The sequence below is a fragment of the Ruegeria sp. YTSA135 genome (assembly GCF_059610165.1).
On sequence record NZ_JBXWNC010000008.1, the window covers coordinates 167,326 to 215,284 of the forward strand.

Genomic DNA, 47,959 nt, shown 5'->3' on the forward strand with positions numbered 1-47,959 from the left:
ACGACGTCTTGACGCTTGCAACATTGGGCGTGGTCAGCAATGCACCGGTCAAGAACTGCTGAAAACTGCTAAGATCAGGGGCCACGCATTTCAGGATGAAATCCACCTCGCCGTTCAGCATGTGACATTCCCTGACCAAAGGCCACTCGCGGCAGCGTTCCTCGAATGCGCTCAACTCGGACTCGGCCTGACTTTCCAGACCGACCATTGCAAAGACCTGAACTTCGAATCCCAGTTCACGCGAGTTCACATCAGCGTGGTAGCCACGGATCAGCCCTGATTCCTCAAGAGTTCGTACGCGCCGCAGGCATGGTGGGGCCGAAATACCCACGCGTTTTGCCAGTTCGACATTGGTCATGCGACCGTCTGCCTGCAATTCCGCCAGAATCTTGCGGTCAATCTCATCCAGCCGTATCGCGACCATCAAATGCTCCTGATTTTTCGGTTGTTATATCAGTAGCTAGAAGATGCGCAATAATATTTCACGACTGCGCAATATTGTTTATTCTTCATGTCTTTTTTTGTGCGCTATTCGCAGAGTGCATAGCGGGTACGAAACACGAAGGGTCTTTAAGGGTGGCTGGTGGGTCGCTATATCCCACCGTCAGGGGCCAAGCGGCCCAATCAGGCAGATCGAGTTGGGGGTACCATGGCCGAAACACGTCACACCAAGGTTCTGATCATCGGATCAGGACCCGCTGGTTACACTGCGGGCGTCTACGCAAGCCGCGCAATGCTGAATCCGATCCTGGTTCAGGGCATCGAACCCGGCGGTCAGTTGACCACCACGACCGAGGTCGAGAACTGGCCCGGCGATACCGAAGTTCAGGGCCCGGACCTGATGGTTCGCATGCAGGACCACGCCAAGGCGATGGGATGTGAGGTCATTGGCGATATCATCAGCGATCTGGACATCTCGAAACGTCCTTTCACGGCCAAAGGCGACAGCGGCACCACCTATACCGCCGATTCAGTCATTCTGGCCACCGGAGCGCGCGCGAAATGGCTGGGTCTTCCGTCAGAGGACAAGTTCAAGGGTTTTGGCGTTTCAGCCTGCGCCACCTGCGACGGCTTCTTTTACCGTGGGCAGGAGATCGTGGTGATTGGCGGCGGCAACACCGCCGTGGAAGAGGCGCTGTTCCTGACCAATTTCGCCAGCAAAGTCACGCTGATTCATCGCCGCGATGAACTGCGGGCCGAGAAGATTCTGCAAGACCGGCTGCTCAAGCACGAAAAGATCGAACCGCTTTGGTTTCACGAACTGGAGGAGGTCATTGGCACCGATGCCCCCTTGGGTGTCGAGGGCGTGCGCGTGAAGAACGTAAAAACCGGCGAGATCACCGAGATACCCTGCAAGGGCGTCTTTGTCGCCATTGGCCACGCCCCTGCAAACGAGCTGGTCAAAGACACGCTGGAAACGCACATGGGCGGCTATGTGGTCACCAAGCCGGGATCGACCGAAACATCGGTGCCGGGTGTGTTTGCAGCGGGCGACCTGACCGACCACATCTACAGGCAGGCAGTGACAAGCGCCGGTATGGGCTGCATGGCCGCCCTGGACGCCGAGCGTTTTTTGGCGGAACACGATTAAACGACCTCGGGAATTCTCCGAGCCGTTCGGGGAATTCCAACGCCGCCTCGGGCACAACCTCAGCTTGACCCATCCGCTCGCACGTATCAGACTCGGGCCAGCATAAGCGAATGCAGGTGGCCTGAGTGAAAAGCGTATTGTGGCAAGGCGGGTGGACAACCCGGCTGCGGATCGGCAGCGGCCTGATCCTGTTCGCCTATGCCTTCTTTCACTTCATTAATATCGGGTTGGGCCTGTTCCACACCGATTATCTGCACAGCATGCAGAAAGGTCGCCATGTCGTCACGCGGCACGACCTTGGCAGCGTGATCCTGTACCTTGCGCTGTTCATCCATTCCGGGCTTGCGCTCTATTCCATCAGTCAACGCCGAACGATGCGGATGCCCTTCAGCACCGGCTTGCAAATTGTTCTGGGTCTTCTGATCCCACTGCAGCTTATCGCCCATATCGTACACACGCGCTACGCCCATGAGGTTTATGACGTAAATGACGAGATGGGCTATATCATCGCCCTAATGTGGCCCAGCTCTGCGGTTTGGATGCAAAGCGTTCTGCTGCTGGTGGTCTGGGTCCACAGCTGCATCGGATTGCACATGTGGTTGCGGCTGACCCGCTGGTGGTCAGGGACCGTGCCGTATTTGATCGGTGCGGCCGTATTTGTGCCTTCGTTTGCGCTGGCCGGGTTGCTGACCGAAGGGCGCCGCATCTGGGCTGATTTTGGCGATCCCTTCCTGCGCGACCAATATATCGAGCACTACAATTGGCCCTCGCCCGAGTCTTTTCAGACCATGACCCAAGTAAAAAACAACGCGCTCATAGCATTTCTGATGGCGCTCGGGGCGGCGCTTTTGGTTTTCGTCGTGCGCAAATTATGGCGGCGCAGACACTCAGTGCGGGTAAAGTATGTCGAAGGTCCAGAGGTGGTGGCCGAAAAAGGCATGACTCTTCTTGAAATCTCGCAGGCCAATGGTGTTCCTCACACAGCCCTGTGCGGTGGCAAAGGGCGTTGCACCACATGCCGAGTGATCGTTGAAGACGGTGCCGACGAACTGCCTGCCCCTAGCGAGGTCGAGGCCCGCAGTCTTGCCGCAGTTGGCGCGCCCGTGCGCGCACGGCTGGCTTGCCAAATCCGCCCGACCGAACCGCTGACCGCTTTTCGCATGTTCCGCCCCGATGGCGGACGTAAACGCGCCCACGCCAGTCAAGGGCAAGAACGGAAACTGGCAGTGCTGTTCCTTGACATGCGCGGATTTACCTCGCGGACAACTGGTCAATTGCCATATGATATCGTGTTCCTTTTGAACCGTTTCTTCGACGCGATTGTTCCGGCGATTACTGCGCATGGCGGCGTTGTCGACAAATACATGGGGGATGGTCTGCTGGCTGTTTTTGAAAAACCAGACGCTGAACGATCAGCCCAGGCCGGGCTTGCGGCCGCCGCTGATGTCAGTCTTGCCCTTGCGCGATTCAATCAGCAGCTCAAAAGCGAAGCCAGCCCCGGGATACGTATCGGGATGGGGCTGCATCTGGGTGATCTGGTGCTGGGTGAAATCGGTGCCGTGGGCAGTTCCGCACATACAATCATCGGCGATGCGGTCAACGTGGCCAGCCGGCTTGAAGGGGAAACCAAGGCATTGAAAGTTGAGCTTTTGGTTTCGACCGATTTGTTGCAAGCGGCGAGATATGACAGCGACCCAGCTGACCTTAAATCCTTTGACCTGCGCGGGGTCGCAGAGCCGATTCTTGCATTGCCCGTGGCAAGAGCATCCGACCTTTTTAAGCATAAGGCGACCTTGGAACAGTCGCACTAAATCCACCCGGCGACAGCGCATCAACGGGAATAAAGTCGGGAAAAGTCGACTGTTGCGAAAAAATCTTCCAATCCGGTCAAAAACCGCGCATATCGTCCTTTATTTCCTGAATGTATATGGACTCCGACAAGCGCTCGGGGCACACGCCCCAGCAAACACCCCTGAACCACCGGTAAAAACCGCACTTCGACAAGAGTATTCCAATGACGATGTTAAGCAATCTGGCTCCGATCCCCGAACTTTACGTATCGTATGAATCGGCGCAAAAGCTGAAAGTGGAAGCCGCCGACCTGACCAGCTGGGACCTGAGCCCGCGTCAGATCTGCGATCTGGAACTGCTGATGAATGGCGGTTTCAATCCGCTCAAAGGCTTCCTGAGCGAGGCCGATTATGACAACGTCGTCGAGAACATGCGTCTTGCTGACGGCACCTTGTGGCCAATGCCAATCACGCTGGACGTCAGTGAAGATTTTGCTGACACAATCGAACTGGGTCAGGATATCGCCCTCCGCGATCAGGAAGGTGTCATCCTTGGCACCATGACAGTCACCGACCGCTGGACCCCGGACAAAGCGCGCGAAGCCGAAAAAGTGTTCGGCGCGGATGATGACGCGCACCCGGCAGTGAATTACCTGCATAATGTCGCCGGAAAAGTTTACTTGGGCGGCCCGGTTACAGGTATCCAGCAGCCGGTCCACTACGACTTCCGCGGTCGCCGCGACACTCCGAACGAGCTGCGCGCCTATTTCCGAAAACTGGGCTGGCGCCGCATCGTGGCCTTCCAGACTCGCAACCCGCTGCACCGCGCGCACCAGGAACTGACCTTCCGCGCCGCGAAAGAAGCACAGGCCAACCTGCTGATCCACCCGGTTGTCGGCATGACCAAGCCCGGCGACGTGGATCACTTTACCCGTGTTCGCTGCTACGAGGCGGTGCTGGACAAATACCCGGCCTCGACCACCTCGATGTCGCTGCTGAATCTTGCGATGCGCATGGGTGGCCCGCGCGAGGCGGTCTGGCACGGCCTGATCCGCGCCAACCACGGCTGCACCCACTTCATTGTGGGCCGCGACCATGCTGGCCCGGGCAAAAACAGCAAGGGTGAGGATTTCTATGGGCCTTACGACGCACAGGATCTGTTCCGCAAATACCAGGATGAGATCGGCGTCGAAATGGTCGATTTCAAGCACATGGTCTATGTACAGGAACGCGCCCAGTACGAACCGAATGACGAGATCCTCGACAAGGATGACGTCACGATCCTGAACATCTCGGGCACCGAACTGCGCCGTCGTCTGGCCGAAGGTCTGGAAATCCCCGAATGGTTCAGCTTTCCCGAGGTTGTGGCCGAGCTGCGCAAAACCAAACCGCCGCGCAGCCAGCAGGGCTTTACCGTGTTCTTCACCGGTTTTTCGGGTTCGGGCAAATCGACCATCGCCAACGCTCTTATGGTCAAGCTGATGGAGATGGGTGGCCGTCCGGTGACCTTGCTGGACGGGGACATCGTTCGTAAAAACCTGTCGTCGGAATTGGGCTTTTCCAAAGAGCACCGCGATCTCAACATCCGTCGCATCGGCTACGTGGCCTCTGAGATCACCAAGAATGGCGGGATCGCCATCTGTGCACCAATCGCACCCTATGCCACGACCCGCCGCGCGGTTCGCGAAGAGATCGAGCAGTTCGGCGCCTTCTGCGAGGTGCATGTTGCGACCTCGATCGAAGAATGCGAACGTCGCGACCGCAAAGGTCTGTACAAGCTGGCGCGCGAGGGCAAGATCAAGGAATTTACGGGCATCTCCGACCCTTACGACGTGCCACAAAACCCTGAACTGAGCGTCGAGACCGAGAATGTCGATGTCGACAATTGCGCCCACCAGGTGCTGCTCAAACTGGAAAGCATGGGCTTGATCGCCGCGTCCTAAGCTCTGATAAATCCGAATAGACGGCTCCTGGTATCCGGGGGCCGTTTTTCTCTGGAAGCATTACATAAGCGCCCGTTGGCGCAGTTCCCCACAGCAACACTGGCTTGCCATCAATTGCCCCCCTGCCCTTACCATTCGGGCAGGCGTTGAGTTGCTACCCTCTGGCGCACTGTTCAACCCGCCTAAGGGTCAGCCCGGGGTCGCGTCCAGTTCCGCGCGCAGCAGCCGCGCGGCCCTGCTTTCGAAATCGCCATAATCTGCTGCCTGCTGTTGGATGAACTGCAAGTGCGGCAAGCGTGCGGCAAAGTCCTCAATCGAAGCGGACTGGATCGCGCGGCGGATATCGGCCTCGGACTCACACAGGATCATGCCAGACGTATCGAAGAAATCGCCGATATTCGGGCACCCCCAATAGATCGGTACTGTCGAACAAAGGATCGCGTCGATCAGCTTTTCCGAGAAGTAGTTCCTCTCGCGCACATTCTCGATCACCACGGAATAACGGTAGGGGGCCAGCCCGTCTGATTTTCGCTCGAACGGTGTATATCCCCGGCCCATGATGTCCACATCCGCGCCGGTGTCCCGAACCCAGTCGATCACTGCATGGCGCAGCCTGTGCCCTTCAAGATCGCGCTTGGCTGAGGCGATCAGCGAGCAGGACTTGGTTTTATCAACGCCAAGATCTCGCCAGTCGGGCACCATCGTCACGCCATAGGGCAGGAACACCGCGTTCGGTATGTTTTCAAGCAACACGTCATGGAAGGTGAAAACGCGGAAGAATCGCCGCCAGGTGTAACGCAGCATTCGGTCGTGTTTGCTGTGGATGGCCGAAGGCTCACCCATCATCAGCGAAATGCGTGCTCGCGTGCCACGACGCAGGCGAAGATGCACAGTCGAGTTCGGGTACATGATCAGGTGATCGGTACGCTTTAAATCACCGACCGTCTTGCCGATCAGGCGGTCGGGGCACCCCTCGGGCCAGATCAATTCGGATAATGGGACCGAGGCAAGTTTCGGTCCAAGACGGTACCCATAGGGCAATATTGCGATGGCAGGCTGGGTCATTTAGTGACCTCCGGCAAGTCAACCTGGCCGCGCATCAGAACATATCCGCGTCCCGCAACCTTTATGCCGGTCATCGCATCAACCGGCCCCACGCGTGCCACGGTGGCCTGACCCGGACGGCCCATGTCATGACCTTGCTCAGCCGTAAAGCTGTCCTTGGTCATCAGCCCGTTTTTCCAAAGATAGGCCGCCATCGCACCGGTTGCCGATCCGGTAAAGGGATCCTCGGGCGGGCTAGGCGGTGCCATCAGAAGGCGCGCGAACGTATCGCCCGCGTCTGTCGCGCCCTTGAGTGTCACTAAGAAAGGCTCTGCCATGTCTACACCAGAATAACCAGCCTTCGCAGCAAGCTCGCGCAACGCGTCGACGTTCAGCTTCGCAGCACGAAGTGCATCATGATCACGCAGAACCGTTATGCAAAATGGCAAACCGGTGGACACAAACTGAGGCGGGGAAACTATAGCGTCCTCGGGCAAACTAACGGTGGCAGCAACCATACCGGCAGGTATGACCTTGCCGAATTGCGGCGCGACCTGCGTCATCTCGATCTCGTCGCCGTTCAGGCGGATCGATACAAGGCCCGCGCCGGTTTCCAAAGTCAGCGTATCGCCCGTGATCAGGCCACGAGACTGCATAGCCGCGACCGTTGCTATGGTGGGATGTCCGGCAAACGGGATTTCCCGGCTGGCCAGAAAATAGCGCACGCGAAAATCGGCCACATCGGATGGCCCGGTGAATGTACATTCAACCAAAGATGTCTCGCGCACGTAGGCGGTGCAGACTTCTACCGGCAGGACCGCGCCACCGTGGACAACGGCGCAACCGTTGCCGCCAAAGGCGCGGTCGGTAAAGGCATCTACCCAGTCGAAGTCAAACCAGCTCATGTCATGCGCCCTCAGCTCTGCGCCCCATTACAGAGTCGCATGTCTGGCTTTAAGGGCACCAGATGTCACGGAGAAAATAGTGCGCGTCGGGACTGTATCAGTGCACAGCCACCGGTGAAAAGTCATGTTCGCGTGCCAGAACGAAAGCCAGCTTGCGATCTGCGACCAGCGCCAGTTGCTGACCGTCAGAATTGTGGACGGCGTATAGCTGATTCAGATCACCGGCCTGCTCTCTGACTTCTTGCGGCAGATCGGCGACTTCGACCGTTTTCACATAGACGATCCTATCGCCCCCGGTGTTCAGCTCGATCGGTGTATTCATAGCTCTTACCCCTTTCTTATGTTGATCTTTTGCACCACGGTTTCAGGTACGGCTCGGCTTAGATCCACGTGCAGCAGACCGTTTTCGATAATCGCCTCGCCCACCTCAACACCATCTGCCAGCACGAACATGCGCTGGAACTGACGTGCGGCGATACCGCGATGCAGGAATACGCGCCCCTCGCTATCGTCGCGTTGACGACCCCGGATGACCAGTTGACGATCCTCGATGGTAATCGACAGATCCTCTTCCGCGAAACCGGCCACCGCAAGCGTGATACGGTAAGAAAAATCCGATGTCTGTTCGATGTTATAGGGCGGGTAACCTTCGTTGCCAGCCTTTGCAGACCGTTCCAGAAGGCGTTCCAACTGCTCGAACCCCAAAAGATGCGGGTATGAGCCAAGAGTAAGTTTTGACACGTATTTTCGTCCTTTTTTGTCAAAGCGACGTATGGTGCGGCCCCGTTCCGGCAACCGCGTGTAATAGAATATGGGATTGTTCAGCGATGTCCACAAGGTCTGGCGATATAAACCCTGACGCACTATCTTGTGTGGGAAGCACCACAACAACCATTGAGTCGCCAATGAACGCGCCCACCGATCTATCGATGAAAACAGACGAGGTTTTGCGGGTTGAACTCGAGGTTTTCCGCCGCCAGCACCGCGATCTGGATGAGGCGATCGAGGCGCTGCAATCCACTGGTACGGCCGATCAGCTTACGATCAAGCGCCTCAAAAAGCAGAAATTGCGGCTGAAGGACATTATTCGCCTGATTGAAGACCGTTTAACCCCTGACATCATCGCCTGACGCATTGCCACGAAGTTCGATTTGGATATAGTGCGCGCTCTTTCGAAAGGCAGGGACGCAAGCGGATGAGCGACGTGAAAGTGGGGATCATCATGGGCAGCCAATCAGATTGGCCCACGATGAAAGAAGCCGCAACCATTCTGGATGAGCTGGGCATCGCCTACGAAAAACACATCGTCTCGGCACATCGGACACCGGACCGTTTGTGGGAGTATGGCAAAACCGCCGTGTCGCGCGGATTGCATGTCATCATTGCCGGGGCCGGAGGTGCGGCGCACCTGCCGGGCATGATGGCGTCAAAAACGCGGGTGCCGGTGATCGGAGTTCCGGTGCAGACGCGCGCGCTGTCGGGTGTCGACTCTCTGTACTCCATCGTTCAGATGCCCAAGGGGTTTCCGGTTGCGACCATGGCGATCGGCGCCGCCGGGGGCGCGAATGCTGGTCTGATGGCCGCAGGTATCCTGGCCTTGCAGGACAACGCTTTGGCCATTCGCCTGGACGCGTGGCGCGAAGCACTGTCCGCTTCGATCCCAGAGGAGCCGGTCGATGACTGATGCACTTAAACCCGGCGCAAGAATCGGGATTCTGGGCGGTGGTCAACTGGGTCGGATGCTGTCCGTCGCGGCGTCTCGACTGGGGTTCGTGACTCATATTTTCGAACCCGGCCCCAATCCGCCCGCCGGGCAGGTGGCCGACAGGGTGACAACCGCAGCCTATGACGATGCCGAAGCGCTCAAAGCCTTTGCTGAATCCGTTGATGTCATCACCTATGAATTCGAAAACATCCCGACCGAAGCGCTGGACCTGTTGGAAGCCCATCGCCCGATCCGCCCGGGGCGCGAGGCTTTGCGCGTCAGTCAAGACCGGCTAACCGAAAAGACTTTCCTGCAAGGGCTTGGTCTGAAGACTGCGCCATTCGCCGATGTTACGGACATGGACAGTCTGAACGCCGCAATTGAGCAAATCGGCACCCCGGCCATCCTGAAAACCCGTCGCTTTGGCTATGACGGCAAAGGCCAAGCGCGGTTGCGCAAGCCCGAGGACGCAAAGGTCGCCTTGGCCGACATGGCAGGCGCGCCCGCGATCCTCGAAGGGTTCGTGGATTTCACGCATGAAGTGTCGATCATTGCCGCACGCGGTGTGGATGGTCAGGTCGCCTGTTTTGACCCCGGTGAGAATGTTCACCGCGATGGCATACTCCATACAACGACGGTTCCAGCCCGACTGCGTCCTGCACAGCGTACGGACGCGGTTCTGCTGGCCGCCAACATCCTCAACGCGCTGGATTATGTCGGTGTTATGGGGGTTGAACTGTTCGTAACACCCGCAGGTTTGATCGTGAATGAGATCGCCCCACGTGTTCATAACTCGGGCCATTGGACACAGAATGGTTGCGCGGTGGACCAATTTGAACAGCATATTCGCGCCGTGACAGGTTGGCCTTTGGGCGACGGGCAGCGGCATTCCGATGTGGTCATGCAAAACCTGATCGGTGCCGACATGGACCGTGTTCCTGAACTGGCGCAGGAGCGCGACGTGGCCCTGCATCTTTATGGCAAGGCCGAGGTCAAGGCCGGTCGCAAAATGGGACATTTCAACCGCATTTCGCGGTGATCAGCCGACGAACCGCGCTGCGATATCCCCCGACATATAGCTGACCCGCCCACCAGCCAGCGTGGCTGCAACACGCTGCGTATCAGCGTCAAGAATGACCAGATCAGCGCGTTGGCCCGGTGCCAGCGTGCCACGATCCTGCAACCCAAGTACGCGCGCCGGGCCGGACGATACAAGTGCCCAAGCCCCGGCCATATCCAACAAACCAGATTTGGCCAGCATCAAAGCCGCCCGTCTGGGGCTGGGATAGTGGTAGTCCGAGGCCAGCGCATCGCAATACCCCATGGTGATCAGGTCCAACGCACTGACGTTGCCCTTGTGTGACCCACCACGCACAACATTGGGCGAGCCCAGAATAATATGGTCCCCCGCCGCACGGGCGGCTTCGGCCGCCGCGAGTGTTTCCGGGAATTCGGCAATTCGCGCGCCGCGTGCACGCCAGATGGCGCGGTCCTGCGCCGTTGCGTCGTCATGGCTGCCCATTCGCACACCCTGCGTGGCCAGCACTGCGCACAACGCATCCAGCGCCTCTGGCACTTCGCCGCTGCGGTCATGCATGGATAGCAACATCTCAAAGTGCTTATCCGGATTTCTTCTGGCCTTGAGCGCCTGCCCCGTCAGTCGCGGCGGTTTGCGTCGTTCCGCCAGCCGATCATGCGGTAGGTGGTCGTTGAACACCACGTAGGGCACCTGCCAGTCGGCAATACGTTCCGGCAGGCACGCATAATCGTCCAACATATGCGTTTCGAACCGAAGCTGCGGCATCATATCAGTCACGACACGATCCTTGACCAAGGCGATGGCCTCAAACACCTGCCCCGCGAATTCGGGACCCCGCACGCCGCCCTCCCAACTGTGGAATTGGGCCAGAACCGCAGTGGTGATGCCGTTGGCAGCTAGTTCAGCCTCGACCGAGAGGATGCCTTCGTCCATCTGCTTCATCGCCCCGCGACGCGGTGCGATATGGCGCTCAAATCCATCCCCATGCAGGTCAATGATCCCCGGCAGAACGAGATAGCCAGACAGATCAACCTGCCGCCCTGCGTGATCAGCTTGTATGACGCCGTCGGCCAAAGACAGGTCGGCAGGCACAAGACCGTCCTCCGGCAGCAGCACCTCTGCGCCGGTGAACGTCAGATTTAATGAGGTCATTGGGATGGCTCCGACTCGGGTTCCGAACAATCCTGCCCAAGGCAGATTTCGTCGATGACATGCGTCACCCAGTCCAACCAGGTTATATCGGGATCGAAGCGCCCGAACTCGATGAAATGCAGTGCCTGCGCCATCACGATTGGATTGTTCATCATGAAAGTGTGGGTGACAGGTAAGACGATATGTTCCTTCATGCCCTCAACCTTCGTGGTTTCGACAGACACCTTGCCATCATCCCGGCCATCAATCATCGAGGATGACAGAGGGTTCAGGGAATTCTCGCCGGCGATCACCCCCAGCTCGAAATCCACCGCTGGCAGCTGGCGTGGAATACCCTCGGGTCTGGTGCCCAAGGCCAAACCAGCGGGCCCGTGCAGCATGCCAAAAACCTCAAATGCGCCCAGTTCGTCAACCAACTGGCTTCCCTGGTTCGGCGGGCCAAGCATGACCACGCGCCCCAGATTTTCAGGATGATGGTCCTGCAACCAGTAGCGCAACAAGATGCCGCCCATCGAATGTGCCACCACGTTCACGGTATCATCACCGCAGGCGTCAAAGGCGTCCGGAAGGGTCTGATCGGCCAGCTCGGGAATCGGCAGATCGGTCGAGGGATATCCCGGACGCACCACGGTATAGTCATGAGCCTGAAAAAGCTCTTCCATGACTGCAAAAGACGTTTCGGTCCGCGCAAGCCCATGTAGCAGAACCACACACTTCGCATGGGTTGCAGCAGGCACAAGAAGCAAGAACAGCGCGATCAGATATCTCATAGCCGCCAGATAAGTCCTAACCGCATTCGATGAAACCCCTAGTGCGGCCTCAGGCGCAGAACGGCCAGTGCGATGCCGCCCAAAACCAAAGCTGCACCCAGGATCAGGCGCAGGCTGGCGACCTCTCCCAGCAAAAGCACCCCACCGAGTATGGCGATGATCGGAACGCTCAGTTGAACCACGGCGGCAGTGGTCGGCACCAGCTGCGGCAGAACGCGATACCACAGCGCATATCCCATACCCGAGGTAACGGCACCAGAGACTATGGCCAGACCGTACCCAGCACCTGTCATGCGCCACTCGCCCCCTGCCACAATCAGGGCCAAAGCCGTCAGAGGCAGGGCGACGACGAAATTCGCCGCCGTACCAGCCAGCGCGTCCGGTTCCGAGCGCCCAACCAGCGAGTAGGCTGCCCAGCCGATCCCGGCAGCGGTCATCAGCAGCGATCCGGTTAGATCAACCTGCACCGCGCCAACCGGCCACAGAACAAAGGCAAGCCCCGCAAGGGCAATGACCGCACCCGCGATCTGACGGCGCGTCGGCGCGCTGCCGGTCACAGATGTCACCGCGAACATGGTGATCTGCACCACTCCGAACAGAATGAGAGCACCCAACCCGGCATCCAGCGTCAGATAGGCGATGGAAAACCCGATCATGTACATCGACAACGCCCCTGCCCCCGCGATCCGGCGACGATTGCGCAGCGGTAGGTTCCCAGCCCTGAACCAGACCAGAATGCTTAGAACCAAAGCTCCGGACAGCACGCGGACAACAGCAAAACCAGCAGGATCACTGGCGCCGGTGTCTATCGCCAGTCGGTTCAGGATCGAATTCGCCGCAAAAGCGCACATCGTCAGGGCAGTGAGTAGAAACAATCGCATATCAACCGCATAGCGGTATCGCGCGCGTTTGCACACTCACATTCATACACAACGGTCCGCGAAACGAAACGGGGCCGCCCAAAGGCGACCCCATCCCTTAGCTTTTTTGGCGGTCCCGTTCGGCAGCTTGGCCTCTTGGCCAAGCGCCTGTCGGGGTCGTCAGAATTCGCAGGGCGAATTCGACGTGCTTACATCATGCCGCCCATGCCGCCCATGTCGGGCATGCCACCGGCAGGTGCCGCGCCTTCCTTGGCCGGCTTGTCGGCAACCATCGCTTCGGTGGTGACCAGCAGGCCAGCAACCGATGCCGCATCTTCCAGAGCGGTACGGACAACTTTAGCCGGGTCAATCACGCCGAACGAGAACATGTCGCCGTATTCTTCGGTCTGTGCGTTGAAGCCAAATGCTGCATCGTCGCTCTCACGGACTTTGCCCGCAACAACCGCACCGTCAACACCTGCGTTCTCGGCGATCTGGCGCAGCGGCGCTTCGATTGCCTTGCGAACGATGTTGATACCTGCGTTCTGGTCAGCGTTTGCGCCTTCCAGAGTTTCCAGTGCTTTACCGGCCTGAACCAGAGCAACACCACCGCCGACAACAACGCCTTCCTGAACGGCTGCGCGTGTTGCGTTCAGAGCATCGTCCACACGGTCCTTACGCTCTTTCACTTCAACTTCGGTCATACCGCCGACGCGGATCACAGCAACACCGCCTGCCAGTTTGGCAACGCGCTCTTGCAGCTTTTCACGGTCGTAGTCGCTGGAGGTTTCTTCGATCTGGGTACGGATCTGAGCAACGCGTGCTTCGATCTCGGCTTTCTCGCCAGCACCGTCGACGATGGTGGTTTCGTCTTTGGTGATTTCGATTTTCTTGGCGGTGCCCAGCATGTCCATGGTAACGGACTCGAGCTTCATGCCCAGATCTTCACTGATGACCTGACCGCCGGTCAGGATCGCGATGTCCTGCAGCATGGCTTTACGGCGATCACCGAAGCCCGGTGCCTTGACAGCAGCAATTTTCAGGCCGCCGCGCAGTTTGTTGACAACCAGTGTCGCCAGCGCTTCGCCTTCAACGTCTTCTGCGATGATCAGCAGCGGCTTTTGCGACTGGATCACCTGCTCCAGCAGCGGAACCATCGGCTGCAGCGACGACAGTTTCTTTTCGTGCAGCAGGATCATGCAGTCTTCAAGCTCTGCGATCATCTTGTCTGCGTTGGTCACGAAGTAAGGCGACAGGTAGCCGCGGTCGAACTGCATACCCTCGACAACATCGGTCTCGGTTTCCAGACCTTTGTTCTCTTCGACGGTGATAACACCTTCGTTGCCGACCTTCTGCATCGCGTCAGCAATTTGCTGACCGATTTCGGCTTCGCCGTTGGCCGAGATGGTGCCAACCTGAGCAACCTCTGCCGAGTCCTTGACTTCGCGCGACGCAGCTTTGATGCCTTCAACAACCTTGGCAGTTGCCAGATCGATGCCGCGCTTCAGGTCCATCGGGTTCAGACCAGCAGCAACCTGTTTCAGGCCTTCTTTTACAATTGCCTGAGCCAGAACGGTTGCAGTGGTGGTGCCGTCACCGGCTTCGTCATTGGTGCGGCTGGCGACTTCTTTCACCATCTGCGCGCCCATGTTTTCGAACTTGTCTTCCAGTTCGATTTCCTTGGCAACCGAGACACCGTCTTTGGTGATGCGCGGTGCGCCAAAGGACTTGTCCAGAACAACATTGCGGCCTTTGGGGCCCAGGGTCACTTTTACCGCGTCGGCCAGGGTGTTCACACCCTTCAGCATGCGATTGCGGGCATCGGTGTCAAATTTGACGTCCTTAGCAGACATGTCTTTTCTCCTTGAGAAATATGTTGAGAGTGAGGATCAGAGAAAGCGCGTGGGCTTACTCGATGATCCCCATGATGTCGCTTTCTTTCATCATCAGCAGCTCTTCGCCGTTGACCTGAACCTCGGTGCCCGACCATTTGCCGAACAGAATCTTGTCACCAGCTTTTACAGCCATTGCGATCAGTTCGCCGCTGTCCTTGCGTGCGCCTTCGCCGGTTGCGACGACTTCGCCTTCGCTGGGCTTTTCTTTTGCGCTGTCAGGAATGATCAGGCCGCCTGCGGTTTTCTCTTCGCTTTCGGTACGGCGAACCAGCACGCGGTCATGAAGCGGTTTCAATGCCATCTTTGCAGCTCCTTGGGCTCAAAGTTTATTTATCCTCCCCTCGCCGGCTGGCGAGGCGTTAGCACTCGACCCTTGTGAGTGATAACGACGCATAGCTAGGGGGTCTAAAACGCCGAGTCAACAAGCTGCGATATTTTTTTTTGACAGCGGGGCTCAGTCAGGCTGTTCCCAGCTATAAGCCCAGTGTTCAAGGCCCTTCTCTCCGGCTTCAGTCAGGCTGTAGATGCCCTTTTGAACCTTATCGAACCAACCATAATGGTTGTCACGCATTAAACGGGTTGCCGATGGAACACCAGTGGCCTTCGCCACCTCTGAACCTTTCGTCGCACCACATTCAGCCAGATGCGCGGCACATTTCAATGCGTCCTGCCGATAGGCCGTCACGATGCCGTGCCGGGTTGCACCGCCTGCATTTGGGTCGCCCTCAAGCCGGTCAAATGCCCGCAGCAATTGCGCGGCCTTCGCCCTGCTTTTTCGTGGTGTATATGGGCCGGGATCAGCTTGCACCTCAACCACTCCGTCAGCGCGTACAGTAATCAGGCCAAGACCCAACCGTCGGCAGAGGGACAAATTGTCTTTCAGCGCGCGCCGGGCAGAGCGCCCCGTCGGCTTGCAAACCGCGATATAGACGTAATCTGTTACCTTGAGGCGTGTGATAGCCTGGTGGAACAATGCCAACGAAAACCTCAGCTTTAGCTCGACGATCACCAGCTCATCCCCATCACGCACGGCCACGATATCGGCTGCACCCACCTCGCCTTTGACGGTATAACCCTGACGCTCCAACAGCGCTTTGATCGGGGGATAGAGGTCTTGCTCACGCTTCATGGCTGCATGCTATGCGATTTGCATTGGATTGCCAGCCCGCACCCGCGCCGTAAGTGGAGGTAATGCACAGGCTGGGCACAAGGCAGACCATGCTTGCGTATTTCAGACCAACCGTCGCAGCGGGGCCTATGCCGGGTGACAACCTTGCCAGACCGCCCTATAAGGCGCGCAAATTTATCATCCTCAGGACACTGACATGACAACCCTTGTATTTGGCCACAAATCCCCCGACACCGACTCGACAGGATCGCCGATCCTGTGGGCGTGGTACCTGAACGAAGTCAAAGGTGAAAAGGCCGAAGCGGTACTGTTGGGCGAACCCAACACCGAGGCCGCTTTCCTGCTGCAACGCTGGGATCTGCCCAAGCCGCGCATCATTGACGATGTCGAGGCGGATACTCCGGTTGTGATCGTCGACACGAACAATCCGGCCGAGCTGCCCACCAGCATCAACAGCGCCGACATCCGCGCCATTATCGACCACCACAAGCTTGTCGGCGGGCTGGAAACCAAAGGTCCGATCGACATCACAGTGCGCCCGCTGGCCTGCACAGCAACGATCATGGTCGACCTGATGGGCGATGACGCGGCCAAAATGCCTGACTGGGCAAAAGGAACTGCCCTGACCTGCATCCTGTCTGATACGCTGGAATTCCGCTCACCCACTACCACCCCGCATGACCGAGATGTGGCCGAAAAACTGGCCGCCGATCTGGGCCTGGACATCGCGGCCTACGCTGCCGACATGTTCGCGGCCAAGTCGGATGTCTCGTCCTTCTCAGACGCCGAACTGCTCCGCATGGACAGTAAGGAATACGAGGTGGACGGCACCAAGTTCCGTGTCTCGGTTCTCGAAACCACCGCTCCGGGCGTTGTCCTGGACCGCAAGGCCAGCTTGGCAAGCTCAATGGTAGAGGTCGCCAAGGAAGACGGCGTCGATCAGGTTCTGCTGTTCGTGGTCGACATCCTGAACGAAGAGGCCACCCTGCTGGTTCCCAACGATCTGGTTAAAGGCGTGGCTGAAAAAAGCTTTGGCGCATCGGTCGAAGGTGACGCGGTCGTCCTGCCCGGCATCATGAGCCGTAAAAAGCAGATTATCCCAAACCTTAAGGTCTAAGCGCACTCTAGGCAAAAAAGGCGTCCGAAAGGACGCCTATATTACATGGGTGGCATGCCCTTAAAGCTGGGCATGGCATCCGGGATCACGTGGAAATCCTGCTTCTCCGCAACAAAGACCGCCGCACTTGCCCCACCAAAAACTGATGGGTCATCCAGAGTTCCGATCTTCAGGATCACCGGGTCCACGCCCGGACGAAGCGTGGTGAGGTGTGTTCCGCAGTCCGCACAAAACTCACGCGTGACCGCCAAAGCGCGATCGGTACGCGTATACTGTTTCGGTGCCCCGGCAGTGTATTTGAACCCGTCGCGTGGCAAAAGCACGAACAGGTTGGGGCCTCCACCAGACACATGCTGACACGCTCGGCAATGGCACTGGCCTTTGAAGATCGGCTCGCCCTCGGCCCGATACCGCACGGCGCCACAATAGCATCCACCTTCCACAATCATCAGTGATCTCCTTTTTTGCCGACTATGGACAATGTTCCACAAATCGGACAGCGTCACAATTGACATTATTAGGACCAATTTGGACAAATGCAGAAAGTTCAGGTCGTGATCCTGCACCCCACCCCGTGCCAGATGTCGAGCTTGTTCATCACGAGCGAGATGCTGGAAACCGCAAACCGGGTAGCCCGCTTTCATGGAAGCGAAACGCAGTTCCATGCCACTGTTCTCACGCCAGAGAACTGCGGTCCGGTTTCAGAGTCCCCGGATCTTATCATCCTGCCCGGCCTCGGCACCGCCACCGAACCAGAGGTCAGGGCGACCATGGGTCTAAGCAGTTTTTCAACCGTGGTTGATGCGTTAAAAAACCTGGCAGGGCCGGAAACGGTTGTTGCAGGGGCCTGCTCGGGCTGCTTTGCGCTCGGGGCTGCAGGCCTGTTGGACAGGCGTAAAGTCACGACAACGTGGTGGCTGGCCCCCCTGCTGCAATCCCTGTTTCCTTTGGCGCGCCTTCAGTCCGGTGAGTTGGTTGTTCAGGATGGCAATCTTGTCACTGCAGGCGCGTCGTTTTCTCAAATCGACCTCATGTTGACGCTTATCGAGTGGTTTGCCGGTCTGGCTATTGCCGAAGACTGTCGGCGGTTTCTATTGGCGGACAACCGGTCCAGCCAGCTTCCGTACATATCCGTCGCGACGCTGGTCGCGGGGCACCCTGACCTGCAAAAGGCCGAACTATATGTCAGGCGCAACCTGACGCGACAGATAAGCCTTGCCGAGCTATCTGAGGCGGCCGGTCTGACACCCAGAACCTTTTCGCGCAGGTTATCGAAGGCTACGGCGCTGACCCCATCAGGTTTCATGCAAACCATTCGGGTGACAGAGGCGATCCGCCTTGCGCGCTCGGGCAAACGCACTCACGAGGAAATCGCGGAACATGTGGGATATGCGGATAGCACAGCATTGCGCAGAATCGTCCGTAAGCGCACCGGTCAGACCCTGGAAAGCTTTCGCCGCTGAAGATTTGCCTTTTTGATGGTCAATGCACAGGGGTTGCGGCATATAACGCAGGATTCAGTTTACCCGGACCGTGCATCATGACCCAAATCCTCTCGTCGCTCTCTGAAATCTCTGACCGTTACAAAGCGTTGTTCGTTGATCTTTGGGGGTGCGTCCATAATGGCATCACGGCCTTCCCCGAAGCCGTCGCTGCCTTGCAGGATTACCGCACGAAGGGTGGAGTTGTGGTACTGCTCACAAACTCTCCCAAACCCCGAGCGGGCGTGGCGGAACAATTGGTGCAGTTCAAGGTTCCTGCCGACGCCTATGACACAATCGCGACCAGCGGAGACTCAGCACGGTCCGCGATGTTTCGCGGGGCTGTCGGGCACAAAGTTTACTTCATGGGGGAATGGGAACGCGACGCCGGGTTCTTTGAGCCGTTGAAGCTGCTGCATCACCCGATCCACATTGAGCGTGTGCCGCTGGACCAAGCCGAGGGGATTGTGTGCTGCGGTCCGTTTGATCCGATGGCTGATCCATCAGTGAACCGACCGGATTTCCTGTATGCCAAGACGAAGGGTATGAAACTGCTTTGCGCCAACCCCGATATCGTCGTCGACCGGGGCGAGGTACGGGAATGGTGCGCCGGGGCGCTGGCACGGCTTTATACCGAAATGGGCGGTGAGAGCCTTTATTTCGGCAAACCCCACCCGCCGATATACGATCTGGCCCGCCGCCGGTTGCAGGAACTTGGCTACGACATCCCGAACGGCGACATTCTGGCGATCGGCGACGGCCCGCATACCGACATTCTGGGCGCTATGGGAGAGGGGATTGATTCCCTGTTTATCTCGGGCGGATTGGCCGCCGCCGAGACAAAAACCGAGCATCACCCACACCATGATTCCTTAACTAATTATATTCAAAGGGAAAAAATTAATCCCACCTATACAATCGGCCGCCTGAGGTAATCAGAAAAAGCTTGATTTTCTGCGACTGCGAAGTAATAAAGTTACCCAACTGTGGTAACTTTAGTTTTTTTGTTGCCCGGAAAATGAAAGCGAGGGTGACATGTTGGACAATCTTCCACGCGGCACAATCTGTATTGAAGACATCGAAATGGGCATGAGCCGCCACCTGCGTAAAGTGGTGACAGACGAAGATATTGAGATGTTCGCCCAGGTGTCGACAGACCGGAACCCTGTGCATCTGGATGACGATTACGCCCGCGACACAATTTTCGAGGGGCGCATCGCACATGGGATGCTAACGGCGGGTCTTATCTCGGCCGTGATTGGCGAGCAGCTTCCCGGACACGGTACGGTCTACTTGGGCCAGTCTCTGAAATTCCTGGCTCCGGTCCGTCCGGGCGATATGGTCTATGCCGAGGTCAAGGTGACCGATATCGACTTTTCCAAACGTCGGGTGAAGCTGGATTGTCACTGTGCTGTGGACGGCAAAAAGGTGCTGATTGGCGAGGCAATGGTGCTGGCCCCTTCACGCAAGTTCGACTGATCAAACAAGTGTATTCCGCCTTCACATCACTTGACCTGCGTCATGTAATTTGAACCTTCCCACATTTTTTTTCCGATGCCGACAGATCTGCATCAGAGGTTACCCTTGCCCGCAACAAGCAAATCAGAACTGCTGACGATCACAGAAAAAGAGTTTTCCAAGCTTCGAACTCTGATCGCCGACGTAAGCGAGGCTCAGGCTCTTGCGAAGGATGAAGACGACACGTCCGTGAAGGATATCATTGGTCACAGGGCGCATTGGATAGATTTGTTTCTGGGCTGGTATACCGACGGACAAGCCGGAAAAGAGGTTCACTTCCCGGCAAAAGGCTACAAGTGGAACGAACTGCCCCGCTATAACGCAAATCTGCGCAATCTGCAGGCGGACCTGTCTTGGCAAGACGCAATGAAGGCGCTGGACCTTGGCTACAGAAAACTGATCTCATTTCTGGAAAGCCACACAGATGCAGAACTGTATGTTGGCCCGATGAAGGGAGCGAAAAACAACTGGACAACCGGACGCTGGGCCGAAGCTGCGTGCCCAAGCCATTTCAGGTCGGCAACGAAGTATATCCGCAACCGCTTGCGCTGAGTCCAGTGCGTGTTCCGACCAATCCGGGCCCTAAAGAAATTCACAAGGCATTTTGGACCCGGTGCGAAAATGAGGTGCTTGAATATGGCTGAGAGGAACAGTACCCACACCTCATGCATATCATCCGGGACTATCAATTTATCGAACCTCAGGACCGCGGCGCCAGCGTGGCGATCGGGAATTTTGACGGCGTCCATCTCGGCCATCAGTCGGTGATTGAACTGGCGCGCAATGCGGACCCGGATGCCCCTCTTGGCGTGTTGACCTTCGAACCGCATCCCAGGGAATACTTCGCGCCAGATGCCCCGCCGTTTCGCCTGATGCGTGGCAATACCCGTGCGCACCGGTTGGAAAAGCTGGGTGTTCAGAAACTCTATGAACTGCCCTTCAATGCGGCTTTGGCCGGGCTTACCCCCGAAGAATTTGCCCGCATCGTGATCTGCGACGGGTTGGGCTTGTCACATGTTGTGGTAGGTGCGGATTTCTGTTTCGGCATAGGTCGCAGCGGCACGGCTGATGACATCCTGCAATTTGGCCAGCAAATGGGCTTTGGCGTCACCATTGCCCCCCTGATGCAGCGATCCGAAAACGTCGTGTCGTCCACCGCAATCCGCACTGCGCTGACCGAAGGCCGCCCCCGCGATGCGGCCACCATGCTGGGCCACTGGCACCGGATCGAAGGTGAAGTGATCGGTGGAGAGCAGCGTGGACGCGAGCTGGGTTTTCCCACCGCAAACATGTCCATCGAAGGGCTGCACCCGCCGAAATTCGGTGTATACGCGGTGCTGGTCGATGTGCTGGACGGCCCTCATCAGGGCAGCTACCACGGGGCAGCCTCGGTCGGGGTGCGGCCAATGTTCAACGGCGAAGTGCCCAATATCGAAACTTTCCTGTTCGATTTTTCCGGCGACCTTTATGGCTCAACCCTGTCGGTGGCGCTGGTCGAGTATCTACGACCTGAGATGAAATTTGACGGTTTGAACGGTCTGATCGCACAGATGGATACCGATTGCGACCAAGCCCGTACCCATCTGGCGGCGCTATGACGACAGACCCTATTGATCGCAATGGTCTAGGTCACCGGTTCTGGGAACGCAAGCCACTGACCAAGATGAACCAGCGCGAATGGGAGGCGCTGTGCGATGGCTGTGGCAAGTGTTGCCTGAACAAGCTGGAGGACGAAGATACTGGCGAGGTCGCCCTGACCTGCGTTGCCTGTCGTCTGCTGGATGATGAGACGTGCCGATGCACGCAATATGACATCCGCCACCAGTTTGTGCCGGAATGTATCGTGATGAAGCCTGACAACATCGACGACCACGCCTATTGGCTGCCGCAAACTTGCGCTTACCGTCTGCTGTGGGAGGGCAAACCCCTATACGACTGGCATCCTTTGATCTCCGGTACGCCAGACAGCGTGCACGCCGCCGGAGTCTCGGTCAAGGATCGCACGGTATCCGAGTTCGAAACACCGCTTGAAGAGTGGGAAGATTATATCATTGAGGAGCCCAGCTAATGTATTTCGCTTCTGACAACTCTGGCCCCGTCCACCCCAAGGTCTTGGCCGCATTGAACGAAGCCAACCTGGGCTATCAGATGGCGTATGGGGCGGACACACTGATGAACGAGGTGCGTGATCGCATTCGCGGTATCTTTGAAGCCCCGGGCGCGGCGGTCTATCTGGTGGCCACCGGGACGGCGGCGAATTCGCTGGCGCTGGCGACTTTGGCAAACCCTTGGGATACAATTTTTTGCTCGCCGGTGGCGCATATCCACGAGGATGAGTGCAACGCGCCGGAGTTTTACACCGGAGCCAAGCTGACGCTTGTGCCCGGCGGCGACAAGATGGACCCCGAGGCCTTGCGTCGATCAATTCTGGCTGAAGAAACACGCGGCGTACATGGCCCACAGCGCGGGCCGGTGTCGATCACGCAAGTCACCGAGCGCGGCTCGGTCTATTCGCTGGCGGAATTACAAGCGCTGTGCAGTGTGGCCAAGGAATACAACCTGCCGGTGCACCTCGACGGTGCCCGCTTTACCAACGCACTGGTGGCGCTGAATTGTTCCCCAGCCGAGATGACATGGAAATCAGGTGTAGACGCGGTCAGCTTTGGCGGTACTAAAAACGGATTGATGGGGGTCGAGGCGGTTGTTTTTTTCGACGAAGCCAAAGCCTGGGAATTCGAACTGCGGCGTAAACGCGGGGCGCATCTGCTCTCGAAACATCGGTATCTTTCGGCGCAGATGGCGGCCTATCTGCGGGACGATCTTTGGCTGACCATGGCGCGTCAGGCCAATGCCAACTGTGCGCGTCTGGCTCACGGCCTGCGCGCGAAAGGCGCAACCTTTCTGCACGAACCGCAGGCCAATATGATCTTCGCCCAGTTTTCCCGCGCCCGGCACAAGCAGTTGCATGAGGCCGGGGCGGTCTATCACCTGTGGGGGGCCGATCTGAACGGCGCAGATGACGAAGAAATCCTCGCCTGCCGCCTGGTTTGTGACTGGTCGATCGGTGACGACGATATCGACCGATTCCTTGCCCTGCTTTGAGGGTCGCGCCCTTTAGCCTTTCATCTCGGCAAGGTGCCTGTCCAGATCATTCAGACTGTCCTGACCCCAGAAACGCTGATCGTCTTCCGTGATATAGAACGGTGCGCCGAACACACCGCGATCAACGGCTTCTTCCAGATTGGCGGCGTAGGTTTCGGCACCTACCAGCAGGCCGCTATCAGCCAGGTTTGGATCGAAACCGGCCTGTGACAAGCAATCGCGGATCACATCATCCTGCGCGATGTCTTTTTCTTCAGCCCAGCAGGCGCGCAGGAAAGCTTGGACCAGTTTGCCAACGTCACCAGACCCGTCTTTTACCGCTGCAATCACGGCGTAGGATGACGGTGCCATATTCGTCGGCCAATGTGCCGGTTTAAGATTGAAATCCATTCCGAGGTTCTTTGACTGCCGCAACAAGTCCTGCGCCCGATATTCAATTCGCGACCGATGCCGATCTTTCGGCGGCGTTCCTCCGGTACGACCGAACAGCGCCATGATATCCAGCGGCTTGTAGTTGATGGTGGCGCCGTGTTTGGCCGCGATCTCCTCTAACCGTGCGCCGGCCAGGTAAGTGAAGGGCGAGAGTGTCGCAAAATAGTAGTCAATCTGGGCCATGTGCACTTTCTCCGCTGCGTTATCTTTGCTGGACCGTAAGGCCGTGCTAAGCGGTGTTGAAATCACGAATCTGTCACATTTGCCATTGCTGCCCGGGGATATCAGCCGATGCCGACACTCAACGAACCCAAGCTAATCGCTGGGAACGCCAATCTTCCGCTTGCCGATTCAATTGCTCGCCGCATGAGCCTGTATCGCGGGGTCGACCAGGGCTTGGTCGATGCGCGCGTTGAGCGGTTCAACGATGGCGAAATTTTCGTCGAAGTGTTCGAAAACGTCCGCGGTGAAGATATGTTCATCGTCCAGCCGACCTCGAACCCGGCCAATGACAACCTGATGGAGTTGCTGATCATCGCCGATGCGCTGCGTCGTTCGTCGGCCCAGCGGATCACCGCAGTCATCCCTTACTTCGGCTATGCCCGTCAGGATCGACGCACAAAGGCCCGTACACCCATCAGCGCCAAGCTTGTCGCCAATATGCTGACCGGTGCCGGGATCGAGAGGGTGCTGACCATGGATCTGCACGCTGCGCAGATTCAGGGCTTTTTCGACATCCCGGTGGATAACCTTTATGCGTCACCAATCTTTGCGCTGGATGTCATGCACCAGTTCAAGAACAGCCTGGATGAGATCATGGTGGTCTCGCCCGACGTAGGCGGTGTGGCCCGCGCACGAGAGTTGGCTAAGCGCATAAACGCCCCGCTGTCGATTGTGGACAAACGCCGTGAGAAGGCAGGCGAAGTGGCCGAGATGACCGTTATTGGCGACGTCAAAGACAAGATCTGCCTGATCGTGGACGACATGTGCGACACGGCCGGGACATTGTGCAAAGCGGCGCAGGTTCTGATGGATAACGGCGCCAAGGAAGTTCATTCCTACATCACGCATGGTGTGATGAGCGGTCCTGCAGTCGAGCGTGTGACGAATTCGGTAATGAAATCTCTGGTTCTGACGGATACGATCCAGCCAACCAAGGAGGTCGCCAAGGCCAAGAACATCCGCATCGTCCCAACCGCGCCTATCTTTACTCAGGCGATCCTGAATATCTGGAACGGCACCAGCGTATCATCCCTTTTTGAGGACAAGACACTGCGGCCGATCTATGAGTCGTTGTACCATATGGATTAAGGGTTTGTACTGGGGGGCACGTCATCGTGCCCTTCGGAGTTACGTTTCAGTCGCTGCCCTAACCGGAGAGCTTCGAAACACTCGGCAGGGGCGCCAATACAATCCCTTTATGAAAACGAAAACAGGATTTGATCGACAGCATCTTTTGGTGCAAAGACAGTTGCTGAAGCTGGCTACCTGCCGAGTGAATTCTGTGGACGATCATGCCGGCAACAAAACACTGCTGCAGTATCTGCGCCATCGTCTGATACAGTTTTGTGTCGCAATGAGAAAACGGACCGCCTGACCGCGGATTACGGTCAGGAAATATCCCAATCATCCTCGTGCGCGAGTTCCCCGATTGCCGTCCACACCACGCGGATACGGGCAATCTTGGTGTCTGACCAAGTTCGAAAAATCGCGTTGAAACCGTTCTCGGTGACGTCTTCGACCTTTACTTCGGCACGCAGCGCAGATGACGTGTCCACATCCCAAAGCGCCACGCCAATTTGTACAACCGGGACCGAGCGGAAGGCCTCACTGAACCGAATTTCCGCAGAGCGTTCACGTGGCCCTTCACCAGTCCACATGTCCCCACCCTCAGCAAATTCCGAGAACAGAATCTTTTCGCCCTGATCGACACCAATGGGATGGAAGCTAAATTTTTTCATTTCACTATAAGATTGATTGAATTCCAGTAGGTTATCCCAACCACTGGGCAAAATCACGACAAAAAAACGGCCCCGATACATCGGGGCCGTTTAACTTAGACGATCGCACTTAGGCCTTACAGGCTCATATGCGTTCCAAGGGCTTCCATGTCGGCCAGCAGCTTGGCAGCCTCGTCGACGATGGTCTGATCGTCGCCGTTCTTTGCCTTTTCATGCGAGGCGCGTGCCTCGGCAATCAGCTCATCCAGATGGGCACGGGTTACTTCATCCACCGGAATGGCCTTTTCAGCCAATACCGACAACCCGTCGCCGTTGATCTGAGCAAACCCGCCGGTCACCAGATATTCGCTGGACCCTTCGGGTGCGTCGACCTTCAGGACGCCCGGGCGCAGCGTGGTGATGGTGGGGGCATGGTCAGGCATCGCCGTCATGTCCCCGTCCGCGCCGGGAATCTGGACCGCTGTCGCGCTGAGCGAAGCAAGGCTCCGCTCAGGGCTGACAAGGTCGAATTGCATCGTGTTTGCCATCAGGGATACTCCTTAGGCGGCCGCCGCAGCCATCTTTTCGGCCTTGGCGATCACTTCGTCGATGCCGCCAACCATCAGGAAGGCCGCTTCGGGCAGGTGATCGTATTCGCCAGCAACAACAGCCTTGAACGACGAGATGGTGACATCCAGCGGAACCTGAACACCAGGCGAACCGGTGAAGACTTCGGCCACGTCGAACGGCTGCGACAGGAAGCGTTCGATCTTACGTGCACGGGCCACAGTCAGTTTGTCTTCTTCCGACAGTTCGTCCATGCCGAGGATGGCGATGATGTCCTGCAGCGACTTGTAGCGCTGGAGGATTTGCTGAACGTCGGTTGCAACCTTGTAGTGCTCTTCGCCAACAATCGCCGGGTCAAGCAGGCGTGAGGTCGAGTCGAGCGGGTCCACGGCCGGGTAGATACCCTTTTCAGAGATCGCGCGGTTAAGAACGGTTGTCGCGTCCAAGTGCGCGAACGAGGTTGCCGGCGCAGGGTCGGTCAGGTCGTCCGCAGGCACGTAGATCGCCTGCACCGAGGTGATCGAGCCAGCCTTGGTCGAGGTGATGCGCTCCTGCAGGGCACCCATGTCGGTGGCCAGTGTCGGCTGGTAGCCCACGGCTGACGGAATACGACCCAGCAGAGCCGACACCTCGGAACCCGCCTGTGTGAAGCGGAAGATGTTGTCGACGAAGAACAGAACGTCAGTACCCGACTGGTCGCGGAACTGCTCCGCCAGGGTCAGACCGGTCAGAGCAACACGTGCACGCGCTCCCGGAGGTTCGTTCATCTGACCGTAAACCAGGGCAACCTGCGATTCCGACAGATTGTCCGGCTTGATAACGTTCGATTCGATCATCTCGTGGTACAGGTCGTTCCCTTCACGGGTCCGTTCACCAACACCCGCAAACACCGAGAAGCCCGAGTGCACTTTTGCGATGTTGTTGATCAATTCCATGATCAGAACGGTTTTGCCAACGCCGGCACCGCCGAACAGGCCGATCTTACCGCCCTTGGCGTAAGGGGCCAGCAGGTCGACAACTTTGATGCCGGTGACCAGAACTTCCGACTCGGTCGACTGTTCATCAAAGGTCGGTGCGGGCTGGTGGATCGCGCGGGCCTCAGACGCTTCAACCGGGCCTTTTTCGTCGATCGGCTCACCAACCACGTTCAGGATGCGGCCCAGGGTGGCGTTACCCACGGGCACCGAGATCGGCGCGCCGGTGTCGGTCACCTCTTCGCCACGGACAAGACCTTCAGTCGCGTCCATCGCGATGGTGCGGACGGTGTTTTCACCCAGGTGCTGAGCAACTTCCAGCACCAGGCGCTTGCCGTTGTTTTCAGTTTCCAGCGCGTTCAGAATTTCAGGCAGTTGATCTTCAAAGTGCACGTCGACGACGGCCCCGATGATCTGTGTGACTTTGCCTTTTGCATTCGCCATGTTTCGTCTCCGGTTAGTCTCTACAGCGCTTCGGCGCCGGAAATAATTTCAATCAGCTCGTTGGTGATCACGGCCTGACGCGAGCGGTTGAACTGGATCGTCAGCTTGTCGATCATCTCACCCGCGTTGCGTGTCGCGTTGTCCATCGCGGACATCCGTGCACCCTGTTCCGAGGCCCCGTTTTCAAGCAGAGCTGAGAAGATCGCGGTCGCGACCCCCTTGGGTAGCAGTTCGGCCAGAATGGCCTCTTCGCTGGGCTCGTAATCGAAGACCGCACCGCTGTCGTCACCCTCGGTTTCCTCGAACGAGGCGGGGATGATCTGCTGAGCCGTCGGGATTTGAGTCACAACGTTCTGGAACTTCGAGTAGAAGATCGTGGCAACGTCGAACTCTCCATCGTCAAAGCGGGTCAGGATATCCTTGGCGACGTCCTGCGCATTTGCATAGCCGATGCGCTTGACCTCGCTCAGGTCGATATGTCCAACGAACAGATCGCCAAAATCACGCTTGAGCGCGTCGCGGCCTTTCTTGCCAACGGTCAGGATTTTGACCGTTTTGCCCTTACCGCGCAGCTCTTCCGCCTTGGCGCGAGCCAGCTTGGCTATGTTCGCGTTGAAACCGCCACACAGGCCGCGTTCTGCCGTCATGACAACCAGCAGATGGACATCCTCACTGCCCGTTCCACGAAGCAGCTTGGGGGCGCTGTCGCTGCCCCCGACCGAAGCGGCCAGTCCTGCCATCACGGCATTGAACCGCTGGGCATAGGGACGTGACTGTTCGGCAGCTTCTTGGGCGCGGCGCAGTTTTGCGGCCGCGACCATCTGCATGGCCTTAGTGATCTTGCGGGTCGATTTGACCGACTCGATCCTGTTTTTAAGGTCCTTAAGATTTGGCATGTGCCCGCCTCTCCCTTAAGCGAAGGTTGCGGCGTATTCGTCCAGCGCAGCCTTGATCCTGTCAGAAGCGTCACCCTTGATCTTGGGATCTTCGTCCGTGATCCACTTAAGAAGGTCGGCATGCTTTCCGCGCAGGTGCGACAGCAGACCAGCTTCGTAACGACCGACATCCGAGACGCTGATCTTGTCGAGGTACCCGTTGGTTCCCGCGAAGATGACGCAGACGATTTCCGCGTTGGTCAGCGGCGAGTATTGCGGCTGTTTCATCAGCTCAGTCAGACGCGCACCACGGTTCAGCAGCTGCTGAGTTGCGGCATCCAGGTCCGAGCCGAACTGCGCAAACGCAGCCATTTCGCGGTACTGCGCCAGTTCCAGCTTAACCGGACCGGCAACCGATTTCATCGCATCGGTCTGGGCGGACGAGCCCACACGCGAAACCGACAGACCAGTGTTCACAGCAGGACGGATGCCCTGATAGAACAGTTCGGTTTCCAGGAAGATCTGACCATCGGTGATCGAGATCACGTTGGTCGGAATAAACGCTGATACGTCTCCACCCTGGGTTTCAATAACCGGCAGAGCGGTCAGCGAGCCTGCACCGAAATCTTCATTCAGCTTCGCCGAACGCTCCAGCAGACGGGAGTGGAGGTAGAAAACGTCACCCGGATACGCTTCACGGCCCGGCGGACGGCGCAGCAGCAGGGACATCTGACGATAGGACACAGCCTGTTTTGACAGGTCATCATAGATGATCAGCGCGTGGCGGCCATTGTCACGGAAGTATTCGGCCATCGCGGTCGCGGCGTAAGGTGCCAGGAACTGCATTGGCGCCGGGTCGGACGCGGTCGCAGCAACAACGATCGAGTATTCAATCGCGCCGGACTCTTCCAGTTTCTTCACCAGCTGCGCAACGGTCGAGCGCTTCTGACCAACCGCAACGTAAACGCAGTACAGTTTCTTCGACTCGTCGTCGCCAGCTGCGTCGTTGTAAACTTTCTGGTTCAGGATGGTGTCCAGAGCAACGGCAGTTTTACCGGTCTGACGGTCACCAATGATCAGCTCACGCTGGCCACGGCCGATCGGGATCATCGCGTCAACCGATTTCAGTCCGGTAGCCATCGGCTCATGCACCGATTTACGCGGGATGATGCCTGGGGCCTTAACGTCTGCAACGCCACGCTTGGAGGCGTTGATCGGGCCTTTGCCGTCCAGCGGGTTGCCCAGACCGTCAACAACACGGCCCAGCAATTCGTCACCAATCGGAACGTCCACGATCGAGTTGGTGCGCTTAACAGTGTCACCTTCTTTGATGTCACGGTCGGAACCAAAGATAACGACACCAACGTTGTCGCTTTCCAGGTTCAGCGCCATGCCCATGATGCCGCCGGGGAATTCGACCATCTCACCGGCTTGTACATTGTCCAGACCGTATACACGGGCAATCCCGTCACCGACGCTCAGCACGCGGCCGATTTCGGCTACTTCGGCTTCCTGACCAAAATTCTTGATCTGGTCCTTCAGGATTGCAGAAATCTCTGCAGCTTGGATTCCCATTTATCCGACCTCTTTCATTGCATTCTGTAGGGAGTTGAGCTTGGAACGGATCGAGCTATCGATCATCTTCGAGCCCACTTTAACGACAAGACCGCCGATGAGGCTTTCATCCACGGTCGCATTGATTGTCACGGTCTTGCCCACACGCTCGGACAGCGTTTTGGACAGTTTTTCCATCTGAGTTTTGGTCAGCGCTTTGGCCGAAGCGACATCGGCGGTCACTTCGCCACGCTCTTCGGCCAGCATGTCACGCAGAACCTGCACCAGTTGCGGCACAACAAACAGGCGACGCTTTTGCGCCATCAGGCCCAGCGTGTTGCGCAGAATTGCATGCAGACCCATTTTGTCGGCAATGGCAGTGATCGCGCCTTCCTGTTCAGCGCGTGAAACCAGAGGCGAGGCGATCAGGTCGCGCAAGTCGGCGCTTTCGCTCAAGGCCGCCGCCAGATCATTTATGCCGGTTTCCAGGCCTGCAAGGTCATTATTCTCTTTTGCAATCTCAAAGATTGCGGTGGCATAGCGCTCGGCAATGCCTGTGGAAATCGAAGCTGGTTCGGACACGTCCACCCTTCCGATACTTTAGGCCCCGAATTCGCGTTGCGGCAGCTACCCCGGGGGCGTGAAGACACCCCGTCCATTTAGGGCGGGGATCAAAATCACCGGGGATGTAGCAGAGCCTATCCAACCAAGCAATACGCTATAGCGGTAACAGAAATATCCACAAATTATTAATTTTCATACACTTACGCAAAGTGCGACGGTTTGGACCCGTTGACGCAGTTGAAAAATGTTACGAATATTCAGGTTTTAGCGATTCCTGTGACTTATTTCCCGCATTTTTTCCGCCGTGATCACGAAGATCGATCATGCGGGTTTCAACAAACCATCCAACGCTTTCAGGGGTCGCCGCGCTGCATCTTTCGTGACTCTGCCACTTGGCGGTTGGATATGCTTGCTGGCTTCAATCATCAGGACACCGCCCGCCATAATTGTGGGCACACGCTGCCCGGTTTTCTCGATCAGGCTTCCTGATTTAAGCCAGAAGCGCCGAAACGACGGTGGCATATAAAGGGCAGAGCAGTGGCTTTCAGGAAGAAAATAATGGGCCTTCAATTGGCTTTCCAATTGCGATGCTGAATACGGACGCCCAAAGCCAAACGGCGTCCGGTCTGCTCTCGACCATAGCCCGGCCCGATTCGGCACAATGAAAAGAGCCCGCCCGCCCGGCCCAAGAACGCGCCAGCATTCATTCAGCAAGTCGCTTGGTCGGCTCGACGTTTCCAAACCATGCATCACCACCAGCTTGTCGACATGACCGGTTTCGACAGGCCAGAGGGTTTCTTCGGTCAAAACAGATACATTCGGCAGTCCAGCGGGCCACGGCATTACACCTTGGGGGCCGGGCATCAGCCCAATCACCCGCCTCGCATCCGCGAGATAAGGTCGCAGCAAGGGTACGGCGAACCCGAATCCGACCACCGTCTGCCCTTTGGCCTCGGGCCACAACTCAATCAACCGCCCGCGAATAGCCGCCTGCGCCGCGCGACCCAACGTGCTGCGGTAGTAAAAATTCCTCAAATCCTGCACGTCAAGATGCATTGCAGACACCCGGTCAATCGGCTTAGCTGCCCGCAGTCTAGCAACGAAAGGGCAAAAGGCCATGCCTCTTGAGATCGTAACCATCCCATGTCTCAGCGATAACTATGCTTTCCTGGCGCATGACGCCGCAAGCGGTCAAACCGCTCTCATTGACGCGCCCGAGGCGGGCCCGATTCTGGCCGAGTTGGATAAACGAGGTTGGACGCTGAGCCACGTTTTGCTGACCCACCATCACTGGGACCATGTAGACGGGGTGGCCAGTATCCTGGAAAAGCATCAGGCCAAGGTTATCGGCGCTGCGGCTGATGCCCACCGCCTGCCCCCGTTGGATCAGCAAGTTACCGAGGGCGACAGTTTCGACCTTGGCGGCGAACCCGTGCAAGTGCTGGACGTGTCGGGCCACACGGTTGGCCACGTGGCATATTACCTGCCAGAAAGCGCGGCTGTTTTCACTGCCGATAGCCTGATGGCCCTGGGTTGTGGCCGCCTGTTCGAAGGGACCGCACCGCAAATGTGGGCGTCTCTGTCCAAACTGGCGGCCCTGCCCGACGAAACAATCGTCTACTCTGGTCACGAATACACACAATCCAATGCCAAATTCGCGATTACAGTTGATCCGGACAACGCTGCGTTGCAACAGCGCATGACCGAAATCAACCGGGCTCGGGCAGCCGGGCAACCGACGGTTCCGTCCTCGCTGGCGCTGGAAAAAGCAACAAATCCTTTTTTGCGCGCCAAAGATCCGGCGATTCAGAGGCATTTAGGTATGGAAAACGCAGATCCGGCCAAGGTTTTTGCCGAAATCAGAACTAGAAAAGACCGCTTCTGATGCCTATTTCCCGGCCTTCCGGGCAACGGTCACGTGAAATGTGACTGTCAAGTGAAAGAAAACCCTTGAAGCCGGGCCATGATCAACCAAACTCTAATAGTATGATGACATGGTCGGATCGGGGCCGAAGCCCGCCCCCATGCGACCCAAGACAAGAAGAGGAGCACCCGCGTGCCTTCATTCTCGAGCACATTAGAACAAGCCATTCACGCGGCCCTGGCGGCTGCGAACGAACGGCGCCATGAATTCGCCACGCTGGAGCATCTGCTGCTGGCGCTTCTGGAAGAGCCTGACGCCATCCGCGTCATGAAAGCATGCAGCGTTGACCTGGATGAGTTGCGCAGCACGCTTGTCGAATTCATTGACGAAGATCTATCAAACCTCGTCACAGATATCGACGGATCCGAAGCCGTCCCGACGGCCGCGTTTCAGCGTGTTATCCAACGCGCCGCGATCCACGTGCAAAGCTCGGGTCGGACCGAAGTGACCGGGGCCAACGTTCTCGTTGCCATTTTTGCCGAACGCGAAAGCAATGCCGCCTACTTCCTGCAAGAACAGGATATGACCCGCTATGACGCTGTGAACTTCATCGCGCATGGCGTGGCCAAAGACCCCGCGTACGGCGAAAACCGCTCAGTCTCGGGCGCGGATCAGGTTGAAGATGAGGCACAGTCCAGCACCGCTGAAGGCGATCAGAAAGAAAGTGCACTGGGGAAATACTGTATTGATCTGAACGCGAAATCGCGCGCTGGTGACGTTGATCCCCTGATCGGCCGGTCCGATGAGGTTGAGCGCTGTATTCAGGTGTTGTGCCGCCGCCGCAAGAACAATCCGCTGTTGGTGGGTGATCCGGGCGTGGGCAAAACCGCTATCGCCGAAGGCTTGGCGCACAAGATTGTCGAGGGTGAGGCTCCCGACGTGCTGGCAAACACCACGATCTATTCGCTGGACATGGGCGCCCTGCTGGCCGGAACCCGTTATCGCGGCGACTTCGAGGAACGCTTGAAGGCCGTTGTGACAGAGTTGGAAGATCACCCGGACGCAGTCTTGTTCATTGACGAGATTCACACCGTGATCGGTGCCGGTGCCACCTCTGGCGGCGCAATGGACGCGTCAAATCTGCTGAAACCAGCCCTGCAGGGTGGCAAGCTGCGGACCATGGGATCGACCACGTACAAAGAATTCCGCCAGCATTTTGAAAAAGACCGCGCGCTCAGCCGCCGGTTCCAGAAAATCGATGTGAACGAACCTTCGGTCGAAGACAGCGTGAAAATCCTGCGTGGCCTCAAGCCTTACTTTGAGAAACACCACGAGATCAAATACACAGCGGATGCGATCAAGACTGCCGTAGAGTTGTCGGCACGCTACATCAATGATCGCAAACTGCCGGACAAGGCCATCGACGTGATTGATGAGGCAGGTGCCGCACAGCATCTGGTTGCTGAAAGCAAGCGTCGCAAGACCATCGGAGTGAAAGAGATTGAGGCTGTAGTCGCCAAAATCGCGCGCATTCCGCCCAAGAACGTCACCAAGGACGATGCCGAGGTTCTGAAAGACCTCGAAGCCTCGCTGAAACGGGTGGTGTTTGGTCAGGATGAAGCGATCGAGGCGTTGGCCAGTGCTATCAAGCTGGCGCGTGCGGGTCTGCGTGAACCCGAGAAGCCCATTGGTAACTACCTGTTCGCAGGTCCGACCGGTGTTGGTAAGACCGAAGTGGCGAAACAGCTGGCGGATAATCTGGGCGTCGAACTGCTGCGCTTCGACATGTCCGAATACATGGAGAAACATGCCGTCAGCCGTCTGATCGGTGCGCCTCCGGGCTATGTCGGGTTTGATCAAGGTGGTCTTTTGACCGACGGCGTGGACCAGCATCCGCATTGCGTGCTGCTGCTGGACGAGATCGAAAAAGCCCATCCGGACGTCTTCAACATCCTGTTGCAAGTCATGGACCACGGAGAGCTGACCGATCACAACGGACGTACGGTGAATTTCCGCAACGTGGTATTGATCATGACCTCGAACGCGGGTGCGCAGGAACAAGCCAAGGCAGCGATCGGCTTTGCCCGTGACCGCCGCGAAGGGGAAGATACGGCCGCCATCGAGCGCACCTTCACGCCGGAGTTCCGCAACCGTCTGGACGCTGTCATCTCGTTCGCGCCACTGCCGAAGAGCGTTATTCTGCAAGTGGTCGAGAAGTTTGTGCTACAGCTTGAGGCTCAGTTGCTGGACCGTAACGTGACAATTGATCTGACACCCAAGGCGGCCGAATGGCTGGCAGACAAAGGGTATGACGACAAGATGGGCGCACGTCCACTGGGTCGCGTGATCCAAGAGCATATCAAGAAGCCGCTGGCCGAAGAACTTCTGTTCGGCAAACTGGCCAAAGGCGGAGTCGTCCGCGTCTCGGTCAAGAAAGGCGAACTGAACCTTGAGATTTTTGGCCCGGATCAGCCGCGCATTCCAGGTGACAAGCCACCACTTCTGACAGCGGACTGACCTACGGCGAAAAGTGATACTAGAAAGCCCGGTTGATCATCCAACCGGGCTTTTTTGCGCCACAGTCTCATGGCCATTCTTCTTTCATAGGGCGCTCGGCCCAACTTGATGTAGTTTGGCTCTTGGTTCTTGTTGGTAGTTCAAACACCAAAGCTGGCTCTGGGTGGCGCGTTGTTGTCGCAATTTCAACTCATGCCAAATCTGCCACCGCTAAACGCCGTGTTTACACTTGAAAGGCGAGGGACAGCTCACGCGCCAAAATGTGACAGTTTGGGTTCTGCCGACCCACTCTGCTCGCAAATAGAACACTCATCGCAACGGGCGGCATCTATGTCATGCATAGGCGGCGTTTAGCGCTCGGTCAGCTTCAATTCGATCCGACGGTTCTGGGCGCGGGCTTCGGGTGTGTCTGCGGGGTTGACGGGCTGAAACTCTCCGAACCCATTGGCGGCCAGCCGGTTTGGCGGAATACCCAGCGCCTCGACCATATATCGTACGACGGACAGCGCCCGACCTTGGCTAAGCTCCCAGTTGTCGCGATATCGCCCAGTCCCGGCTAAGGGTACGTTGTCCGTGTGACCATCAACCCGGATCACCCAATTCAACCCCTCAGGAATTTCCGCAGCTACGCTGCGCAGGATATTGGCCACCTTGGCGACCTCTTGCTGCCCGACCGGCGACAGGACAGCCGACCCTGTATCAAACAGAACCTCGGACGAGAATACGAAACGGTCGCCTTCGATCCGCACGCCCTCTTCATCACCCAGAACATCGCGCAGACGGCCAAAAAACTCTGATCGATACCTTTGCAAATCCTCGGCCTGCGCCACCAGGTCTTCGGCTTCGGCTTCGAGACGGGCGCGCTCGGCTTCTTCCAGTATGCGGCGGCGGCGCTCTTCCGAGGCCGCACGGGCCAACGCAGCGTTCAGATCCTGCCCCAGCGTCTGGATTCGGATATCCGCTGCGGCGTTGCGGTCCGCGTAGTCGTCCAACAAGGCCTGAAGCCCGCCCAATTGTTCACGCAGTGCCGCCATTTGCTGGTTAAGCAAAGCAGTTTCGCGCTGCGCTTTTTCAGACATCGCCTGTTCTGCTGACAACGTTTCGCGGGCGACGGACAGCAGGGCCGCGCGTTCTTCGGCTAGCGTGCGCTGTTCCTGCGCTTCGGCCTGCGCCTCTGTTTGCGCAGCCAATGCCGCCTCAAGCTGGGCCCGCAGGTCTTGCGCGTTCAGGTCGCCAAACTGTCGTTCTAATTCCGCCTTCGCAGCTTGCGCCGCTGCCAGCAGGGTCAACGTCTCCTCGGCCTCTTTGCGCTGCGCTTCCAGGGCAAGCGTCATGGCTGTCAGTTCCGCATCAGCATCCTGTAACCGGTTGCGCAAGTTTTCAGCGGCAGCGGCTTCGGCCAGTTTAGCGGCTTCTTCGGCGCTCAATTCTTCCTCAAGCTCAGATATGCGGGTCGACTGCGCGGCCTCGGTTTGCTCCAGGTCAGCGACCAGAGCTTCAAGCGCTTCTCGCTGGGCTGCGGCCAGACGCGCGGCCTCGGTTTGCTCATCGATCTCTGCCCGGCTTTGCGCCAAGGCAAGCTTCAAAGCGTCCTGTTCGTTCTGCAAATCCGCGATTTCGCCCTGCGCAAGTTCTTGTTCAAGTAGCAGGGCCGCAACCTGATCCTCAAAATCGGTCAGTTGGATCTGTGCTTGCACCAGCTCTGTCTCAACCTGGTTCAGCGTTGAATTCAGCACACCCAAGCGCGCTTGCAACCGGCTGTTTTCGCGTTCTTCCAAACCCAACGCGCCGGCCAGTGCGGCGACCTCATCCGACAGGGCGGTCAACTCATCCTCTTGCCCCGAGATCGTTTCTCGTAACACGAACTGGACCACCATGAAGATGGTCAGCACAAAGGTCAGCACCATCAGAAGCCCGGTGATCGCATCCACAAAGCCGGGCCAGACCGAACCTTGGAACCGCTGACCTGTACGACGCGAAAGGGCCATGCCTTACTCTCTTTCCGGCGCGGTCCGAACAGCGCCGCGGGGCAATGTCAGAGCTTTGACCAACAGTTCGATATCCTTGCGGATTTCGCTCATGCTTTCCTGACGACCAGCCGAGATTTCTTCGAGGATACGCAGCAATTGCACATCCATCGACCGCAGGCGCATGCGGCTTTCGGCATCAATTCCGTCACCGGTGCCCTGCTCACGCATGTGATCCAACAAGGCATCCTGTCCAAGGGCCACCCGCTCAAGGGCGGCTGTCACACCCTCGTTGTTTTCCTGCCGCTGGTTCATCTCGCCAATCGCATCCGTCAATTGGCCCAGCTTGGACGACACGGCGGCGCGGTCTGCCTCTTGCGCTGAAAACAAGTCTTGCAAGGCGTTCATCTGTTCTGACATCGCATCCAGAACCGGGGTCAGAACAGCCAGTTCGGCACCCCCTTCGTCGCTGGCACCGAATCCTACCCGCGTGATCGAGGAAAGCCATTCCTCAAGCTCACGGTAGAAGCGGTTTTGGCCATGCCCTGCAAAAAGCTCCAGCAAGCCGACGATCAACGATCCGGCAAGACCCAGCAACGACGAGCCAAACGCCACGCCCATACCTTGCAACTGCGCCTCCAACCCCACCATCAAACGATTGAAGACCGCCAGCCCCTCTTCACCCTCTTGCGGGTTAAGGCTGCGGATGGTGTCAACAATGGCCGGAACCGTTGTGGCCAGCCCGAAGAACGTGCCCAAAAGACCAAGATAAATCAGGACATTGGTGATATATCGGGTGATCTCTCGTTCTTCTTCGACACGTTCGGCCACGGAATCCAAGATGGACCGCGTCGAAGTCGAACTGATCTGAGACCGGGCGCCCCGTTCGCGCAGCAGCGACGCCAGCGGCGCCAACAATTGTGGTGTACGGGCATCTTCACGGACCACACCGCCCACAAAGGCTTCGATCCAGCGCACCGACCCGATCAGCTGTGCCACCTGATAGAAACAGGCGAACACGCCGATCACGAAGACCAGAATGATAAAGCCGTTCAGATAAGGGTTGGCATAGAAAACCGGCAGCACATAGGGCAGCGCCATGAAGACCCCGAACCCTGCCAACGCGATCGCGACCAGCATCGTAACGATCTGACGAATGGGTTGCGAGAAATGTGGTCTCGCGCCCTGATGTGCCTGCGCCATGCGCGTGGTTCCCGGTTTTTGCCTGCTCTTGCGTGAATCTAGCGAAATTGCGTCGGTGACGCCAAGGGTTTATGCGGTGATGGTACGCACCCGTTGCGCTAACCACTCAAGATCAGGATCGCGCAGGCCGATCTCGGCCAGATGTTCAGCAGTGTTGTAAAGATATTCGGTGTTCGGTCCACGCCCACCGACGGCATGTGCGATAATCCGGGCTTGATCCTCTAGCGGCATGCCACCGCAATACTGCACGTGGTCGGCATCAATCACGTAGGTCACGGCATTGACCGTCTCACCCGACTCGAGATGCACATCCAGCATCGCCTCAACATAAGCTGATGAAATCAGCTCACGTTCGCGCAGTTCCTGAAGGGTGCGATCCTCATGGCCTGCTTCAACCGCCAGGGCCAAGCCTTTGCAGTTGGCTTCGGCTTGTTCATCCAAGGCCAAAACCAGTCCGGGATGTTCTTCGGTGCCGCGATGATGGATCGAGCTCATGCAGAAAGACCGGGCGTAGCCATGCAATGTGGCGCGTTCGCCGCGCGAAACCGGGAATCCCGGATTCCACAGCAGCGATCCATATCCGAAAACCCACATCGTCATAGCTCTGGCCCTTGCCCGTTTGCACCTATAAACATCAAATCCGAGGTGGGAAAAAGGGCGAACTGCCATGCGCGGTCTGATACGAGCAGTCATTTTCACAGTTGTGATCTGGAGCATCTATTGGTTCGTCGCCGGTTTCGGTCTGCGCAACGCAATCACCGCGTGGTTCGATGCACAGCAGGCGCGCGGCTGGCAAGCCGAATTCTCGGACGTTGAAACCAACGGGTACCCGTTTCACCACATGACGCGTCTGAATAACCCCGCGCTGGCCGATCCGGGCACCGGCACCGCATGGAGCGCAGACTGGATCGAATTCCAAAGCCCCGCGATCTGGCCCGGACGACAGGTCCTGCGGTTTGCCAATACGCCTCAGCGCTTGTCCTATTTCGACCAGACCGCAACCATTCAAGCCAGTGACCTGCAAGCCGAACTGCAACTTCAGCCCGGCGTGGCCTTGGTTCTTGAGAAGATGGCGCTGACTGCGGGACCGTGGTCAATCACCGACGACACCGAGGCGCTGGCCGGCGGCAATACATTGGCCCTAGTGATGGAGCAGAGCGCCATACCCGAGGCATACGTAATTCGCGCCCAAGTCGACGGTTTCACGCCCGGGGATGACCTGCGCGAGTTGATGCGCTCGGCCACGACGTTGCCACCGGCTTTTGAGACGCTCGAACTGGACTTGACCGCCACGTTTGACAAAACGTGGGACCGCTCTGCCCTGGAAGAAAGCAGGCCGCAGCCGGTAAAAATCGACCTGCGGTTGGCCGAGATGAAATGGGGTGCATTGCGCCTGTTCGCAGCCGGTGAGTTGGATGTTGATGCGCAAGGCATTCCAACCGGCGAAATTGCAATCCGGGCTGAGAATTGGCGCGACATGATCGCCATGGCCAACGCCGCCGGTGCTTTGCCGGATCAGGCGGTTGACACGGTGACGCGCGCGCTGAATTTCATGGCCGGGCTGGGCGGCAATCCGAATACGCTGGATATGCAGCTGAACCTCAGGGATGGTTTTGTGGCCTTGGGCCCCCTGCCCCTTGGCCCTGCCCCTCGTCTGATCTTGCGCTAGCGGCAGTATGGGCCACGGCGATGGCGCGCCATATCCAGGTGGAAATGGTCCTGGTGATACCGATCTGCATTTGGCCCCAGCACGGTACCAAACGGACCACACGCACCACGCCAAACCTTGGTGAGTTGGCGTTTTGACGGGTTCTTACGCCAGCCGTTCAAGACCGTTACGACCTCACCATCCGCCATTTTAAAGCCCGAGATATCAATCGCCCGGCCTTTGCCGTGTTCTGAAATCCTTGCACCTTTTTGGTTGTTCCGGGTGCGGCAGGCATAATGGGCGGCGACCTGCAACTCAACCACCGGCCCGCGCCGTTTGAAGGTTGGTTTAACGGACTTGTCGACCCACTCGTTCAGGGCAATCGCCGTACCACAATCCATTGTCGATGGACGGCTAAGAGCCACACCAGAAACTGAGGTGATCTGAACCGCCTCTTTGATTCCACACGCCTTGATCTTGCCGGGTACACGACCGACCGGCTTACCCTGAATGGCGATATCCCCACAGACCGAGCTTTTGCGCAGCTTGCGTCTCTTGAAAAGCGCCTCTTGCTCTAACGCCTTTGGCCGCAGGTAGGGCATCAGCGAGGTATCCGGCCCCAGCAAGGGTAAATCCGAAGGACGCGCTGCCACCGCCAGGGCTTGCGGAGACACTGGGCGCAGCACCGGGCGAACCTTGACGTCTGGTAAGGAGGACGCGAAAGCAAAGGATGTCCGCGCGACGGGAACCAGCGACTGTTCTGGAGGGGAGGCGTTGGACACTGTCGCACTGACGGCCACGCATCCGATCACCAACATCCTCCAGAGGTGTCTCATGTGCTCGCCTTTCCCCTTCCGAAATCCGGCGCATCCGTATCCTGCCCCGCGTCGATGATCCCACGGCGTATCGCGCGCGTGCGGGTGAAGTAGTCGAACAGATGTTCGCCATCACCGGTACGGATAGCACGTTGCAGCGCAAAAAGCTCTTCGGTGAAGCGGCCCAGAATTTCCAGCGTCGCATCCTTGTTCGACAGGAAAACATCCCGCCACATGGTCGGGTCCGAGGCGGCAATCCGCGTGAAATCCCGGAAACCGGCAGCCGAGTATTTGATGACCTCGCTGTCCGTCACTCGGCGCAGATCGTCTGCCACACCTACCATCGTATAGGCGATTAGGTGCGGCGCATGCGAGGTGACAGCCAGAACCAGATCATGATGCTCTGCGTCCATCTCATCCACATAAGACCCCATGCCTTCCCAAAGTGCACGCAGGCGGGCAATGGCGTCGGTGTCCGAATCTGCAACCGGCACCAACAAGCACCAGCGGTTGTCGAAAAGCTCGGCAAAACCAGATTCGGGGCCGGAATGCTCGGTCCCGGCCAATGGATGGGCCGGAACGAAATGCACGCCATCAGGAACATGGGGTAAGACCGCCTGGATCACATGCCCTTTGACAGACCCCACATCAGTGACGGTCGCCCCCGGCTTCAAGGCCGGCGCGATTTCCTCGGCCACTGCGCCCATCACCCCGACGGGAATACATAGAACCACCAGATCGGCGCCCTCGACCGCCTCTTGCGCTGTCTCACAGACCCGATCGCAAAGGCCGATCCGCCGTGCAGTCTCACGGGTCGCCTTGGACCGTGCATAGCCGGTGACCTCATTGGCAAGGCCCGCGCGTTTTATAGCCCAGAACATGGATGACGCAATCAGACCCAGCCCGATCAGAGCGACGCGGTCATATACCTGACTCATGCGGCCCCCCTTTTGAACGCGGTAATGACCGCGACGACACGACGGCAGGCTTCTTCGTCACCCACCGTGATGCGTAGCGCGTTGGGCAGGTTGTAACCTGCGACGCGCCGCACGATCAGACCTTGGGTCTTGAGAAAGTCATCACAGGCCTCGGCCTCGGCCTGATCGGCAAAGCGCGCGAGGATAAAGTTGGTGCATGAGGCATCCGAGGCAACGCCAATCTTGGCCAGTTCATCTGACAACCACACGCGCAGGCGCGCATTCTCGGCCTGACAAAAGGACAGAAAATCCTGATCGGCCAAAGCCGCCTCGGCCGCAGCCAACGCCGTCAGAGACAGGTTGAAAGGCTGGCGCACCCGGTTCAGCACGTCGATGATTGCCTGAGCGGCATAGCCCCAGCCAACGCGCATTCCGCCCAGCCCGTAGACCTTTGAAAACGTCCGGGTCATGATCACATTCTCGAACCAATCCACCAGCGATGCGCCGCCATCAAAACCGTCGACAAATTCGGCATAGGCTCCGTCAATCACCATGAGACAGGTCTGCGGCAAAGCCTCGGCCAGTCTTACCAGTTCAGCCTCGGCAATCATGGTCGAGGTCGGATTGCCCGGATTGGTCACGAACACGATCCGCGTTTGGTCGGTGAGCGCGGCAAGAATATTGTCCACGTCCACGCGGCGCTCACGCTCTGGCACCATGACAGGCGTCGCACCGGCCATGCGGGCGATGATCGGATACATCGAGAAACCATGTTCGGTATAAATGACCTCATCCCCCGGCCCAGCATACGCCTGAGCGACGAACTGAAGCACCTCATCGCTGCCAACACCGCAGACGATCCGTGCGGGGTCCAGCCCGTGACGCTTTCCAATCGCTGCCCGAAGACTGGCGTGGTCGGTGCTTGGGTAGCGGTGCAGCGTCGCCGCACTGTTGCGCACGGCCTCAATCGCTTTGGGGCTGGGACCGAAAGGGTTTTCGTTCGAGCTGAGTTTGATCACATGCTCAACCCCGGCCAGATGCGACTGGCCGCCCTGATACAGCGCGATGTCCATAATACCGGGTTGAGGTGTGATCTTGTTCATAAGAGGCTCCGTTTATTGAAGCCTCTCATACCTGTCTCAACGGGGTGAGAAAAGCGGCAATTCCGTCACGCCGCCCGGAAACGGGCCGTCGCCGGGTCAACGCTGTAAAACGGTGCAATTTCTTCGGTTCGGCGCGACAGGTCGTTAACGCTGTCGATGATGAACTGAACGGTATCCTCATGCATCAGATACGAAAAGTTCAGCCGCACCCACCCGGGCTTTTTCATCTCTTCCCCCGCAGACAGAGATGCATACAGCTGGTCCGACGCGGCACGGTCAATCCCCAGCAGACGATGCGCATACGGCCCGGCACAGGCACACCCGCCCCGCGCTTGTATGCCATAAACATCGCTAAGCATTCGGGTGAACAGTTGCTGGTGCACGGGCTGACCTGAATTGTCGCGTACAAGAAAGGAAAATATCGGCAGGCGATGCGGGTTGCCCGTGCCCAACAGTGTCAGGTTCGGGTTTCCGCGCCACCCGTCCAGCGCCATACGATTGTACTGCGCTTCGCGGCGGGCGATCTCATCAGTGCCGACAACATCCTTGACGATGAAAGCAAGCGCTGCGCGGATGTCTCCGATCACATTGGGCGTGCCCGCCTCTTCCCGCGTGGCCAGATCCTTGCTGTAGTCATGCCGCCAGGGCGAGACAAAGCTGACTGTGCCGCCACCGGGCCAACTGGGGCACGTCCGCTTTACGGCCTTCTGGTTGACGATCAGGACACCTGACGCCCCCGGCCCGCCCGGAAACTTATGCGGTGAAACAACGATAACATCCTTGCGCGCATCCTCGGGACCCATGTCCATTGGCAGGTAGGGGCCGCCACCTGCGTAATCCCACACCGAAACTGCCCCATGCGCCTTAAGCAAACGCGTTATCGAGTCCGGGTCGGTGATGATTCCCGTCACGTTTGAAGCCGCCGAAAAGGACCCGATGATCAGATCCGACGCAGCGTTTTCGACCAGTTTTTGTTCGAGTTCGACCAGATCAACACCGCCGTCAGCCGCCTCGGGCACCTCGATCACACGCGCCTTGCTTTCACGCCACGGCAAGATGTTCGAGTGATGCTCATACGGCCCGATCAAGACGACCGGCCGGTCAGCTGTATTTACACCCAATAAGCTGACCAGCCGGTTCAGGCCCGCGGTGGCACCAGACCCGGTGAAAATCACCGCATCCTCTCCCCGTGTCGCACCAACGATGCGGGCTATTTCTGAACGCGCCTCGCGGCGTAAACGCGTCATGTAGGATCCGCAATATGAGGCCTCTGTGTGACTGTTGGCATAAAAAGGCAGCACCTGTTCGGCAACAAACCTTTCAACCTGACGCAGCGCACGCCCCGAAGCGACGTAATCCGCGTAGACCAGTGGCACGTGCCCGTGCAAACCCGGGATCAGAACGTTTTCTCCGATCAACCCATCACGCAGGCTAGCAATGCGAGTGGTGGTTTGGATATCTGCGCGAAACTTGGACAGGGTCATGGTTTGGGCTCCGTATTGCACCACTCAATATGATTGAGGTGCAGCGCAGATACTTCACAATATTTTGCTGAATTTCTCCCTATTTTGTGTCAAATGACTTCATATGAATGAAAATTTAGATCGAATCGACACACGCATCCTGAAAGAGCTTCAACAGGACGCTACCCTGTCTCAACGCGAGCTGGCCGACCGAGTCGGCCTGTCACAGAACGCCTGCTGGCGGCGGCTCAAGTCACTGAATGAGAACGGCGTACTGATTGGGTCCACTGCGAGGATCGCGCGTGAGAAACTTGGATTAAGCCTTGTGGTTTTTGTCATGCTGCGCACGCGGCATCACTCGGCCGAGTGGCTGCAGGCCTTTCGCCGCCACGTTCTGACGATCCCCGAGGTGGTGGATTTTCACAGGATCGGTGGTGACTACGATTATCAGCTGAAAGTTGTCACACAGGACATGGCGTCATACGACAAGGTCTACCAGCGCCTAATCGAAAAGGTCGAACTGGACAGCGTGACCTCTTACTTCGCAATGGAAGCAATCGCCGAAGGGCGACCGCTGCCACTCTGATCCGCTCTTCATCTGGCCGAAAATATCCCGGGGGAATCGCGGCCTGACGCGATGGGGGCAGCGCCCCCCCTTTAACAAAAAAGACCGCGCCTTCTGGCGCGGCCTTTCGGAATTCAATATCAGCGAAAATTAGTTCTTCGCGTAGAATTCAACGACCAGGTTCGGCTCCATGACAACCGGGTAAGGCACATCACCCAGGCCCGGTGCGCGGACGAAAGTAGCCGTCATCTTCGAGTGGTCGGCGTCGATGTAATCAGGCACATCACGCTCGGCCAAAGCGGCAGCTTCCAGAACAACGGCCAGTTGCTTGGATTTGTCACGCACTTCGATAACGTCGCCTTCCTTCACACGGTAGGACGGGATGTTGACCCGCTTACCGTTTACTTTGACGTGACCGTGGTTCACGAACTGACGTGCAGCGAAGACAGTCGCTACGAACTTGGCGCGGTAAACAACAGCGTCCAGGCGGCGTTCCAGCAGACCGATCAGGTTTTCACCGGTGTCGCCTTTGACACGCTCAGCTTCGGCGTAGATGCGGCGGAATTGCTTCTCGGTCAGGTCGCCGTAGTAACCTTTCAGCTTCTGCTTGGCACGCAGCTGCAGACCAAAGTCAGACAGCTTGCCTTTGCGGCGCTGACCGTGCTGGCCGGGGCCATATTCACGACGGTTGATCGGGGATTTCGGACGACCCCAGATGTTTTCACCCATCCGGCGGTCAATTTTGTACTTGGCAGACGTGCGTTTGGTCACGGCTGATCTCCTTCGTTATGGTCGAGGCCCAGCGGGCCACTATGAAGGGCGTTGTCCTCTTGAGGTTTTCCCCATGACAGGCATCCCCTTGCGGGGGCCACCAACACCAATGAAGCCGCGCTTATATATGCGAAACCGGCAGAGTCAACAGAGCAAACCATGCGACGCAGGAATTTCCTCGGAAACTGATCTTTATCGGGGCTTCAATCGACCCTGCGACCAACTAAAACCGCTTTCCTTGGGTCCAGATCGCCCACATCCGGCGTTGGCCTGAACGGAAACGCAACGATGGTCCTGTCCTGTTCAGCTGCTTCGTCGCTTTGGTTTTCGATCTCGATGAATTCACTGATCCAGAATTCCTGATCACGCCCCGGACATGCACCTTCAAAGACGAGTATTGGAGCCGATTCACCCGAAACAAGAAAGACGTGCGCCGTGTAGGTCTGGGCACCATTTGTCAAAACGATCAGTCCACGCGCTGCGTCCGGCAGGGTTTGTATCTGAACGTTCCGAACCGTTGGTGCCGCTTGGATGCCAGCCACTCTGCCCAACTCCAAAGGCTGCGCGGCGGGCTCCGCCAGATACCGCGCCTGACCGCGCCATGACCACGCTGCTCCGACACTCAGAAAGGACAAGGGCGCAGCCTCAAGCCCATCAATTTCCGTCTGAGTCCAGAAAATGGCTACTCGACCGCTTGCTCCGGTTCTCATTTGACCGCCTGTACCGTTCAACTTATCACTGTTCACGTTTTTCATCCTTATCAGCGCAAAATGAGGTGGAAAAGAGACATCAATACAGCGATCGTTAAACTGTTGCTTAAGAGATTCAATTCACGTTCCCTTGTGGATCGGTGACGCACAGGGCGTGATATCAGCACTTTCTCGTGCTTGGCACGGGTTTCGCGGGCTCGTCGGCGGATACACCGAACGTTCGGCTTTGTTCACCGTCGCATTGGCGCTTGCCGCGCCTCACCTGAAACCCGAAGGCGCGCTATTCGACCGAGGTGCCTCGGTCGTGTCTACAGATAGGTTCAAAGCAGATATTTTCGGGACTACTGAAAACTGCCACCCGAAGGCGGCTATCTGGATGGTGCTTATGTTGGGAGGTCAGATTTCCAAGGATTTCGGCAGGTCCGCCCTTCGGTAGAGAATCGCGCCCAGGATTTTCGGGTCGAAAGCCGGTTTAATTTCGTGAGCAGCCAGCGCCCGTTTCAACTGAGGCTGATTGCATTTCGCCTCGATCAAAAGGCTTTTGAAAGTCACGTATCTACTGCGGAAGCAGGCCGTGGCGGCGGGCGCGACCCACGCGTATTCTCCGCCTTGAACGCTGACAGTTTTCAAGACCGTCTCGCCAAACTGGGCTGAGATTAGCCGCTTACCGGCAGCCACTCCGGTACCAGCATCATGAACGCATGACCAGCACTCATGCCTGTCAGGCCGCGCGGCGTAAGAGATTTCACCTCCCGCGGATCGACCAGAAGGCCGCTGAGGCCGAGCTCATTTTCCAGCCAAATGACGCGCCGCAGCCGGCCGCCAAACACGGCGGAAAGTACCAGTTGCATCTTCTTCCGGCTGATTTCAGCGCTCTTTGCCAGATTGACCATCCTGCCGGAAGCTTCCCCGACAGGAGTAGCAATGCATTCGATACTGGCAAGAAGCGCGCCCACATGCTCATGATCGACCCCCCGACTAATTTTGCCCAGTTTCCGGCCACCGTCGTGCAACGGCGTCCGCAACCCTTCATCAATAAGGGCTGCCACCATAGACCGGGAAGCGTTGAGAACCAGCGGCAGCAGGGTGACCGCAACCGCCCGCTTCATCTCCGCAGCCACCATTTTACCGGTCTCAAAATCCAAAAGAACGTGGGAACCAGGAAGCCCCGCTTCATCTTCTGAGATGACGCCTTTGGCCCGGAGCACATTCTTGAGCGTGACATCCTTCACGCTTTCATAAGCCGCTATATCGGTTGCATGATTCACGCCCCTAAGTTTCAAGGGTGTATCATGAGCAATCTATTATGGCTGACTGAGAACAGATGGAGCGTCTCCAGCCTTGCTTCCTGAATAGTCATGGCACGCCGAGGGTTGACGACAGGCGTGTGTTGAGCGGGTTATCTTTTTCGATCGCAATGGGTTGCGGTGGTCGGATGCTTTAGGGGAGTACGGCGCGCTTAAGTCTCTCTATAACCGCTGGAAGCGTTTGAGCGATGAGGGGGTGTTTGCCCGGATCATGGAAGGGCTGGCCGCCGAACATTCCGATCACAAGGCGATCATGATCCCCTCTCGGGACATTGCCAGGCAATGCCCTGACGGGCAGTGGACGCAACCTATCTGAAGGCACATTGCACGGCCTCAGGCCTACGGCTGAAAAAGGGGGCGTGGACGCCTGATTGGACGCACCAAGGGTGGCATGAACACCAAGTTGCACGCCGTAACGGACGCCTCCGGCCGCCCCCTCCGGTTCTTCATGATTGCCGGTCAGGTCAGTGACGACACGGGTGCCAGGGCGCTCCTGAGCAGCCTACCATCCGCCGATTGGATGATCGCTGACTGCAGTTATGATGCGGGCTGGGTTCGGGAGGCCTTGAAAGACAAAGGGATACGGCCCTACATCCCGGGCAGGAAGCCTCGCGACGAGGTGGTGCGATACGACAAGCGCAGCTACAAACGCCGCAACTGGTTCGAGCTCATGTTTGGCCGGTTGAAGGATTGGCGCCGAGGAGCAACCTGCTGGGAC

51 protein-coding genes and 1 pseudogene (1 of these 52 cut by a window edge) are annotated in these 47,959 nt (G+C 57.7%); 21 read left to right on the top strand and 31 right to left on the bottom strand.

Features of this window, described 5'->3' with window-relative positions; translation table 11 throughout:
- Nucleotides 1–424 carry the 5' portion of an Lrp/AsnC family transcriptional regulator gene (locus tag AC2FIT_RS12765; RefSeq protein ID WP_224890832.1) on the bottom strand. 77 nt of this gene lie to the left of the window's left edge, so 424 of the gene's 501 nt are visible here — the first part of the coding sequence; it begins with the start codon at nucleotides 422–424; the stop codon falls past the left edge of the window.
- Between the two features lie 225 nt (nucleotides 425–649).
- Between AC2FIT_RS12765 and trxB the strand changes: the two genes are divergently transcribed.
- The 3 genes from trxB to AC2FIT_RS12780 all read left to right on the top strand — a co-directional run bounded on the left by trxB (nucleotide 650) and on the right by AC2FIT_RS12780 (nucleotide 5,324).
- Nucleotides 650–1,591 carry a thioredoxin-disulfide reductase gene (gene trxB, locus AC2FIT_RS12770; protein ID WP_496829983.1) on the top strand — a complete coding sequence of 314 codons (942 nt, stop codon included), beginning with the start codon at nucleotides 650–652 and terminating at the stop codon, nucleotides 1,589–1,591.
- A 125-nt stretch (nucleotides 1,592–1,716) separates the two neighbouring features.
- Nucleotides 1,717–3,402 carry an adenylate/guanylate cyclase domain-containing protein gene (locus AC2FIT_RS12775; protein WP_496829985.1) on the top strand — a complete coding sequence of 562 codons (1,686 nt, stop codon included), beginning with the start codon at nucleotides 1,717–1,719 and terminating at the stop codon, nucleotides 3,400–3,402.
- Between the two features lie 203 nt (nucleotides 3,403–3,605).
- The gene (locus AC2FIT_RS12780) at nucleotides 3,606–5,324 is read left to right on the top strand and encodes a bifunctional sulfate adenylyltransferase/adenylylsulfate kinase (protein ID WP_496829986.1); all 1,719 of its coding nucleotides are present in this window, start codon (nucleotides 3,606–3,608) and stop codon (nucleotides 5,322–5,324) included.
- A 189-nt stretch (nucleotides 5,325–5,513) separates the two neighbouring features.
- Here AC2FIT_RS12780 and AC2FIT_RS12785 read toward each other — a convergent pair whose 3' ends face one another.
- From AC2FIT_RS12785 to AC2FIT_RS12800, 4 genes are all read right to left on the bottom strand, one after another.
- The gene (locus tag AC2FIT_RS12785) at nucleotides 5,514–6,389 is read right to left on the bottom strand and encodes a hypothetical protein (protein WP_496829989.1); all 876 of its coding nucleotides are present in this window, start codon (nucleotides 6,387–6,389) and stop codon (nucleotides 5,514–5,516) included.
- Nucleotides 6,386–7,273 carry a PhzF family phenazine biosynthesis protein gene (locus tag AC2FIT_RS12790; RefSeq protein WP_496829991.1) on the bottom strand — a complete coding sequence of 296 codons (888 nt, stop codon included), beginning with the start codon at nucleotides 7,271–7,273 and terminating at the stop codon, nucleotides 6,386–6,388. The genes AC2FIT_RS12785 and AC2FIT_RS12790 overlap by 4 nt, the downstream gene beginning before the upstream one ends.
- Nucleotides 7,274–7,370: 97 nt before the next feature.
- Nucleotides 7,371–7,595, bottom strand: a complete 225-nt coding sequence (locus AC2FIT_RS12795; RefSeq protein ID WP_496829993.1) for a DUF1150 family protein — start codon at nucleotides 7,593–7,595, stop codon at nucleotides 7,371–7,373.
- A gap of 5 nt (nucleotides 7,596–7,600) precedes the next feature.
- The gene (locus tag AC2FIT_RS12800) at nucleotides 7,601–8,014 is read right to left on the bottom strand and encodes an Hsp20 family protein (RefSeq protein WP_496829995.1); all 414 of its coding nucleotides are present in this window, start codon (nucleotides 8,012–8,014) and stop codon (nucleotides 7,601–7,603) included.
- 164 nt (nucleotides 8,015–8,178) lie between these two features.
- Between AC2FIT_RS12800 and AC2FIT_RS12805 the strand changes: the two genes are divergently transcribed.
- The 3 genes from AC2FIT_RS12805 to AC2FIT_RS12815 all read left to right on the top strand — a co-directional run bounded on the left by AC2FIT_RS12805 (nucleotide 8,179) and on the right by AC2FIT_RS12815 (nucleotide 10,017).
- A complete protein-coding gene (locus tag AC2FIT_RS12805) occupies nucleotides 8,179–8,403 on the top strand; it encodes a YdcH family protein (RefSeq protein WP_058280035.1) in 225 nt (74 codons plus the stop codon).
- Nucleotides 8,404–8,468: 65 nt separating this feature from the next.
- Entirely contained in the window at nucleotides 8,469–8,957 is a 489-nt protein-coding gene (gene purE / locus AC2FIT_RS12810; protein WP_496829997.1) for a 5-(carboxyamino)imidazole ribonucleotide mutase, read from the top strand.
- A complete protein-coding gene (locus tag AC2FIT_RS12815; RefSeq protein WP_496829999.1) occupies nucleotides 8,950–10,017 on the top strand; it encodes a 5-(carboxyamino)imidazole ribonucleotide synthase in 1,068 nt (355 codons plus the stop codon). Before purE ends, AC2FIT_RS12815 begins: the two co-directional genes overlap by 8 nt.
- Here AC2FIT_RS12815 and AC2FIT_RS12820 read toward each other — a convergent pair whose 3' ends face one another.
- From AC2FIT_RS12820 to AC2FIT_RS12845, 6 genes are all read right to left on the bottom strand, one after another.
- Nucleotides 10,018–11,169, bottom strand: coding sequence for an alpha-D-ribose 1-methylphosphonate 5-triphosphate diphosphatase (locus tag AC2FIT_RS12820; RefSeq protein ID WP_496830001.1), 1,152 nt, complete (start codon nucleotides 11,167–11,169; stop codon nucleotides 10,018–10,020). It lies immediately after the preceding gene.
- The gene (locus AC2FIT_RS12825; RefSeq protein ID WP_496830003.1) at nucleotides 11,166–11,939 is read right to left on the bottom strand and encodes an esterase/lipase family protein; all 774 of its coding nucleotides are present in this window, start codon (nucleotides 11,937–11,939) and stop codon (nucleotides 11,166–11,168) included. Before AC2FIT_RS12825 ends, AC2FIT_RS12820 begins: the two co-directional genes overlap by 4 nt.
- 38 nt (nucleotides 11,940–11,977) lie before the next feature.
- The gene (locus AC2FIT_RS12830) at nucleotides 11,978–12,820 is read right to left on the bottom strand and encodes a DMT family transporter (RefSeq protein WP_496830005.1); all 843 of its coding nucleotides are present in this window, start codon (nucleotides 12,818–12,820) and stop codon (nucleotides 11,978–11,980) included.
- 188 nt (nucleotides 12,821–13,008) lie between these two features.
- Nucleotides 13,009–14,652: a chaperonin GroEL gene (gene groL, locus AC2FIT_RS12835; RefSeq protein WP_496830007.1), complete on the bottom strand. Its 1,644-nt coding sequence runs from the start codon at nucleotides 14,650–14,652 to the stop codon at nucleotides 13,009–13,011.
- Nucleotides 14,653–14,707: 55 nt separating this feature from the next.
- Nucleotides 14,708–14,995, bottom strand: coding sequence for a co-chaperone GroES (groES, locus tag AC2FIT_RS12840; RefSeq protein ID WP_039523824.1), 288 nt, complete (start codon nucleotides 14,993–14,995; stop codon nucleotides 14,708–14,710).
- A gap of 153 nt (nucleotides 14,996–15,148) precedes the next feature.
- On the bottom strand, nucleotides 15,149–15,823 hold the full coding sequence (locus AC2FIT_RS12845) for a DUF2161 domain-containing phosphodiesterase (RefSeq protein ID WP_496830009.1): 675 nt from the start codon (nucleotides 15,821–15,823) through the stop codon (nucleotides 15,149–15,151).
- Nucleotides 15,824–16,019: 196 nt separating this feature from the next.
- On the opposite strand from AC2FIT_RS12845, the gene AC2FIT_RS12850 reads away from it, so the two are divergent.
- On the top strand, nucleotides 16,020–16,940 hold the full coding sequence (locus AC2FIT_RS12850; RefSeq protein WP_496830011.1) for a manganese-dependent inorganic pyrophosphatase: 921 nt from the start codon (nucleotides 16,020–16,022) through the stop codon (nucleotides 16,938–16,940).
- A gap of 41 nt (nucleotides 16,941–16,981) precedes the next feature.
- Here AC2FIT_RS12850 and AC2FIT_RS12855 read toward each other — a convergent pair whose 3' ends face one another.
- A complete protein-coding gene (locus AC2FIT_RS12855) occupies nucleotides 16,982–17,389 on the bottom strand; it encodes a GFA family protein (protein ID WP_496830013.1) in 408 nt (135 codons plus the stop codon).
- An 87-nt stretch (nucleotides 17,390–17,476) separates the two neighbouring features.
- Here AC2FIT_RS12855 and AC2FIT_RS12860 point away from each other — a divergent pair, with 87 nt between their 5' ends.
- From AC2FIT_RS12860 to AC2FIT_RS12890, 7 genes are all read left to right on the top strand, one after another.
- A complete protein-coding gene (locus AC2FIT_RS12860) occupies nucleotides 17,477–18,403 on the top strand; it encodes a GlxA family transcriptional regulator (protein ID WP_496830015.1) in 927 nt (308 codons plus the stop codon).
- A 77-nt stretch (nucleotides 18,404–18,480) separates the two neighbouring features.
- Nucleotides 18,481–19,356, top strand: a complete 876-nt coding sequence (locus tag AC2FIT_RS12865) for an HAD family hydrolase (protein WP_496830017.1) — start codon at nucleotides 18,481–18,483, stop codon at nucleotides 19,354–19,356.
- Nucleotides 19,357–19,456: 100 nt separating this feature from the next.
- Entirely contained in the window at nucleotides 19,457–19,900 is a 444-nt protein-coding gene (locus AC2FIT_RS12870; RefSeq protein WP_068336412.1) for a MaoC family dehydratase, read from the top strand.
- 105 nt (nucleotides 19,901–20,005) lie between these two features.
- On the top strand, nucleotides 20,006–20,491 hold the full coding sequence (locus AC2FIT_RS12875) for a ClbS/DfsB family four-helix bundle protein (protein ID WP_496830019.1): 486 nt from the start codon (nucleotides 20,006–20,008) through the stop codon (nucleotides 20,489–20,491).
- Nucleotides 20,492–20,604: 113 nt separating this feature from the next.
- Nucleotides 20,605–21,537, top strand: coding sequence for a bifunctional riboflavin kinase/FAD synthetase (locus AC2FIT_RS12880; RefSeq protein WP_496830021.1), 933 nt, complete (start codon nucleotides 20,605–20,607; stop codon nucleotides 21,535–21,537).
- Entirely contained in the window at nucleotides 21,534–22,007 is a 474-nt protein-coding gene (locus AC2FIT_RS12885) for a YcgN family cysteine cluster protein (RefSeq protein ID WP_496830022.1), read from the top strand. Before AC2FIT_RS12880 ends, AC2FIT_RS12885 begins: the two co-directional genes overlap by 4 nt.
- Entirely contained in the window at nucleotides 22,007–23,041 is a 1,035-nt protein-coding gene (locus AC2FIT_RS12890; RefSeq protein ID WP_496830024.1) for a threonine aldolase family protein, read from the top strand. The genes AC2FIT_RS12885 and AC2FIT_RS12890 overlap by 1 nt, the downstream gene beginning before the upstream one ends.
- Before the next feature lie 12 nt (nucleotides 23,042–23,053).
- Here AC2FIT_RS12890 and AC2FIT_RS12895 read toward each other — a convergent pair whose 3' ends face one another.
- Nucleotides 23,054–23,656 carry a 2-hydroxychromene-2-carboxylate isomerase gene (locus AC2FIT_RS12895; protein WP_496830026.1) on the bottom strand — a complete coding sequence of 201 codons (603 nt, stop codon included), beginning with the start codon at nucleotides 23,654–23,656 and terminating at the stop codon, nucleotides 23,054–23,056.
- Between the two features lie 108 nt (nucleotides 23,657–23,764).
- Here AC2FIT_RS12895 and AC2FIT_RS12900 point away from each other — a divergent pair, with 108 nt between their 5' ends.
- Complete coding sequence (locus AC2FIT_RS12900) at nucleotides 23,765–24,784, top strand: ribose-phosphate pyrophosphokinase (RefSeq protein WP_496830028.1); 1,020 nt, start codon at nucleotides 23,765–23,767, stop codon at nucleotides 24,782–24,784.
- Between the two features lie 58 nt (nucleotides 24,785–24,842).
- Here AC2FIT_RS12900 and AC2FIT_RS12905 read toward each other — a convergent pair whose 3' ends face one another.
- The 8 genes from AC2FIT_RS12905 to AC2FIT_RS12940 form a co-directional block, all read right to left on the bottom strand.
- On the bottom strand, nucleotides 24,843–25,025 hold the full coding sequence (locus AC2FIT_RS12905) for a hypothetical protein (RefSeq protein WP_496830030.1): 183 nt from the start codon (nucleotides 25,023–25,025) through the stop codon (nucleotides 24,843–24,845).
- 58 nt (nucleotides 25,026–25,083) lie between these two features.
- Nucleotides 25,084–25,434, bottom strand: a complete 351-nt coding sequence (locus AC2FIT_RS12910; RefSeq protein ID WP_496830032.1) for an H-type lectin domain-containing protein — start codon at nucleotides 25,432–25,434, stop codon at nucleotides 25,084–25,086.
- 116 nt (nucleotides 25,435–25,550) lie between these two features.
- Nucleotides 25,551–25,961, bottom strand: a complete 411-nt coding sequence (locus tag AC2FIT_RS12915; protein ID WP_068336258.1) for a F0F1 ATP synthase subunit epsilon — start codon at nucleotides 25,959–25,961, stop codon at nucleotides 25,551–25,553.
- A 12-nt stretch (nucleotides 25,962–25,973) separates the two neighbouring features.
- On the bottom strand, nucleotides 25,974–27,398 hold the full coding sequence (atpD, locus tag AC2FIT_RS12920; RefSeq protein WP_496830034.1) for a F0F1 ATP synthase subunit beta: 1,425 nt from the start codon (nucleotides 27,396–27,398) through the stop codon (nucleotides 25,974–25,976).
- Between the two features lie 20 nt (nucleotides 27,399–27,418).
- Entirely contained in the window at nucleotides 27,419–28,294 is an 876-nt protein-coding gene (locus AC2FIT_RS12925) for a F0F1 ATP synthase subunit gamma (protein WP_496830036.1), read from the bottom strand.
- 15 nt (nucleotides 28,295–28,309) lie between these two features.
- Entirely contained in the window at nucleotides 28,310–29,848 is a 1,539-nt protein-coding gene (atpA, locus tag AC2FIT_RS12930; protein ID WP_496830038.1) for a F0F1 ATP synthase subunit alpha, read from the bottom strand.
- Nucleotides 29,849–30,409, bottom strand: a complete 561-nt coding sequence (locus AC2FIT_RS12935; protein ID WP_068336269.1) for a F0F1 ATP synthase subunit delta — start codon at nucleotides 30,407–30,409, stop codon at nucleotides 29,849–29,851.
- A gap of 303 nt (nucleotides 30,410–30,712) precedes the next feature.
- Nucleotides 30,713–31,447, bottom strand: a complete 735-nt coding sequence (locus AC2FIT_RS12940; RefSeq protein ID WP_496830040.1) for a methyltransferase domain-containing protein — start codon at nucleotides 31,445–31,447, stop codon at nucleotides 30,713–30,715.
- A 61-nt stretch (nucleotides 31,448–31,508) separates the two neighbouring features.
- Between AC2FIT_RS12940 and gloB the strand changes: the two genes are divergently transcribed.
- Both gloB and clpA read left to right on the top strand, forming a co-directional pair.
- Nucleotides 31,509–32,276: a hydroxyacylglutathione hydrolase gene (gloB, locus tag AC2FIT_RS12945; RefSeq protein WP_496830042.1), complete on the top strand. Its 768-nt coding sequence runs from the start codon at nucleotides 31,509–31,511 to the stop codon at nucleotides 32,274–32,276.
- 171 nt (nucleotides 32,277–32,447) lie between these two features.
- Entirely contained in the window at nucleotides 32,448–34,772 is a 2,325-nt protein-coding gene (gene clpA, locus AC2FIT_RS12950) for an ATP-dependent Clp protease ATP-binding subunit ClpA (RefSeq protein WP_496830044.1), read from the top strand.
- 350 nt (nucleotides 34,773–35,122) lie between these two features.
- Here the strand turns inward: clpA and AC2FIT_RS12955 are convergent, their stop codons facing one another.
- From AC2FIT_RS12955 to AC2FIT_RS12965, 3 genes are all read right to left on the bottom strand, one after another.
- A complete protein-coding gene (locus AC2FIT_RS12955; RefSeq protein ID WP_496830046.1) occupies nucleotides 35,123–36,760 on the bottom strand; it encodes a peptidoglycan -binding protein in 1,638 nt (545 codons plus the stop codon).
- Between the two features lie 3 nt (nucleotides 36,761–36,763).
- A complete protein-coding gene (locus tag AC2FIT_RS12960; protein WP_496830048.1) occupies nucleotides 36,764–37,942 on the bottom strand; it encodes a biopolymer transporter ExbB in 1,179 nt (392 codons plus the stop codon).
- Between the two features lie 69 nt (nucleotides 37,943–38,011).
- Complete coding sequence (locus AC2FIT_RS12965; RefSeq protein WP_496830050.1) at nucleotides 38,012–38,542, bottom strand: gamma-glutamylcyclotransferase; 531 nt, start codon at nucleotides 38,540–38,542, stop codon at nucleotides 38,012–38,014.
- A 67-nt stretch (nucleotides 38,543–38,609) separates the two neighbouring features.
- Between AC2FIT_RS12965 and AC2FIT_RS12970 the strand changes: the two genes are divergently transcribed.
- The gene (locus AC2FIT_RS12970) at nucleotides 38,610–39,611 is read left to right on the top strand and encodes a DUF2125 domain-containing protein (protein WP_496830052.1); all 1,002 of its coding nucleotides are present in this window, start codon (nucleotides 38,610–38,612) and stop codon (nucleotides 39,609–39,611) included.
- Here AC2FIT_RS12970 and AC2FIT_RS12975 read toward each other — a convergent pair.
- The 4 genes from AC2FIT_RS12975 to AC2FIT_RS12990 form a co-directional block, all read right to left on the bottom strand.
- A complete protein-coding gene (locus AC2FIT_RS12975; protein WP_496830054.1) occupies nucleotides 39,608–40,426 on the bottom strand; it encodes an extensin-like domain-containing protein in 819 nt (272 codons plus the stop codon). The two genes, AC2FIT_RS12970 and AC2FIT_RS12975, sit on opposite strands and share 4 nt — an antisense overlap.
- Nucleotides 40,423–41,343 (bottom strand): prephenate/arogenate dehydrogenase family protein, encoded by a 921-nt coding sequence (locus AC2FIT_RS12980; protein ID WP_496830056.1) that lies wholly within the window; start codon nucleotides 41,341–41,343, stop codon nucleotides 40,423–40,425. The genes AC2FIT_RS12975 and AC2FIT_RS12980 overlap by 4 nt, the downstream gene beginning before the upstream one ends.
- Nucleotides 41,340–42,425: a histidinol-phosphate transaminase gene (gene hisC / locus AC2FIT_RS12985; protein WP_496830058.1), complete on the bottom strand. Its 1,086-nt coding sequence runs from the start codon at nucleotides 42,423–42,425 to the stop codon at nucleotides 41,340–41,342. The genes AC2FIT_RS12980 and hisC overlap by 4 nt, the downstream gene beginning before the upstream one ends.
- Nucleotides 42,426–42,490: 65 nt before the next feature.
- Entirely contained in the window at nucleotides 42,491–43,909 is a 1,419-nt protein-coding gene (locus tag AC2FIT_RS12990; protein ID WP_496830059.1) for an aminotransferase class V-fold PLP-dependent enzyme, read from the bottom strand.
- A gap of 103 nt (nucleotides 43,910–44,012) precedes the next feature.
- Here AC2FIT_RS12990 and AC2FIT_RS12995 point away from each other — a divergent pair, with 103 nt between their 5' ends.
- On the top strand, nucleotides 44,013–44,474 hold the full coding sequence (locus tag AC2FIT_RS12995) for an Lrp/AsnC family transcriptional regulator (protein WP_496830061.1): 462 nt from the start codon (nucleotides 44,013–44,015) through the stop codon (nucleotides 44,472–44,474).
- A 129-nt stretch (nucleotides 44,475–44,603) separates the two neighbouring features.
- On the opposite strand, the gene rpsD is transcribed toward AC2FIT_RS12995, so the two are convergent.
- Nucleotides 44,604–45,224, bottom strand: a complete 621-nt coding sequence (rpsD, locus tag AC2FIT_RS13000) for a 30S ribosomal protein S4 (protein WP_068336304.1) — start codon at nucleotides 45,222–45,224, stop codon at nucleotides 44,604–44,606.
- Between the two features lie 203 nt (nucleotides 45,225–45,427).
- Nucleotides 45,428–45,970, bottom strand: a complete 543-nt coding sequence (locus AC2FIT_RS13005; protein WP_496830064.1) for a hypothetical protein — start codon at nucleotides 45,968–45,970, stop codon at nucleotides 45,428–45,430.
- 118 nt (nucleotides 45,971–46,088) lie between these two features.
- Between AC2FIT_RS13005 and AC2FIT_RS13010 the strand changes: the two genes are divergently transcribed.
- Nucleotides 46,089–46,370 (top strand): hypothetical protein, encoded by a 282-nt coding sequence (locus AC2FIT_RS13010; RefSeq protein WP_496830066.1) that lies wholly within the window; start codon nucleotides 46,089–46,091, stop codon nucleotides 46,368–46,370.
- Between the two features lie 220 nt (nucleotides 46,371–46,590).
- Here AC2FIT_RS13010 and AC2FIT_RS13015 read toward each other — a convergent pair whose 3' ends face one another.
- Nucleotides 46,591–47,202 (bottom strand): hypothetical protein, encoded by a 612-nt coding sequence (locus AC2FIT_RS13015; protein ID WP_496830068.1) that lies wholly within the window; start codon nucleotides 47,200–47,202, stop codon nucleotides 46,591–46,593.
- Nucleotides 47,203–47,226: 24 nt separating this feature from the next.
- On the opposite strand from AC2FIT_RS13015, the pseudogene AC2FIT_RS13020 reads away from it, so the two are divergent.
- A pseudogene (locus tag AC2FIT_RS13020) lies at nucleotides 47,227–47,959 on the top strand (IS5 family transposase); the annotation flags it as partial.

What these genes read in the sequence shown, in the direction of transcription:
- AC2FIT_RS12980 (WP_496830056.1), bottom strand. Translation starts at nt 41,343, where the DNA reads ATGAGTCAGGTATATGACCGCGTCGCTCTGATCGGGCTGGGTCTGATT.
- AC2FIT_RS12925 (WP_496830036.1), bottom strand. Translation starts at nt 28,294, where the DNA reads ATGCCAAATCTTAAGGACCTTAAAAACAGGATCGAGTCGGTCAAATCG.
- AC2FIT_RS12820 (WP_496830001.1), bottom strand. Translation starts at nt 11,169, where the DNA reads ATGACCTCATTAAATCTGACGTTCACCGGCGCAGAGGTGCTGCTGCCG.
- AC2FIT_RS12780 (WP_496829986.1), top strand. Translation starts at nt 3,606, where the DNA reads ATGACGATGTTAAGCAATCTGGCTCCGATCCCCGAACTTTACGTATCG.
- purE (WP_496829997.1), top strand. Translation starts at nt 8,469, where the DNA reads ATGAGCGACGTGAAAGTGGGGATCATCATGGGCAGCCAATCAGATTGG.
- AC2FIT_RS12990 (WP_496830059.1), bottom strand. Translation starts at nt 43,909, where the DNA reads ATGACCCTGTCCAAGTTTCGCGCAGATATCCAAACCACCACTCGCATT.
- atpA (WP_496830038.1), bottom strand. Translation starts at nt 29,848, where the DNA reads ATGGGAATCCAAGCTGCAGAGATTTCTGCAATCCTGAAGGACCAGATC.
- AC2FIT_RS12815 (WP_496829999.1), top strand. Translation starts at nt 8,950, where the DNA reads ATGACTGATGCACTTAAACCCGGCGCAAGAATCGGGATTCTGGGCGGT.
- AC2FIT_RS12805 (WP_058280035.1), top strand. Translation starts at nt 8,179, where the DNA reads ATGAACGCGCCCACCGATCTATCGATGAAAACAGACGAGGTTTTGCGG.
- groES (WP_039523824.1), bottom strand. Translation starts at nt 14,995, where the DNA reads ATGGCATTGAAACCGCTTCATGACCGCGTGCTGGTTCGCCGTACCGAA.
- AC2FIT_RS12895 (WP_496830026.1), bottom strand. Translation starts at nt 23,656, where the DNA reads ATGGCCCAGATTGACTACTATTTTGCGACACTCTCGCCCTTCACTTAC.
- AC2FIT_RS12955 (WP_496830046.1), bottom strand. Translation starts at nt 36,760, where the DNA reads ATGGCCCTTTCGCGTCGTACAGGTCAGCGGTTCCAAGGTTCGGTCTGG.
- AC2FIT_RS12880 (WP_496830021.1), top strand. Translation starts at nt 20,605, where the DNA reads ATGCATATCATCCGGGACTATCAATTTATCGAACCTCAGGACCGCGGC.
- trxB (WP_496829983.1), top strand. Translation starts at nt 650, where the DNA reads ATGGCCGAAACACGTCACACCAAGGTTCTGATCATCGGATCAGGACCC.
- AC2FIT_RS12885 (WP_496830022.1), top strand. Translation starts at nt 21,534, where the DNA reads ATGACGACAGACCCTATTGATCGCAATGGTCTAGGTCACCGGTTCTGG.
- AC2FIT_RS12785 (WP_496829989.1), bottom strand. Translation starts at nt 6,389, where the DNA reads ATGACCCAGCCTGCCATCGCAATATTGCCCTATGGGTACCGTCTTGGA.
- AC2FIT_RS12825 (WP_496830003.1), bottom strand. Translation starts at nt 11,939, where the DNA reads ATGAGATATCTGATCGCGCTGTTCTTGCTTCTTGTGCCTGCTGCAACC.
- AC2FIT_RS12960 (WP_496830048.1), bottom strand. Translation starts at nt 37,942, where the DNA reads ATGGCGCAGGCACATCAGGGCGCGAGACCACATTTCTCGCAACCCATT.
- AC2FIT_RS12795 (WP_496829993.1), bottom strand. Translation starts at nt 7,595, where the DNA reads ATGAATACACCGATCGAGCTGAACACCGGGGGCGATAGGATCGTCTAT.
- AC2FIT_RS12905 (WP_496830030.1), bottom strand. Translation starts at nt 25,025, where the DNA reads ATGGCGCAGATACTGCAGCAGTGTTTTGTTGCCGGCATGATCGTCCAC.
- AC2FIT_RS12870 (WP_068336412.1), top strand. Translation starts at nt 19,457, where the DNA reads ATGTTGGACAATCTTCCACGCGGCACAATCTGTATTGAAGACATCGAA.
- AC2FIT_RS12965 (WP_496830050.1), bottom strand. Translation starts at nt 38,542, where the DNA reads ATGACGATGTGGGTTTTCGGATATGGATCGCTGCTGTGGAATCCGGGA.
- AC2FIT_RS12855 (WP_496830013.1), bottom strand. Translation starts at nt 17,389, where the DNA reads ATGATTGTGGAAGGTGGATGCTATTGTGGCGCCGTGCGGTATCGGGCC.
- AC2FIT_RS12970 (WP_496830052.1), top strand. Translation starts at nt 38,610, where the DNA reads ATGCGCGGTCTGATACGAGCAGTCATTTTCACAGTTGTGATCTGGAGC.
- AC2FIT_RS12915 (WP_068336258.1), bottom strand. Translation starts at nt 25,961, where the DNA reads ATGGCAAACACGATGCAATTCGACCTTGTCAGCCCTGAGCGGAGCCTT.
- AC2FIT_RS12910 (WP_496830032.1), bottom strand. Translation starts at nt 25,434, where the DNA reads ATGAAAAAATTTAGCTTCCATCCCATTGGTGTCGATCAGGGCGAAAAG.
- AC2FIT_RS12830 (WP_496830005.1), bottom strand. Translation starts at nt 12,820, where the DNA reads ATGCGATTGTTTCTACTCACTGCCCTGACGATGTGCGCTTTTGCGGCG.
- gloB (WP_496830042.1), top strand. Translation starts at nt 31,509, where the DNA reads ATGCCTCTTGAGATCGTAACCATCCCATGTCTCAGCGATAACTATGCT.
- AC2FIT_RS12865 (WP_496830017.1), top strand. Translation starts at nt 18,481, where the DNA reads ATGACCCAAATCCTCTCGTCGCTCTCTGAAATCTCTGACCGTTACAAA.
- AC2FIT_RS12860 (WP_496830015.1), top strand. Translation starts at nt 17,477, where the DNA reads ATGCAGAAAGTTCAGGTCGTGATCCTGCACCCCACCCCGTGCCAGATG.
- AC2FIT_RS12850 (WP_496830011.1), top strand. Translation starts at nt 16,020, where the DNA reads ATGACAACCCTTGTATTTGGCCACAAATCCCCCGACACCGACTCGACA.
- groL (WP_496830007.1), bottom strand. Translation starts at nt 14,652, where the DNA reads ATGTCTGCTAAGGACGTCAAATTTGACACCGATGCCCGCAATCGCATG.
- AC2FIT_RS12975 (WP_496830054.1), bottom strand. Translation starts at nt 40,426, where the DNA reads ATGAGACACCTCTGGAGGATGTTGGTGATCGGATGCGTGGCCGTCAGT.
- AC2FIT_RS12900 (WP_496830028.1), top strand. Translation starts at nt 23,765, where the DNA reads ATGCCGACACTCAACGAACCCAAGCTAATCGCTGGGAACGCCAATCTT.
- AC2FIT_RS12790 (WP_496829991.1), bottom strand. Translation starts at nt 7,273, where the DNA reads ATGAGCTGGTTTGACTTCGACTGGGTAGATGCCTTTACCGACCGCGCC.
- hisC (WP_496830058.1), bottom strand. Translation starts at nt 42,425, where the DNA reads ATGAACAAGATCACACCTCAACCCGGTATTATGGACATCGCGCTGTAT.
- AC2FIT_RS12890 (WP_496830024.1), top strand. Translation starts at nt 22,007, where the DNA reads ATGTATTTCGCTTCTGACAACTCTGGCCCCGTCCACCCCAAGGTCTTG.
- atpD (WP_496830034.1), bottom strand. Translation starts at nt 27,398, where the DNA reads ATGGCGAATGCAAAAGGCAAAGTCACACAGATCATCGGGGCCGTCGTC.
- AC2FIT_RS12995 (WP_496830061.1), top strand. Translation starts at nt 44,013, where the DNA reads ATGAATGAAAATTTAGATCGAATCGACACACGCATCCTGAAAGAGCTT.
- AC2FIT_RS12940 (WP_496830040.1), bottom strand. Translation starts at nt 31,447, where the DNA reads ATGCATCTTGACGTGCAGGATTTGAGGAATTTTTACTACCGCAGCACG.
- AC2FIT_RS12845 (WP_496830009.1), bottom strand. Translation starts at nt 15,823, where the DNA reads ATGAAGCGTGAGCAAGACCTCTATCCCCCGATCAAAGCGCTGTTGGAG.